This window comes from Oceanobacillus rekensis (assembly GCF_002153375.1).
Classification (GTDB): domain Bacteria; phylum Bacillota; class Bacilli; order Bacillales; family Amphibacillaceae; genus Oceanobacillus; species Oceanobacillus rekensis.
On the sequence record NZ_MTBQ01000003.1, the window covers coordinates 634384 to 692054 of the forward strand.

Here is a 57671-nt window from a genome sequence, read left to right on the forward strand (position 1 = left end):
TGTTAATGCCTCTCCTAATTGTGGGAACTCATCCTTGTAACCAATCATTGCAACAACAATACCAACAAGTGCTGGTGCCATTGCAGACATCACTTTATCGATAAAGGAAAAAATAGTTCCCATCATACCTGGTACAAATCTGCCTGTTCGATATGTTTCATAATCAGCTACGTCAGCAATCATTGGAATAACAATTGCAGGTGTTAACGTCTCAATACCACGAAGCAAGCAATAGAGAACTAAAAATAGTATCGTAGCAAATCCAATATTTTCAAGTGAGATTACACTTGGATCAACAAGCAAGAAGAGTGCCATTAGAATGGCCGCTGTGATTAACCCTACCCATGTAGCTTTGACTAATGCATTCTTTAAGCTTGTTTTCGAAGCTAACCGAACACCTAGTATAGTAATTAACAGACTTGGTACAATTGTAATCATTGAAAAAGTACCGCTAAGTGCATAGTCCCCTAATACAATCCCGAAGAACATAATATAGACTGCTGGCTGTCTAAGCACCATGGTTGCAACTTTATCTGTGGAAGCAGCGATAACTAACATTTGTAACGGTCTGTTTCCTTTCAGAATCGGCCAGTAATCACGGAATCTTGTTTCTACATTTTCACCAGCAAGTCCAAAGTATTCTTTCCTATCTCTACCCTTAATTGCAAACACTGCCAAGATTGTAAATAAACCAGCTAAAATTATGGCAAACATATTCAATTCCGTAAATAGAGCCATCGTAAAATCACCATGTTTAGCTACTAGATAATTGGCTACGAAAACTTGTCCACCAGTGAATACTACAATATTATATGCTGCATCGAATGCACTGAACAGTGGACGTTGTTTCGGATCATTCGTCAGAACGGTTTGTGCTGCTTTCGTACATGCTGTCTGGAATGTATAACCGATAATGTACAAGGCATAAACCAAAATGAAGAATGGTAATTGCCATACTTCTGGCAATAAATGTGTGACATTGTACATAATTAAAACGGAACTAGCTAGAATAACGTTCCCAATAACCATCATTGGCCGGAACTTACCAAATTTGGATTCTGTTTTATCAATAACGAATCCAATGATTGGGTCAGTGACAGCATCAAGTACTCGACTAAGCCCGATAACTGCACTAACTGCTACAACAGTCAGTCCAGCAATTCCTGTCGCATAATAGGCAACGAATCCGATAATGAATAAATACATATTTGTAGCTGTATTATTTAGGGCAAATAATCCAATCTGCCATATCTTTGCAGAATTATATTGATTGTTGTTTTCAATTGCTGTATTCGACATTGTTGTTTCCCCCTTGAGTATATTCTTATAAGTGCTTCTGTTGATAGATTTCCAATGGGTATTACAGTCCGTAATAAATGAAAGCGAATACGTCCATTAAGTAACAACTGGACGTGGCTGTTCATATCTAAGCAAATTTACTGCCCTTTCTATACTTTCCCACCCTTTGAAAAATTCAAAAATCGTTGTTTGAATAACCCTGCCCCAATCTACTATTCTACCTCAATGAATCTTCTTGCCAGTAATCAATAAAATAAAATATAATAACAAATCCCCATTTTTAAAAAGTTAATCCCCGATCCCCTGATGTTTCAAAGATTATCATTACAATCAATGATTCTCTTAATTTCTGAAACAATTGTATAAAATATAGATAAAATCCCCCTTTTGTTACTAGCGCACATAACTTGATATGATTTATCTACAAAATAAATAACGCTTACAATTTGTACTTTTTAAACAATATTTTGTTCGGTAAACAAACTATCAATACAAAAAATTATAACTGAAAGCGTTTTAATAATCAAGTACTATTTCACCGGAAACATGGGGACATTCTCTTGCTTCCATTCCAGCTGATCTTTCCGGCTACATATAGAGGAATCGTATAACGGGGGGTATTTGGTGAAGAAACTAATATGGATTCTCTATGCGTGCATATTAAGCTATTCATCTGAATAAATAACTTACTCTTTAAAGTTATCTTTCATTAAATTTAGCATTATAGCAATAAGAACAGCAAGCCAAATCGGAAAAGTTACAATAATCCAGGTAAATAAATCCATCAAAATTTCTCCTCGCTCTATGAAGTGGAAGAGTCCGACAAGAATTCCATCTAGCTAACATAAGAAACATCAAATATCAAAAGGTTAACCCGAAATAACGGGTTAACCTTCTTTAACTCAAGCAGCCCTTTAATTAAAAAATACATAGAATTCCTAACCTTATTACTCAACTTTCACACCAATAAAATTGGTTCTAACAAGTAACTGAGGTAAACATATAATGGGACTACTAATATCCTAGCCAGAGTTGAGATAAACTACGAAGTAACGTCTAATTTTTTAGATCAGAAGCCCCAAAAATCAAACAGGCTCTTAGGCAACCGCAGCCCGTATAGCGTTTGCCGGTAACAGAATTGTTTACCTGAAAAAAGGGAAAAAAATTCTTCGACAGGAGCTTCACCAGTCCGGGTGAGCGGAGGGCGGTGACTCCTGCGGGAAAAGCACGTGTCCGAAGACCCCGCAGAGTGGTCTTCTCGAGGAGGCTGAGGCCGTGCCCTAAGGTGCGCATCCGCCCGCAGCGATCCCGAACGGCGGCAAAAACACTCATCTTCTTAAGGATGGAAGAAAGTCACGCTACAGTTACTTCGCACTTTATATAAAATCTGAAGTAAGAAAAGTAACGAAATAATGAAGGGTCTACATGTATCCAGACAGCTGAGTGCAAAAGGTTCATCCAAAGTCAACTTGAGCAGTTATCACGAGCCCTCCTAATTCTGCCAAGGATAATTTATCCATTTCATTCTGCGAAAGTTGAGTTATTAGAAATAGAAAAGACAATCAAATTCTGATTGTCTTATTTAAGTGAAGTTATAATAGTAAATGAAGGTCTTGGTAATGGCAATAAAATGGGATAGATACAGAAATGTTTATATTCCTATATCTTGCTTACTATCTGCATTTTTGTAAAAGTCTACATTAAACTTCTTCAAAATCCAGCTTTATTATAGTAATCGTTGGTCAATCTGATTTTGTCTAAATTCTTTTAGTGATGGTTCCGTTCCAAAAGGTATAAGTTCCTTCAGTTTGTCTGTGTTATACTCCGCATTATTTTGTCTTCCCAATGTCTTATATCTTATTTCGAATTCTTCTTGGAATTCATGCATCTTTGTTTCCGAAGATGCCTGTTTCATCCCGAATATCCATGTTTCAAAGTCGTTCATTCCTCTATCAATAATACCGGATAGATCTTCCAATGATTGAGTCAGCTCCACCAAACAATCCAGTCCATTGTTTAAAACAATTCCTTTTTTCTTAGCTTTATCAACAGAGTGTTCAAGCCTGTAAAAATTCTCATTGTAATGAAATTCAACAAAGCAACTCGTACGATCCCAATTGAAATTGTAATCATCAACCTTTAAACCTTTCATGACACGAGTAAGTTTTTTTTCATACATGCCTTGCTCATGATTTGGTAGCCAATTTTGTAATTTTCTTATAATAAGATTCTTCTTAAGCATATCGTTCACCTTCCTAATTTAAATTCGGCTAGTGTTGCGAGACAATGACCTTATACTAATCATTTCTACAAAGTGAACGAAATTCCTTTATTAATCGTATTACATTTATCGACTATTTTTTCAATATCATTAAAAATATAAAAAAGAGCATTACCCTTGTTCCGGTAATGCATCCTTTCGTTGAAGAAGATTTCTACATTGTATTCTCTAATAAAAAATGGTTGCAACAGCGACCATTTTTGATTCACTTATTGTCAATAAAAATAATAAAAAATTATAAATGGGTCTGCTCTCCGATAATATCGCCTAAGCGGCTCAATCCTTTTTCTGACGTAAGAATTATCTCATCAAATAACTGGAATATCGTTAATAAGGCCAATTCTTTCAGATCTTCGTAGGTTGCTCCTTCCTGTTCACGTTCGATAATATCAAATGCAAAGTCAGTTTTAAGGACTCTACCCGGTGCACCTAATGTTCTCTTAGATAAATTATTATAGGGCGGTAAGTTTATTTAGCCTGTTTACCAGAGGTTCTTTCCACTCATCAGCCAATTCTTCAACAACTAATAATCTTTTTATTCCTTCAATATCTTTTTGTTTATGAAAATAAATCTCATTTCCATAAAGAATCGATACTTTTTTAGGGTGCGATTCCAACAATGTAATTTTAGAATCTTTTCGTACAATACCTTCTTCTAAAACACGACATAAATAACCAGTAAAACCTGTTTGTACCATCCTTTTTAGAAGAGTAGGATGATTCGTTCGCTTTGTAATTGTACTACACGGAATTCTACCTTGAGTAACCTGTATAATAGCTTCTCCAAGTTGAAAAATATCTCCAACACAAACATCTTTTTCCAACATATTCGTTACTGTTAAATTTTCACCGAAAGTTGAGGGTGGTAGAGGGTTACCAAGTTCTTTTTCCCACAGAAAATAATGTTCATACGGGTAAACACATACAGCACGATCTAGACTCCCGTGATTCTTTAAGTCTCCAACCCCATTTCCATACATAATTTTTTTCGGTAACCCTATTGAAAAATTTTTTAATTCTATTGCTTTACTATTTATCATTGTAATACTACCCACTTTTTCTTATTATCTTTAAAAAACCGCATTGATGATCTCGTTGTTATATTAAACTGCCAGTTACTAAAAAGATCCCCGCTACTTATCGTAGTAACGGGTGCTTAGTTGAAGAAGAGTTATTAGCTAACTATTTGGGTTATAATATATTCTGCATCAAATCCTACACTTTGTAGTAAGGCTGAGCCACGTCGATACTGCCAGGGTAAACCAATGAAATACAATCCCTTAATAGTTGAGATACCTCGATTATGTACAACTTTTCCTTCCTCAGTTATAGCGTCATTTATCTTTAGCCAAGAAAAGTCTGTTTTAAAACCCGTAGCCCATATGATATTGCTAACTTCTAGAGTTGATGTATCCTCAAAAGTTACCTTGTTTTGTTCGCAACCAGTTACTCTTTTTTTTATGATTACTTCTTTATTTTTAATTGCATTTTTTAATTCAATTCGAATATGGGATCCCCCTTCTGTTGAAGCAATTTTCCTATTAGCGAAGTATGGTTTACCTTTAAAATACCTAATTTGTCAAACCACGAAAAGATGCTTTTTCTTCCTACGGTCAAAGGTAAGTATTTTAAATTCCTGCTACAAGCTAAATATGTTTGCCTTTGTTTAGATAATTCGGCGGCAATTTGAGCACCACTATTGCCGCCGCCTATTACAAGAACATTTCCATCTATCAACTGGCCAGGATTCTTATACTGAGAGGAGTGAAGTTGTTTAACGTTATGTGGTAACCCCCTTGAGAATGGAGGAATGCTTGGGGTTTGAAAAGGTCCAGTTGCGATAACAACATTTTTTGCTTGGTATTCTCCTTTTTTAGTTTTTATTAAGAAATTACCGTTTATCCTGGAGACATTTATAACTTCTGTATTAAATTGAATAGGAATTTTAAATTGATCTGCATATTTTTTTAGATAAGAAACAATCTCATCTTTGGTTGGAAAGCCTTGTTTTTCTCCTTCAATAGGCATCCCAGGTAAAGAGCTATAAATTCGAGGTGTAAATAAAATTAAAGAGTCGTATCTCTCTTTCCAACTTTCTCCTACCTCATTGCCTTTATCAATAAGGATAAATTTTTGCTTGGACTGATTTAAATAATAACCTGCTGAAAGACCTGCTTGTCCAGCTCCTATCACAATTGTATCGTACATTTTTAAATCCCTCCCTACTTTTTTCTTAAACTAATCTTCCTAGTTAGCGAAAAAGCGACTGCCCCTTGTTCAGCCCGCAGCAGTTAGTTCAACTTCTCCAAAATTAAATAATCTTTTGTTTTAGATATTGGTATACTGTATTCGTTAGCGAAACCAATCAAATCGTTATAAATTTTTTCTGGATAAAAATTAGAAATTCGAAAATTAAAGCCATTGTTGTTTTTCACGATTACACATTTCTTTCCCCATCCAATACGTTTAAATTTCATACTATCAATTTGTTTATGGTCAACCTCTTTATTGTAAACTGCAAATATAAATATAAGGATTTGAAAAGTCATGGAACCTTCTGCCATCTTAAACTTAAAATTGACAAAGATTGATGCAAGGATAAATATTGAAAAAGGTATTAAAAAATAATACATTGTAGGATAATCTGTATTAGTAAACATTGCCCATACAGCCCATATAAAGATAAGAAGCTGAACAACTCTTTGTGTTTTTGCACTGTAAGTCAATTCTCCACCCCCTACCTAACAGTAAAAAATCCTATTTAAGTAACCTGTCCGATAGCTCAATACCTTTTTTTATTTAATATAACATAATATTCCTGATATAAATTTGAAAAAGAAAAGACAATCAGACTTTAATTGCCTTGTTCGACTCTTGCACCACTTTGTTCAACAAGGTACACAGTTTTATTACTTTTTTGACTCCCAAGTGGATACTAAAAAAAGAGCCATATTTTTTTCATGAATATAACCCCTTTAATTTTTGTATTGTTCTCTTTCAATTTTTTCTTCCAATTCTCCTGTTATTGCATTGTACATCAAGTAAATCATGCTTTTCTTTGTCTCATCCCAACCAATAACCATCACAAGCGGAAAGTTTTTTTTCGGGTCTTTCGTGAAACCAAAATTATAACCTTTAGCAAAAGTGTCTCCTGGATATATCTTGGTGATTTTTTGACTCTTTTTTAGTAATTTAGGTGTATCATACTTAAATTCTTTAACATTAGAGATAAAGTAATTCTCAGGCATACTATCTAATTCATTAGGCAAATGTGTTTCTCCCCATACTTTTCCATCCCGGATAGTTACTACATACCAATCTGTCTTATTTGGTATACCAAATTGGATGTTCCAATGTTTCCTTCTACCTTCCATTCCTGTTTGCGTTTCATCTCTATCAACGCTACTCCCGTTATATAACATCGCTTCTTTATTCCACTTTAGTGCTTCTTTTTGTGCAAGTCTCAATCGCCTCTTTTAATGTTAAGCTCATTTCTGTGTCAGAGGAAGAAGTAGCCCTGAGTGCATTTAATAGTTCATCTTTATCTTTAATAGATGTTTCCTCTAAGTGATTTATTTTCGGACATTCTGCATCTGGTTGTGCATAATTATGGCTTGGTAAAAAGGTAATAAAAGTGATTAGAATTGCTATTACACTTAAATATTTCATAAACTTCACCTCTGTACTAATATCCCAACACACTCTATCCTTATTCCACAACCTGCCAAATAGCTAACTGGTGCTTCCCTTTAAGCACCAGTTAAAACAATAAGACTTTAGTAATCTTATTAGTGAGATTTCGATTTCAATTTAATAATAATTTCACTAATAAACCCCACTAATATCCCAACAGCGATTGGTGTTAGAGAAATCTCAAAATATGGTAATGAAATATCAAATACAAGAAAATCTATATCGGCAATATTGCCTATCAAATAAAGCAAAATTATCGTTCCAAGTGAGGCAATTAACGGAATTCAAAACGGTTTTTTCACAAACTCCCTCCTTTTATATTCAATATACTATTTAAAAAATTTACGTTTCAGATAATCATTATGTTTCATCTTTAATTAAATTAAACTGCCCGTTATTTTAAGTACATAATTTCACAAAGTTATCTCACCATATATTAGTAAAATTTAAAAAACTCAGCGATATCCTTGTCATTTTAATAATAAAAGCCGTCTAAATTTAAATTTAGACGGCTTTTATTTGCCATTTTATCAGTCAATTTTAATGTCATTTGAGTAGTATCTTTGAAAGTGCACCTCAAAACGGAACCCTTTACTTTATGTTGATCTGCTTTTTTAACTATAATTCTTTCTTCTCTCATACACCGTAACATAGAGCATGCCTGGAACCAACACAACAGCAACAACCACTAATACAATCGCCATTGTACTCATATTTCCTACGTTCATTCCTGACGCAAACGCAACGCCATAAATACTCGAAGCCAATATATTTCCAATAAATCTCGATGTCATAAGCAGTCCAGACGCAATTCCACTTTCCGCGGGCTCAATAAATCTATACAACAGATTTTGCAGTCCAATATTCTGTATCCCATTACTAATCCCCGTAACCGCAAGCACGACACCAATCCAGACTAAAGGTGAATTATCCTTAACAGTAAATAACAAGACTACACCCACTAATCCGATTAGAACACTGGTTAGTAACGGAATTCGAAATCCTGCCCGCTCCATCCATCTAGTGGCGATAGGTGTCAGGATCATTGCAAAAATAGAAAGCGAAAGCATCACGATTCCCGCTTGTTGAGAGCTTGCACCTAACACAATTTGAATAAATGTTGGGAAGCTTAACAGTACTGCAAAGAATATTACGGTTGATAAAATGTACTGAACAAAGATAACTGCCACATTCAAGTTTTTCCGGAAGAAATTCACATTGATAAACGGTTCATCTCTTCTTTTCTCATACATATAGAAAACAATCGTTAGTACAATCGCAAGAATCAATGTTCCAATTTGAACACGTTGCTCGAGTCCAAGTAAAAAGATCATCCAACACGTAATAAATAAACTAAATAACAAAATTCCAAATCCATCTAACTTATAGGATAGCCCCGTGTTTTTCTTATCTTTCGGGATAAACATCAACGTTAATCCAATTCCAATTGCTAGTATCGGCAAATTCACATAAAAAAGAATTGGCCAGCCCCCGAATTGAATGAGCATACCTCCAATCGTTGGCCCAAATGCCGCAGACGTTGTTGCAAAAACAGCTAATGTTCCAATCACCCGGTTTTGATTATGCTGGATTGTATTACGAATAATCCCAACACCAGCTGGAAAGAGTGCCGAGGTACCAATTGCTTGAATCCCACGTATCGCAAGTAACACAGGCAAATTCGGAGATAATGGTGCCAAAATGGATGACACCACCACTAGCCCAAGACCAATTAAGAAGATCAATTTCCTTCCATAAATATCACTCAATTTCCCAATTAACGGTGTAAAGATGGCACTAATAATAAAATAAGAAGCAATTAACCATGAAATACCTGCCGAACTCAAGTCAAAATCCTTTTGAATTGCTGGTAATGCTACTGTAATCATCGTTGTATTTAACGGGTTAAGGATTACGCCCAATGATACAGCTAGTATAATCATTTTTTCATTTTTCTTCCTCAAAGTCATTCCGAGTCTCCTCTATGATGGTACTATTCCTTAATTTTAGCACAACGACATCATGAGTAGACAATATTAATCCTGTCTCCCTTATCCATAAAACAGGAAAAGGGGCAGTAGATTGGTTTCTTGTCCTGCCTGCCTCCCTCTGCCCCGTGAAACTGATTATTCATACCATTTGTTTATTTAATGTCGTTCGCTTCAGTCGGTTTATATCTGCTCTGGTGATAAACCACAATCAGTGGAATATTCTGACTAAATCACGATTGACTGACGTTTCGCACCATTTCATATTAATTTTTATTATTCTCCTCCAACTCACTGACTCTAATTTTAAGCTCTGAAATCTGTTCTTTTAATTCATTAAATGGTTTTTTAATTCTTTGTGTTAAACCTCCAATAATACCAATTACAGCTATAATAACCACTAGAATAGCTACAACAAACATAATGATTAGTTCCACAGTCGACCTCCTTATAATGCTACTGTATTTTGTTGATTGACTCCAATTTATAAAAAAGCATAATATTCAAATAAATCAATTGAAGAAAAAAGCGATCATTTTTATGACCACCCTATTTTACTCTTGCATCAGTAGCTCCATAAAAATGTTTGAATGGATACAAATAATGTAAATAAAAAGGCAACAATAAATAACCATCCATATGTTCTTCGCTCTCTTCTGAACTCATCTAGTCCCATTACAAACATCAATAAGCTTATGAAAAATGTCATAAATGGTTGGAACTCAAAATTTCCTGTAATTAGTCCATAAGCAGCAAATATTAGAATGATGGCACTTAAAATAATTCTTGTTATTTTGAATCCAATTATTTCTTCATTTTGTTTATACTTTATATGTAATCCTTTATTAGATAAAAGAATAATAACAATCACAATTATTCCTATAAGCACCCACACTAAAATACCTCCTGCTTCTATTACCTCTTATTAAACTCTCTTGCCGGACAAATCAACAGTCTTTTATTTAACATTAACATAATATTCCTAACATTATTAGTATAAATCGATAAGAAAAATTAGAATCTTTCAATAAATGAAAGGACCCCCATTCAGGGAGTCCAATGCATGCCATAAAGCCTCTGTTAAAGGTTAAACTTTACTTCATTCTAATCTCTTGTTTTGGAGTCGCGTTTATCGTCATCGGTATCTCTCTCCATCTTGGTGTCCAACTCGTCACCAACAGCACCTGCAGCAGCACCAAATGGATCAAGAGCAGTAGCTATGTTATCTCCTGGAACAACACCTACGCCACTTCCTACTGCCTTGAAAGCATTGTTATCGTCACGTTTGCGTTTGTTGTTATCAGCCATCTATTTCACTCCCTCGTTTTTTATAGGGAAGTACTAAAGTTTCTGTAGCACTGTCCAGTAACCTATTTTGTCCAATAGTTACAAATTTACGAGGAAGAATTAATGAGCAGCATTTGTATTTTTTTCTTCCTTTCACTCTACTGCCACGTTATCTAAAGAGACGGTCGTATATTGACGATTTCCTTATTGTATTAAAGCATCCGTTAATTAAATATTTACTCATCTGAAGTACCCAGTGTCATTCCACCGTCTACAACAATTTCTGTACCCGTACAATACGAGCTTTCATCTGAAGCAAGGAATGCTACAGCTCGCGCAATTTCAATTGGTTGTCCAATACGTCCTAAAGGGACTGAATCGTAATAAGCAGGAACCTGTTGGCCTTCAGTAGCCATTGTTGTTTCGACTCCACCTGGATGGACCATATTTACTCGAATGCCTTTTGGTCCTAATTCAATAGCTGCAGCTTTGGACATTGCAACCACAGATGCTTTTGTCGCAGCATAAACAGAGGATTGGCTAATTGGAGCAAATGCAGAAATCGATACATTGTTTATTATGGAGCCTTTTTGCTGCTTTTCCATTTGTGATATAACTGCTTGCATCCCCATAAAAACACCAAGTTGATTGATATTAATCAACTGTCGATAATCATCTAGGGTTGTCTCCGTAAATGGTTTGCGTTTTAGAGCACCAGCATTATTCACTAACACATCAAGCTTACCGAATTTATTTATGACCTTATCAACCGCTGATTTCCACTCTAATTCTTTTGTGACATCTAATTGAACTGGAATAGCCTGGTCTTCTCCAATCATCTTAGCCACTATTTTAGCCTCATCATAGTTTCGAGCACCAATGGCTACTATAGCCCCCAGTGTTGCAAGGTGCTGAGCAATAGCTTTTCCCTGTCCTCGATTAGCCCCAGTGACAAGAATGACATGGTTGTTTAAACTCGCCATATCCTCACTCCTTTTTTAAATCATATAAAGCTCTATTTTCATCTAGGTTTGCACTTATTACCATCATCGATTTAAGAATTTCATTTATTTCACTATCCATAAATCCATTAAACAATTGATTTATTTGTTCATCTAACTGGATATTAATTTTATCCAGTCGGTCCTCTCCCTAATAATGTCTTTATCCATTATTTCTCCTTTTGTTGACTAAGTCCATTTTTAACATTAACATAACTGCATACCTAAAACGTGGACTAAGTCAACGTTCTAAGGATACGATTTAAATTTGGTTTTAATCTTATTGGGAATTAATTGAAGGAGATAGTATATGATTATTCGAGAAATTAAAAAGCAAGACAATAAAATGGTAAAAGAATTAATACAACGTTCATTAAAATCACTTGGCTTAGCGATTCCTGGTTCAGCTTATTTTGATCCTCAACTTAACGACCTTTACCAATACTATAATAATTTAAAACATGCGAACTACTGGGTAGTAGAAATGGAAGGAGAAGTTATTGGTGGAATTGGGATAGCACCGTTTCACGAACATGAAAAAGTTTGCGAATTGCAAAAGCTATATTTAAGTCCAAAGACACAAGGTTTAGGATTTGGAAAGAAGCTAATGGAAACAGCTTTGTCATTTGCCTCTACACATTATGAAAAGTGCTACTTAGAAACGATGCATGAATTAGAAACTGCATGTATATTATATGAAAAATTTGGGTTTATACTCTTACATGAACCACTACCAGGCTCTGACCATTCAGCTATGGATGCGTGGTATATGAAAGAATTGAATTAACCATAAAAACTCATTAAATCAATTAAAAGAGCGTCAAACCGTCGTTGGATCAACAATCCTTATAAGTTGCTAATTTTAACATCTTACATATTTGCGTTTGAAACCTAGCTTACCTTTATCCATTTGTTTTTGAATACTTTCATGAGCGTTTAGGAAACTGCTTTTTTTCTTTTCTCTTTTGACTTCTACTATACCTACTTCTGTTGCGGTCTCCATTGCCTTTTCATTTAGTTGTGAATATGAAATCCCCACGGTGTATAGAAAATTATTCATCGCAGATTTCGTTCGTTCTGGCGAATCATGTATCGTATTTTTTATTGTTTCGAGCATATTAGAAATCTTGCTTTCAGAAAATTCACTGTCTGGGCGATTCCCTAAGAGCCAACAGTAACAACTCCAGCCCGCTGACATTCTCAGCTCCTCACCGCTTGTAATCCATTTATCGGCAATGTCCCCGGCAATGTCTGACTCAGATAATGTTACTGCTACCACATAATCGGATAGCATATAAAAATATGCTCCATCCATCCAAGCGTCAAAATCTGACTCTGTCATCGCTTTTGGATCTGCAATAATACCTGCAAAGTACATTGCATCATAGTTACCTGTAGCATATAGCTCGTCAGCTAAGCGTTGATTTATTTTTATTTTCTTTGCGATTGGTTTCATAGCACCTGTAGCCACACCATAAAGTGGCTCGTGTGCACCATTGGATATGTACATTTTTTTCATTCTTTCCTTGCCCAAGGCATCAAGCTCTCGCATAACTGTTTCAAAATCCATCTTTTGTATTTCCTTCCTTATATTTATTTCCACTTAATTTCAAAAAACTCTTCTATTACTTTATTAAAGCGTCCATCCTATTGTTGTAATTCACCCGTTTGCTAAATAAGAAAACAATATTTTTTACTTTTACTCGTTAATATTTAGTGTCTTATAATACCAGTTAATATATAAGCCTACTGTTATTATTTTTTTACGATTTTATTCGGGATAAAATAAGCAATTGTTGCAGAAATAAAGGCAAAAACTAATGTAAGTAAATAATGATTGTTACCACTTTTAATAACAACTTCTTGAGAGAGATTAGCACTCGTATTCCAAGCCTCTGTTATATCCGGAGTATACATAAATGTAAGTAGCAATCCAGATATAACTTGTAATAATGAAAATAGTAATAGAAAACTAATTGCAAATATAATATATTTTTTCATTGTAGACACTCCCAGCATTTTAACGTCTATACTTTCCTACGAATTAGAAAGAAAGGAGTTTCACTATCCACTAAATTGCCCTGTTAATTGAAAATAAGGGGGTCCCTTATTTAAGTAAAGCACGAAATAGTTAAAGAAGTTAAGTTCATTTGCTTATAATAGGCTTAATAATTTTGCTTCAATCAACTATTGTTGCTTGTAGGATATAGTTATATCTCTTTAATAAGTTGTTTTGGCATCTATTCTTCCAATATTTTTGAAAGGCTGAGTTTTATTTAGCTTTATGCTCGAACATAGATTAGGTATCAAATAAAAGTTAAAAACCAGGCCTGAGATAAAGAAGACCTGGTAAAAAGTTATTATAAGTTAACAGTGACATCTGCGTTATTACGTAGTTTCTCAACTAGCGTTTGAGTTGCTTCCCCTTCTTTTTGCATCTTTAGCTGTTCTTCAAGATTTGGTTTCATTTCCTCAAAAGAAGGGATTTCTGATTCGTCTCCAGCCATTTCCTCTTGTTGCGCTACCATCTGGTCATAAGTTTCTTGTAACTCTTCCTCTGTTGGCTGGGTGTCTCCAGCCTCCTCAGTAATAAGCTTATTGACTATTACTTGGGTTTCAACTTGAGACATTAATTCTTCTTCATCGATTCCTTGTGCTTCAAAAGCGCTCATGAGCTCTTCTTTTGATTCAAGCTCATTTTGTTCCATTAATCCATCCATTATTTCATCTATATCTTCTTCTGATGCAGCAATTTCACGATTGTTTGCTTCCTTTATAAGAAGTTCCGTACCAATCATACTTTCTGCAACCTGTTTTTTTAATTGATCCTGGTCAACCTCTTGCCCAGTCATTTGTGATTGCATTGCCATTTGTTGAAATTGCCCTTGGTAAGTGGCTTCAAATTCTTCTTTTGGTATTTCTTCTCCATCTACTACTGCAACAACTTCAGGAAGACCCTCTAAGTCTGCTTCAGGCATTTCTGGCTGTTCTGCAGTTTCTCCGTCATCTTGTGTTTCTTCTTGTGTTTCCGTTTGCTCATTATTTTCTTCGCCTGACTCGTCTCCGTCACTACATGCTGTTATTACGAATAAAGATACAGCAAGGAATAAACCTAGTAACCATCTTTTACTCAAAATAATCTTCCTTTCCTTTATATTTCGTGCAAGTGTAACATAACTCAAGTGGTAATTCATAATATTAAAATGAATCTTATTATTTTTCTTCACCATGTTATTTGAATATAAGCATAGCTTCAAAATCTCCCTTATATTTTGCCCAGCTTCTTAAACAAACCTGCCATTTAACAGAATAAGAACCATCAATTTAAGGGTCTATTGTTTACTCTCTTTATATACCTTCTCTTCCTCTGCATTCAATATACCAGTTGCTTTTCCGATTGTTCCATTTTGCATATTCCAGATCGCATTATGGTCTTGATCTACTCTTGAAAAATCACCATCTGCCCACCGTTCTAAAATATCTCGGTAAACATCCTCATTACTCACATCTGTTTTCTCCAGACTAATCAACAACCAATTAATTCGTTCTTCGGTTATTTCATAAAATCCCTATTTTTCCTCTGCTTTTACCTTCTGATGGCTCATTCCATGGATATATTCTTGATAATCAACATCTGTTAACTCACCCTCATTTTTTCTTTCACCAAACAGGTTTAATCCTTCTTCTTTAAATTTTTCTATTTTCTCATCATCTACAACACCGCTTGCATTTTCTCTGGCATTCCCCTCTGTGGTTTCTTCTGGAGATTCCTCGGATAACTCCGGCTCTTTATCTTCTGTAACAGTATTTAATTCGGTGTAAATGAAATAACCAGAAACACCCAATACAATAAACAATAAAATCACCAAAATAATTAATACCTTTTTATACATCTAATTCCTCCAAATTTTATAAATATTAATATTTATTCTTCGTTTCACTTAAATCTATTCTATTTTCTATATAATCTTGTTCTTCTTCTGGACTTAAAGTATCCGTTGCTTCCCCTCTTTCACTGGATTCCATACCTGATTTCTGGTAAACAGAATTGTGATCGTTAACGACCTCTGAAAAATCCCCATTATCCCAACGCTGTAATAATTCCATATATGAATCATCAAAAGAAGAAAGTTGTGCTGCATCTATTAACCAATCTATTCGTTCATCTGTTATTTCATAGAAAAATGATTTTTGCTCTGCTTTCACTTTCTGATGTGACATATAATGAATATATTTCAAAAAGGTTTCTTCCTCTAATTCCTCCTGTGAAATAACATCCCCAAATGGATTGGGTACCTGTCCTTCTCTTTCTTCATTCGGTTTATTATTCGCATATTCTATTAACTGATTAACATCCATATTCTCTAATTCTTCTTCATCAGAAATTATTGTTTGTTCATCTTCTACAAGCCCGTCCATCTGCGAAAACAAAAAATAAAAAGCTCCAATAATCGCTAAAAAAACAAAAAATAATATTACTATTCTCTTAAACATCAAATCCCCCTAACCAAATATTTATATCTTCAATGAGATAATAGTAAAGGCAATAACTACCATTTACAAGCATAAAAAAGAACAGACTAGGACTCTTGGAAAATCGGTTCATCTAACATCATCAGAACCACCACAAGAAATTCCAAAGCATACTTTGATGAAAATTTTAATTCGATGGTTCAACCGGATAGGACAAATTCTGTCTATTATTTAAATATAATGAACGCTTCATCATGACTATCTCAAATTATTCATCTCTAATTATGAATTCTAAGAATCCTTTCTTAAAACCTCTCGTCTATAATGATGAGAGAAGAATAGGGGGAGGACTAATGGAAGATCAAGAACTCATACGACAGATTCTTAGCGGTGACAAGTTAGCGATACAGAAATTGCACAGCCGCTATGTTGATCGTATTTTCAATTATATTTACTTACAAACGAATAGCTATCATGATTCAGAGGAACTTTTACAGGATGTGTTCTTTAAAACTGCAAGACAATTACATAATTTTGAAGGGAAATCATCATTTAAAACGTGGATTTTCAAAATCACCCGGAATGTGGTGATTGATTATTATCGAAAAAATAATAATAGGAGCAAGTCGATTGCAATGGAGGGTGGCGTCCTGGAAACAAAAGTTGGTGAGGCTGAATCAGCAGAGAATACGGTTCTCCGGAATTTACATATGGGTGAAGTGATGCAAATGCTTAATAAGTTGCCAAAACATTATCAAACGGTTCTCCATTTGAGGTTTATCGAGGACTTTTCTATAAAGGAAACGGCTGAAATTATGGGTAAAACGACGCTTTCCGTAAAAGCGTTGCAACACCGAGCTAGAAAGGAACTGTCTGAACATATCAATTTGGAGGTGAGCAGTTGATGAATAAACGTAAACAAAAGGAAGATCCATTTCTCGATTCTCTAAGTAATGAAAGGATGGAAGCTTCTAATGAGGCACGTGAAAAAAGTCTTCTTGCCTTTCAAGATGGATTAAATCAAGCTGATCTGCGCAAAACCAAAAGTAAGCGGCGTAAGCTCAGGCAACGAGTGATTGGAATTTCTCAAACCGCAGTGGTTTTAGTGATTGCATGGGTGTTAGTTCTTAGTACCGGAATCTTAGGAGATAGTAAATCTGACGTTACAACAGATCAAGGAATTGATGGTAATGTTGCACATCAGGAAGAGGAAAATGCGATAGATGGGCAAAACAACGAACCCAATTATTCATTAGAAACGATATGGAACAGACCACCCTTTGATTACGATGATTTAAACGGAGTATCGACAAGCAGTATTTTCAATAACAATTTAGAAGTTTATCTTCCTAGGGACTGGACAATTGAAGAAACAGAAGGGGACGGTGCATATTCAATTCATATGTCCGGGGAGAATGGCGAGCAAATGAACCTTTTGCTGTTTAATGAAGATTATAATCAAGAAGTATTTGATACCCATCTTCAAGAGTTGACGGCGAGTTTTGCTAAGGCTGAGGAGGTTTCTGTACCTGTTGATGTGTTTATTAACGAAATACAGTTAAGCCACCAGCTCTCTTTCCCTCATGAAAATGTGTTTCCGTTTGAAATAGAAAATGCAGAAATAACGGCATTTTTTGATGAAGAAAACGGGAAGTTCATGGAATTGTATGTCTCTGAATTATTTGGTCATCCGATGATTTTTACTTCTGAGCTATCACTAGATGATCCTGAAAGCTGGATGTTGCCTATACGATTTTTCACTTTCATGCAGGCTAATTATCCCTATACGATTCATGGGTCAGAAGGTGACCTTCACCTGAAATTCAACAGACCGATTGGAAAAAGTGTTCTATTACCAGTAGGTGCAATGGGAGTGGAGGAAGTCGATGTGGAGTTGTATGAAAATGATGATCTAAATATGACTAGCTATCTCCCTCGTAATACAGAAGTAGAACGGATAGAACATGGTCAGTTTACAGAGTGGCGTTTTACAGAACCAAACGTTTCTGAAAACAGCTTTTATGCCTTTGGCAAGCTAAAGGATGGGTTTCCTCTTGAAAACAGGAAGGAAATTATGTTTGAAGCATTGAACATCGACCTTTCTTATAGCGATAACTCGGAAGGGGTGAATTCTTACCATTACTCTTACCAAAGTGGAATGGATGAGGAGTTTTTCGATGGTTATTTCGAATTATTTGAAACTGGCGGAGAATGGTATTACAAGCATAAGCATGCGGATCGAGAGGATTATAATGGTGGTGTTTATACACAAAGATTAGATCTATTTATAGATTCGATGGAATGGCATTAAACGGTTCTTGAGTATCTTATGGGTTGATTGTACATCTAAAAATCAGTGGGAAGAATACTCACTGATTTTTAAGATCATAAGGAAACGGACATTATTTTCTCTCTTTTATTTGATCATCAATAACTCGTGGAATATGAAAACTTACTGCTTTACTTGTGAAATTTGCTAAGCTTTACTTTTAATTGTTCTCGATGTTTTTTATGATACGATTCACTGCCGTCTGGGAATAATATATTTAAGTCCCAAACGTCCCTTATTATGTTAAAGTACCAATTATTATAAGTACATACTGTCACAATAGGTGTCTTTTAAAAAAGTCTTGAAACCTTACGTTCCCATTGTTCCATATCTCCTTACCGGCGAATCATCGCTTTTTCCACCCGGACAACGTATAATAAGAGAAGCAGAAGAGGAATTCATTTTTCCTCTAGTTAAAAAAAAGAGGTGCAAATACTTGAAACAGTTTGAAACAGCATTACCTGAGCAGTACGAAGCATTAAAAAAACAGGCCAATTATACGTCTAGCTGGCGAGAACGCTTAGACGCAGTCGAAAAGTTATCGGCTTATCAACATGACAAAATTATTGATTTATTAAAAAACCGAATGCAGCATGATACTGTCTACAAGGTGCAATTGGCAGCCTATGAAGCACTTTCAGCGTTTGGTGAGGACGTAGAGAAGCCATTACCTGCACGGTTTGATATTATCAAAGACACTGACAAAATTTTCCTGCGGGTGAAAAAGAGCTTACCAAAGGACCACACAGTGGCAGACTTTGCGGATAAGCTAAAACGTATGCGTTTAGATGTTTTTGATGCGTATGAAGGAGACAAAGGTGCAGAATTTATGAACTGGTTAGAGGAACGTTGGACAAAACTGTAAACAGTAGTGGCTATTCATGAAGGAAAGTCATTCTCGCCGGGTGTGGTGGGGATGTCTTTTTCTTATTTTACGGTACTATTCATCGAACTAATATTAATTGCATTACATTTTCTTCTTTGATTATCTATCTTTATTGTCGCCCTGAATCCCCATAATAGCTCTATTAAGCCTTCTTCATCCAAATAAGTAAAGGATTTGAAGTTATCGCTTCCTTCCCCCTATTCACTCCATTAGAAAAACTAGCAATCGATAAAAAAGTAATTATTGTTGGCTTCTCATTAGGTGCACATGTAGCTATTCAAATGTTAAGTATTAATCCCAACTTGATTGATTATGCATTCATTAACAGTGCATTTGATTGAGCCTATTTAGTTCTTGCACCATATAATTCATTTTAAAAAATTGGCTTATCCAGATTGGATAAGCCAATTTCTGAAATATTATGCTATTTTGATAATGCAATTTTTATATGGGCCAAGTGATGCTCTTCATGCCAAGCTAATTTTGCAATCTTTGTTGCAACTGTTATTTCACCGTTTTTCTGGTGAGTAAAAGTTCGATTTAATTGCTCTTCAATTAAACTATTTCCTAAAGATACGATACGCTCATTTATGCCTTCCAGCATTTTTATAGAACTTTCTATAGGAAGCTCTGTATCCGGTTGAACAGCCCACTTGTCTTGATCAAAATTTGGTACTGTTGGATTCTCATCCGTTAAAGCCAGTTTCAAACGTTGATACATGTTCAACTGAGAATCTGCAATGTGATGAACAAGCCCGCGAACTGTCCAACTACCATCACGATAAGTTTTACTTAATTCCTCATCACTTAATGTGTCGACTGTTTCTCTTAATTTTATCGTGTAAGTTTCGATTTGTCTTAACCATTCTTGAATATTTTCAAGTGTCACCTTATCGGGTACTTGTAATTTGCCAATTGGGTATCTTACATCCATTTTCAATCCCCTTTTCCCTATTATATTTTATTTTGATTTTAACCTTTAATATACCTAATCTACTTAGTTCTTGTAAACCTTTTGCCGTAATACAGAACCTACTTGAATCTATGCTCAGTTGAGTGGAAGACCCAGAAAAGATTTCTATAGAAAATATTTTAGATGAAAAGGAGCAAGAAAAGGAGTTCCGCGTTGCCCCTATTAAATTATTGCATCATTTACTTTAAGTAGAACTATTAACATAAAGTATTATTAAAATTACCTTTGCTACAAAAGTGGTTGGAGAAAGGTATCAAATATTTTTTGATAGCCAAAGGGCAAAAACGAAGCTATCAATAAACCAATTACAATATAAGTAGTTACCAAAACTCTTAATTTCCGAAGCGTAATTTCTTTTCTTTTATATGCGATATTTAATACCTTAATTATAGAATAAACAGTGATAAAAATTATTATAGCTGAAAAGATACTAATTATAATCACTTCCATTTTTGAACCTCCTTTAACCCAATCATTTAACTATCCCCGCCACTTTATTACAAGAATCGATTATCCTTGTTTCACACTCGCACCAGTTAACGAAACTAAAACGGCAGGTTTTGAAAAAGCGAAATGGTTATAACTAATGCCGATAAAGATCCCGCAGACAGTAAGGTTATCATTTTTCGCCAATTTATCTCTTTTGAAGGTTTTAAAGCCTCTTGGGAAACCGTAATCCATATCAAAGCAGAAACTATGGCTACTATGACAATAACATCTTTAGACATATTCAATACTCCCTTGATTTATATTTTGTTTAATTTTAAACAAGTATTATTCCGTTAAATTACCTTATGTACGAATTAGAAAAATTTATGTTTCACTATTAAACAATCCTGCCATTTTTTAGGTATGATTATCTGCTCTTTAGGAATTGATTTGTAACTGTGTCAAAAAAGATCTTCTTGTCTATTGAAAATAAATATATTTATTATTAATAGTTAAAAGCCGCATTCTTCTACCTGAAAAATGCGGCTAATTCAAAAAACAATACTTTACTCTTCACATTCTCTCGACCAGCACACATAAGATTTTGGGGGGAAAAAGTTATTTACCACTGTTCAACACTCACGCTCGATTCCTTGTAAGCCTTGGCATGAGGTCTTGAATAAATTCCACTTACTTCTCGGACAATATTAAGCCCCTTCAATCATATCCCGTCTCTTATAACCAAGATAACCAAGTATCATCAAAACGATGCTAATCACGGTTATCATAATGAAAATTAGTGCATCAAACTCTTCAATTGGCATTTTAGGTATCCAGCTTTGAATGGCTGTTTTTGAAAACCATTCTGGTAAGTCTAATATACTACCAAAGTAGTTTAGAAGAAAGGAATAGGCAAGATAAATATACACCACTTTACCTAGTTTCGGTGCCCAACCGAGAGCTAAAGCTGCAAGACTAGTAAAGAATAATACGGATGGTAAGAAGTTGAAGCCAGCAGCAAGAAAATCAAATATATCCATCGTTAATTTATCCCCCATGCTAGCTATAGCTGTACCCCCAAGACTGCCTGCAGCTAATAGAATTCCTGCTAAACCTGCAAAAACAGCTAAACCAATACTGGTCCAATAGAATTGGCCGCGGGTCACTTTTGTGGCATAAAGCTGACTTAAGTGTAATCGGCTTTCTTCAGAGAATAGTTTATTTACAATGGCAATTGGTAATATCGAAACCAAAGACATCATGACCATCATTATCGTTCCAGTGAATGATTCTTCAATAGAAATACCTGAATGCGTAAACATATCCTTCATTACTTCGTTACTTCCAAGGAAGGTTTGCATGTCTCCATAAATTGAGCCATAGGCCGCCCCCATAATAACAAAGGCAATCAACCAACTAATCATCACGCCTTTGTTAATCTTGATAAATAAACCACGGACAGACAGCAAGGATTTCTTAGCACTTTCTCGACCTTCTCTTTCAGGAAGATAGCCAGACCCCATATCGCGAGCACCTTCAAGCCTAAAAGCAATGACCATCATCATTAAACTGAAAATCAAGGCAAAAATAAGAGGAATCCAGTTATTTTCCGTAAAGGGATAGGTTAAATATGTCCATCCTAAAGGATTAATCATGGATAAGTCAACATTGGAGACATCTGTCCCCGCACGAACAATATAAAGCAGTCCTATAATTCCAAGTGCTGACCCTGTTGCACCAGATGAAGCAGGCATAATTTGTGCCATAACCAGAGCAATCCCGGCGCCGAGAATACCAGCCATTCCGATTGAAGCCCCGAATAAAAAGGAACCTTCCACAGAAATCGTATCAACACCAAAGCTCATCATTACTCCACCAATAAAAAGTGCTAATATAACATTGATGAAAAGGATTTCCATCATTACAGCAAGAGAATTTGCTTGACGACCAATTTGAAAGGAGCGCACAAGTTCAGTCAGACCAAGATCCTCTTCTTTACGCGTATGACTTATCACATGTAAAGCAGCGACGACCATTGCAAATAAACCACAGAATAGCAACATTTCGTGTGCATACATTGCTCCTAAGGTGTAATCAACTGCCGCTTCAATTGGTGTAGGACCTACCATGGCTATCATAGCAGGGTTTAGTAATGTTTCGTACATTCCCAACAATCCCTGGCCTTTTGCTATTTCTTCAAAAGCTGGAACAAAAGCAGCTGAAAATAAACCAAGTCCTAAAACCCAAACAATTATTTTTTTCAAATCGCGTTTTAGATATTGCAGAAACAGTGTATCCCAACCTGCAAATTTTTCTTTCATCGTATTTCATCCTCCTTTCAGACGGTTATCCTTCATAATGACGCATGAACAAATCTTCAAGAGTCGGCGGCACAGATTCAAACTTTTTGACACCTAATTTGCTTGCTTCCATTAAAATATCATTGATATACTGATTATCCGCAGAGAATGTCGCTTGATTATCTTTTTGTTTGAAATCAAATACTCCGTTTATACCAGCCATTTCAGCCACATCACCTTCTGTTGCCAACGTTACAGTAGAACGAGTCAAGTGACGCAGTTCATCGAGGGTGCCAGTTTCAACAATCTTACCTTGGCGAATGATGACAACCTTGTCTGCCAAGCGTTCTACTTCACTCAAAATATGAGAGGATAGCAGTATGGATTTACCTGCTTCTTTAATTTTTTCTACTTCTTCTTGAAAAATTGCCTCCATTAAAGGGTCAAGACCAGACGTTGGTTCATCAAAAATGTATAAATCCGAATCAGTAGATAATGCTGCAATCAAACCCACCTTTTGACGATTTCCCTTTGAATATCCCTTGGCTTTTTTCTTTGGGTCCAATTCAAAGCGCTTAATTAGATAGTCGCGCTTTTGCTTATCTCCCCGTCCATGCAATTTAAGGAATAAATCAATAATTTCCCCACCTGTCAACGATCCCCAAAGTGTCACATCTCCTGGAACATATGAAATGCGTTTGTGAATTTCAATGCTTTCTTTCCAAACGTCCTTACCGAAAATTTTCGCATTACCGGCATCACGATGGATAATTCCTAGCAAGATACGGATCGTTGTAGATTTACCAGACCCATTCGGACCAATAAAACCAACAACTTCTCCAGCATTTACCGTGAAATTCACATCACTTAACGCCTGAAACTTGCCGAAGTTTTTTTCTAAACCTTGAATAGTTATAATTTCTTTCATCGCACGGACACTCCTTTTTTAAGAATTTGATAGCGCTTGATAACGTGATTATGGCTTTCCTATTTCAGTCTTATTTGTAAAAGCTGTGCTTCAGTATTTCAGAATATTTCTCCCATTCTTTGAGATATTGATCTCCAAATTCACCGACATCTTCAAAGCTGTTAATTTGCTGGATGGCTTTATCCCCAAATCCAAACATTGTCCAATTAAGGATTTCAATTGCCTTTTCGATATCAATCTCTTCACGGAACATGGTGTAATCAATATTTCTATAAATTATCTCTGTGCCTCGATCATAGATTGAATCAACTTTGTGCTTAATCATATCTTTTACTTCCTCCGACTCCTCTTGGGTGGAAGAAGCCAGGAAATCGAATACGTGAGGGAAATTTCTATGGATATGGAGCTTCTGTAATCCAATATTTTCGATTCTTTTAAATAGATCCGTTTCATTTAGATCTATTTGTTCATAAAGACTCTCGATAATTTGAATACCGTATTCGATTAAATATACATAAAGATCTTTCTTGCTAATAAAATAATTAAATAATGAACCTTTAGATATTTTTGCCTCTTTTACAATTTCGTTTGTTGATGCTTTATCAAATCCGTTTTGGACAAATTCCTTTATTGCTACATTAATAATAAGCTCTTTCTTCTCTGCTTTTAATTTATCAAAGTTCGAGTAAATGGTCGTGAACTCCTTCCGTTGATAATTTGACCACAATGGTCAATTTAACTTTAGCATTAATGACCATTGTGGTCAATATAAAATAAAAAAGAACCCATTTTAAAAAGGAAACGGATTCTTTCTATGTGAATTTAGATACAATTTTCATTAATAAGTTTGCTCATGTTCTAGCTTATGTTGTTCCACAATCTGGCCCGAATGCTGAACAAAAGATGAATAGGACTTTTTCACTAACCTGCTAGATAGCACAATAAAAGGCGACTGCTCTTATTGTCCTATTCTGCCATTATAGTTTAAGACTGATGCTAACTTTGTAAAATCATTTTTTGAAACTTACTTGGTGTTACGTACACCCCTTCACAATCTTATAAACTGATACCTGTCCAAAAGATATCCCATGTTATTTCTTGTAATTTTTCATACTTTCTACTATCTTCATATACTAATTGAATATCCAGTCCATCTAACAATGCAACAAAAGCCAGAGCACACTCTTTCGCACTTATACGGAATGTTTGTTTTGCAAAGCAAGATTCTAATGTACCAGTCAAAATATTTATATATTTATATGGTTTTTGGATAACATCTTCATACATCTCATCCGGTACAAGAAAAGAAATTGTTAGCATTAGTTGTGTATTTGGATTTGTTTGAAACCGTACTTTATGTTCCGTTAGAAAGTGATATAATTGCTGCTCAATCGGTTTCTCTGCATGTTGCAGAAAATAATGCTTAATAAATTGCACTTCTTCTTCTACAGCTTCCTTATACACTTCTTGAAATAACAATCGTTTATGCGGAAAATGGTATGCAAGTGATTGTTTGCGGATGCCTACTTCTTCTGCAATTTGGGAAAGCTTCGTCCCCTCATAACCAAATTTGTTAAAATGAGAGATAGCAATTTTTTTAATTTTTCCTTTACTCAAAAATAACTCCCCTTTCTTCTACATTATGCAGTACGCCTTTTAACATAAAATATAGATAACAATAGGAATAATACATAGGCACCAATTGAAATATAAAATACTGCTGCATATGTATTATACACTTGTGCTACTATCCCGAGTGCCATAGCCCCAATACCAATACCAATGTCGAAAAAGTTAAAAAACGATGCAACTGCGTTCTCATGCTCATGTTCTTCAACTGAACTGATACACCAAGCTTGAATTGCAGGGAAAATCGCACCAAAACCAATACCATAGAGAAACGCAGCAATCAAAAACTGCACATCATTTTGTACAAACACAAGTAAAACAAGCCCAGTCATCGCAACTAATCCAAACAAAATTAACATAAGACCTGGACCAAAGCGGTCATACATTCTGCCAGAGAACAAACGTACAACAAGTCCTGCTAGTGCTACTACTGTAAAGAACAAAGCTACTTGATCAAGCCCTTTTTCAATAGCAAATAATGCTATAAAGGACATAATCCCACCTGCAGCAATTCCTATTAGTGCAATAAGAATCGATTGAAATAGCACTCGTTTTTCAATTAATTTAAATTGAATAGCCGGTGTTGGTTTCTTCTCTAAGCTTTTTGAAACCGTTGATTTACGCGATATAAACAATGTAATGAGTAACGTCAACAACATAAACGCCATTCCGCTCATGAAAAGTCCTTTGAAATCCCATATTTCCAGAAACATTACACCAACTAGTGGTCCAACGGAAACCATGGTCGTTTCTCCTACACCAAAATATCCAATCCCTTCTCCAAGCCGTTCTTTAGGAATATTTTCAGCAGCAATTGTTGTGAAATAGGTCGTCGTAATGCCAAAGCCAAACCCATGAAGAATACGAATCAGGACTAATGCCCAAACCTCTGTCGCTAAATAGTATCCACCAGTTGCAAGTGCCCCAATAGCTATGCCTATTACTAATAAATATTTTTTATCCATTTTCATTGCCATGATGCCTGTAAATGGTCGAATTAAAATGGCAGAAATCACAAAGATTCCTGTTACAAGTCCTATCTGTGTTGCCTCGCCTCCGATACTTGAAACATAAAGTGGCAATGTAGGCGCAAGCATCTCAAATGCTAAAAATAAGAATGCATTTGCTAACAAAACAAAAGTAAATGAGCGACTCCATAGCTTTGCTTTTGGTCGTTGATTCGCAATCGTAATCAATGATATTACCCCGCTTTCAAAAATAAAATTAATCCCATAATAATTACGTTATCTGACTATAGTCAGATTAATTGTACCTGACTATAGTCAGGTAGTAAACTATTAAAAATATTTATTACATTTATTTTTAATTTTTCCAATAGGGGGGGGTACCGCCAGAAAGTCGCAAATTTACAACGTTAAGGCTATTCCAACAACATGGCCCGATTGTTAAAGATAATCAGACGGAACTCTATAGCTAATCTGCAATTTCGTTTAAGTACATTTCTTCACAGTCTCATAATTAAGTTTAACCTAATATATATCTGAATTTTTTATGAAATACATCAGTGAAACTGATTTTTCAAGAAATATAAAATTGCTTTTTTAAATGCTAAAAGCTCTGCTAACATGCAGAGCTTTTTATAATTTGTAAGTTAATTTAATTATTTAATGTTTTGCACTTCAAAACGGAATCCTTTTCTTTTAAGAAGACTATACCAATAATAATATGTCTTATTAAGTCGTTGTCAAAAATAAAAGACACTTTCTTCCACGAATGCGCGCTGAATAAAGTACGGTATATTTTATTATGTATATCTAACAGCACTATGAAGTAGAGCGTTTTATGCTCTTACATCCATTCCTTTTTTCATTGTGATAAAATCAGCTTCATCATTTGAAAATTCCCCTTGTTTAACAAAACCAGCTTTTTCATACAAATGGATTGCTCTTTTATTAAAGGTGGCAACGGTTAAACGAATGTCTTTGCCTTTATGGTTTTCTTCCACAAAGGTAAGTATATGTGAAAAGAATTCATATCCTTTTCCCTTTCCTGTTAATTCAGGTTTCATGCCAAGTCCAATATCCACGCAATCTTCATTGTAAACACCGACCATATCCCCTGCTGGCACTTGAGCAGATCTCCCCGTGCAAAAGAAACCAATGAACTCACTTTCGGTATCAAGTGTCACATAATATTTACTACTTAGTAATTCGAGTATTGCATCGGATGTTAATATATGATTATAAAAGTCATATGGTTTTGGATACTTCCAGCACAAGGCATCAACGGCATAGTGCTGATTCATTTTTTTAATACTCAAAGACATAATCGTTCCCCGTTTCTAATATCACTTTAGTTTAATTTTTCTATTTCCGTAATTCCTTAAGTGATGATTCCCCTCATTTTATGCTCTTGTATATATTCTATAATAATGATTATTTTCCTGCTTATGTTTTCTTTAACCAGAGCTAATCCCCAATAATAATCAAAGAGCCCTTACAAGAGCAAAAAAAAGAAGCTGTAAAGTCCCAGCTTCATCCATACTTACCTGCGAATGTTTCTTCCTTGTTTCCTTTTATTCAAAAACTTTCTAATAAACGGATAAACTATTGGTCCATATTTAATGAGCCTTCTTAATAAACGTCCCATGATTTCTCCTCCATTGCGGTAGAATCTGATTGCATATGTTTATATTTCCTTTAATTGCAGAATTTTAAACAATAAAGATTTTAGCCGTTCCAGACTAGCCTTCTCGAATCACTTCAATTAATCTCTAAATAATCGATGCGATTTCGCTAATTTCATATTCAAACTCCCTCGCTGTAAGAGTTTTTGATAAGGACATCATAACACCTTCCAGCAAAAGAACTCTAGGCATATCTCTGTCTAGTTCATCATTTAAAAATACAACTATCCATAATACCGTCAATGCTCACTCTTGATATCCTATTATTCACTTCTTCAATTAACGTTTTATCCGCTATTCCTTCTACATAAGCAATTACGACTTTCGTTTTGGTGTATTCCCCTACTTCCATCGATTTCATTTTTAACTTTGGGCTACGTATTCTTCTTCGCAGTAAGGAAGTGTTTACAGATAGGGATTCAATAAATCCATCCCGTGGACCTCTGACAACCGCTTCTGCCTGTGGCTCGTCGATTGAACGCTTATCCGATTTTGCGAGTCCTAACGAAAATCCTATTTTTTGCTGATCTACTATGATTACTGGATTACTGAAGAAATCTCCCCGATACATTCCGAAAATGTTTTAACTTCTTTTACACTGGATACCGAAACGCTTTTATTTATTAATGTATCAACTTGGTAGTCTTTCTCTTCCGCCCGTTTCATAAGTGGGGAAAGTACACTATTATCAATCTCCTCAACACTTGAGAGACCTTCAATGTAAATAAGAATAGCTTTATCTTTCTTTCCAATGTAAAAAGACCGAAAGATAACATCCGAGCTATCGCTATAAATGGAGCGAAATTTGATTTCATTATCCGTTAAACGAGTAGAGAGCGGTTCTTGTTCATGAATGGATTGTTTCCCTACCTCGGTTTTATTTTTCTTTTTGGTGTTCGTTGATCTCCTTGACTTAATTTTGGATATTAACCGATTTGAACGTCCCTTATTCATCACAGACATCCCTTCTCATCAAAAAAAAAAATTCGTTATATCTTCGGTTTATACTTGGAAATTTATAGCTCATTACTACAAATAATATTTAAATGGAACTGTCTCATTTTTTTCTTTCCAGTTTGTGAATTAACATTATAAGGGTACGGATAAACATAATTAGAAAAAAGACACCGATAAATGTATGTACCCATGTCCATGTATGATATTCAAGCAAATCTGTATATCTTTCCAAAAGTACCTCAATGAACGTTAAAACAAAGGTAAATATTGCGCATTTTATAATTATGCTAGGATATCTTGAATAATATGTTACTAGATAAAAGTAAATACAGATAACTGGAAGAATAAGATATTCATAAAGAAGGCTGGAACTGAAATGGTTACTCAAAAAGTTTATAGGATATTCGAGCATTTTTTCTTCTACAACTAGAACACCAAGAATAATGGAGAAGTAAGCGGTCAATAAAAAGATTAAAAGCAAATCTTTGGTTGGGGCTTTTCTAAAACTAAATAAGAGTAAAGCAATGCCAATGATGAGCGTTAACCATAAAATTATTTTTTCCAAGTATAATCAGTCCTCCAACAATCATTTTAACGAGAGTCAGGAATTGCTACATTCAAAAATCACTTCATTCGATCTAGAGGGAAATATAACAAACATTGCAATAACAAATGGAATCGAATGCCACATACTCCAACCATTATGATGGAAAATTAAGCCTATGTGCAGGTTAATATATTCGCTTGCAAGATATAGCATAACCCAAATTATGAAATCAAATGAAATATACTTACTCTCCATTTATTCGTCCCAAAAAATTATTTTAGATAAATCAAAATAGTCACCGAGTAACAAACAAACATAATTGCTAGAGAAATTGTTGTATGATTAAATAATAACGAAGGAAATATACTATCTTTAAAGTGCCAAAATGGATATCATGTCATTTACGATAGAGTATGGTTGGATAATACTTTTCCCAATTTCTCAAATCTCCCCACCACCGCCAAAGCAAATAAAAATAAGAAGTTATAGATAAGATGCATAATGTAATCACCCTAATGAAGTAAGTAGACTACATATATGTTTTACATTAATTGTAAATATATCCTCTTTTACATTTTGAAGATAATTTACTTCGGTCTTACGAGCACATCATCAGGTCGGCTCAACTATTTTCTGTTCTCAATTTGCCCCCCGTGGATGGCATATAAGATTGGTGAAGGGTACAGGGTACACTAGCAGATACCATTCTAGATCGAGTTGTACATGATTTCTTAGAATATACTGAAGACTAAATTAAAAGGAATGAGTCCGAAACAACATCGAACTCATTCCCAATAAGCTTTTTATTTAAATAACCTGTCTAACTAGGGTCATCTTATACGTGATTGTCCCTCTTTTTCTTATAAAATATTCTTATTGATTTCCTTTTTTAACCCATTCTGCAACTGTTGTAGTACGTTTAGCCTGATGTTTCACAGCACCTTCCACATCTTCAATCATTTTACCGTCTTGATCGACTGTTACACTCGTTCCATAAGGATTTCCTCCTGCTCCATAAATGACAGGATCCGTGTAACCAGGGGTTGCAATAATTGCACCCCAATGCATCATGGAAGTATACAATGATAAAAGAGTGGCTTCTTGACCTCCATGTGGATTCTGAGCAGAAGTCATTGCACTAACTACTTTATTTACTGTCTTACCATTTGCCCAAATTCCACCTTGGATATCAAGAAATTGCTTCATTTGTGATGGCATGTTACCAAAACGGGTTGGAACACTAAAGATGATGGCATCTGCCCATTCAATATCATCTGATGTTGCAACTGGAACGTCTTTTGTTGCTTCAACAGTTGATTTCCATACTTCATTTCCTTCAATCACTGATTCTGGAGCTAATTCTTGTACTTTTAACACTTTAACTTCAGCACCTGCAGCTTTTGCTCCTTCTTCTGCCCATTTTGCCAACTGGTGATTTGTTCCACCCATACTATAAAAAACAACTGCTAATTTAACGTTTGACATATTTTCACTCTCCTTTGTTCTTCCAAATAGTTTTTCTAAAATTCCCATTTTTTTGCTCCCTTTTCTACTTTCTCTTATAAGAAACCATCTCCATTAAAATGGGGTTTAAAAGGTTCTTCACCTTCTTTTTCCCAAACCTTGAAGAACTTATGCTTAATCTTACATCTCATTAATTTATATTTTTTAGCTGATTTCACATTTGAATCACATAAAATAATTCCTCCATGGAGATATGTATGAAAATAAATGGTTATCGCTTAGTTTCCAGTAATTTTTTTGGAAATCACATCATTTCTGCTACAGAAATTTATTAATGAGTATGAAAAGATATGATCGTAAAATAATAAGAAACATCAATAAGTTGCTAAAAGGATAAACATAGGAGGACAACATGAACAACAGAGATAAAATGAGGAAAATTTTTAAAATTTCTAGCGCCTTTGTTGGAATTATTGTTGGAGCTGGATTTGCCTCTGGTCAGGAATTATTGCAGTACTTTACAAGTTTTGGGTATATGGGGACAATTGGAGCTTTTGTTGCAATCGTTCTTTTTGGATACCTTGGAATGATTTTGACAAAGCTCGGCAGCCGAACACGGGCGGAATCACATCAAGAGGTCATTCACAAGATTAGTGGTCGTTTTCTAGGAGTTATCATCGATTATATACTGGTTTTCATACTCCTTGGTATAGGGATTGTCATGATAGCAGGATCAGGTTCTATTTTTCACCAGCATTTCGGGTTACCTTCCATTGTAGGTACCATTCTGATGGTCGTTCTCGTTATTCTCACACTTATGCTAAAAGTGGATGGAGTCATTAAGGTAATTGGAAATATCACACCCTTTTTGATTATTGTTGTTATTTATTTATTTATTCATAGTATGTTCACCATGGATGCATCGTTTGCCGATCTTGAGCCAATTGCACAGGAACAAACGTCAGCTGCGGGACATTGGCTTATATCTTTATTAAATTATGTTTCGTTCAACATTGCGACGGGGGCTTCTATGACACTTGTTATGGGTGGAGATGAGCGGAATGAAAAGATAGCATCCATCGGCGGACTTGTTGGAGGTATCGCCATAGGTCTTATTATGACGATAGGTCACTTATCTATCTTTTCAAAAGTTGATTCGGTTGGAGACTTGGAAATGCCATTACTGGGAATTGCCAATAGTGTTTCTCCTATCTTTGGCCTTCTGTATGCCATCGTTTTATTCGGAATGATTTTTAACACTGCAGTAAGCATGTTTTTCTCATTTGGTATACGTTTTGCAAAATCACAAAGCACGAAATTTAAAGTAATCGTCATTTCAGCCGTAATGATAGGTTTTGCAGCAAGCTTCTTTGGCTTTGTTAAGCTTGTGTCGTTTTTCTATCCACTCTTTGGTTATTTAGGGATGCTACTGATTATCGTTCTTATCATCACATCATTTCGAATGAAAAAGATTGAGAAAGTTAAAAAATAATGATGCGATTTGATGGGACAAAATTAGATTGGAAAGTTTTAATGACAAAAAGATGAGGAAATTCATAGGTTTAGGTGATCAATGCTGTTTTGCGGTACGATATCCTCGGTCATTATAATAATAAAAGCCGTCTAAATTTGAAGTGACCCCAAAAATTAGACGACTTTTATTTTCCATTTGATCATTCCATTTTAATATCATTTGCGTGTATTTTTAAAAATGCAACTCAAAACGGAATCTTTATCAATTCTTGACAAACTTTTTTTACTATCGAAAATTAATGTCTTACTTCAACTTCATTGCCTCAGCAATTATTTTTGGTAAGTCTGTATTGTCATGGAAGCCGACAAACTTATCTGCTGTTGGTCCATATGCATATACTGGAATATCTGCTCCCGTATGATTTGTACTTGACCAACCAATAGTAGCACGATCACTGACGACTTTATTGATAGCAAAGGACGCATTATTTGCTTCCTGGATGTATTGTGCTTCTTCCTCTGTCAGGTCAAAACCTGTATAAGTATTCACCACTTCATTGACATTAGAGCGGTTTTCATTTAATTGTGCTGCCATATGGTCTCCTGTAGCTGTAACATTTTGCAGTACAGCAGCATTCAGATCCATTTGTCCATTAGATCCGGTAGTCATACCACCAGTATCATGGTCTCCTGCAACGACAACTAAAGTATTACCATCTTCCTCAGCAAATTCAATAGCTTCCTCTACAGCTTCTTCAAATGCTGCAACATCACTCATAGCCCATGCTGCATCATTATCATGACCTGCCCAATCAATTTGACTTCCCTCTACAACAAGAAAGAATCCATCTTTATCTTCTTCAAGGACATCGATTGCACTTCCTGTCATTTCAGCTATGCTTGGTTCTTCTGTTTCACCACGGTGTAATTCTGGAGATAATGCATCCCCAGCAAAAAGACCGAGCAATTTTTCACCATCTTCAACGTCAATGTCATTGCTGTCCAGCAATGCATCACGAGTCTCAACGAATTCATAACCTTGCTCTTCAGCTTGTTCAATCAAGTTAAGTTCCTCTTGCTTTCCACCTTCAGAAGCTGGCAGGAAATAATCTTTCCCTCCACCAAGCATAACGTCGACACCACTTTCAACCAGCTGTCTAGAAATCTCGGTTTCATTATTACGACTTTCAACATGAGAAGCAAACGCTGCAGGTGTTGCATGTGAAATGGTTGAAGTAGCAACTAAACCAGAAGCTTTTCCTTCTTCTTGGGAAGCCTCAAGAATCGTTTTCAGCTCATTGCCTTCAGGATCAAGACCAATCACACCATTATTTGTTTTCTCACCAGTTGCCATTGCAGTACCGGCAGCAGCAGAGTCTGTGATATCGGAATTAGCTGAATATGTAGTAAACGCACCTTTCAAATGCTTATCCCAGATAGCATCTTCCCCTTTATACACACGATAATTCGAGGCATAATCTGAACTGAATCCGTCGGGAATCATATAAATTACGTTTTCTACCTTTTGGTTTCCTTTTCCATTCCCATTATTTCCGTTATTTCCATTACCCTTCCCTGCCCAATCTGGTTTAGCAGCATCCACCGATCCAACACCCAATCCAGAAAGGACCAGACCTGTACTTAATGCAACCGCACCAATTTTACTAATATTTTTCTTAAACATGTTAAATCTCCTCTCAATTTCGAATCTATCATAAGCATAAATGATAGATATTAAGGGAGATTGAATAAACAGTAAATTATATGTGAATTTTTCTCGTGCGAAATAACTACTACTTTCTGCATGAAAAAGGACAAAGGGGGCTGGCAGTGCAAGGATGGGTCCTGTAGATCTTGATATAATATATGGAGTATTTTTTATCTACACTTCAACCACTTTAAATCGAAGCACCGTCTTCAATTTTTCTTGTGGTGTTTTTCTCGCATCCGATATATATATTTCCCTATGTGTTTTCTCTGCTCTTTTCAAGTTATTTTGTGAGCAAAATTCTTCCATCAATTGGAATGTTTTTGGTTCCTCATCATAACTCCCAATGTGCATGGATTGGACACATAATCCTTCCGTTATATTCTCAAATTGAACAATATCCAAGTCTACATTTTTCTTTTTTTGTTTCACACTGTTTATCGCATATTGGAACAATTCTTCTGTCACAAAATCAGGCTGTCTGATCATAAGCTTGTACACCAAATGGTCCTTGTTTAGATAGTCTAGTTTTCTACCTTCTTCATCTAAATCCCAATGTCCTTCTAAAGGAAAAACAGTATATTCAAAATAACCATCTGGAGTTATCCCCTTTTTTGGCATCATCCTTATGGCATATGACAGTCCATATAAGATTTCAATATTATCTTTAAATGGTTCGCTATTCGGATTTCCATTACCTTCTAATGTGAAAAATTTCATTTTAGGAACTTCAATTTTAGTAGGTTGTTCTTTTGGCAAATAGAGTTCCTTTGCTTTCTTTCTCCATTCATACTTACTCATGATTTATCATCCTTTTGATTGTTTAAAAAATTCCACCATTTAATCAGTTCAAACATTCATTTCCTCACTAACCTTTAAAACCATCCGCACTGTTTTCAATATATGACCATCAAATTTATCATTGAATTCAGATACCATTTCAAAACCTTTTGCACGATAGAAATTGGTTCCGATATGATTATTTCTCTCCACGTTCAAATGAATCTCTGAAGCACCCAAATTCTCAATACCTTCCCTTAGGAATGCTGAGCCAATTCCATATCCTTGAAACTCGGGATACAAATAGATTGCACCAAGTTCAACAGATCCATCAGCAGAAACAGGGGAATAGTTAGCAAACCCAACAACTTTTCCATCAACCTCCGAAACAAAAAGGATTGATTTCTTTAGCCGTTTCTTCATATTGGCCCGACTATATGCTGCATCCAGAAATCTATCCTGTATTTCCAGGGGAATAATTCCTTCATATGTTGAATGCCAGCTAGTCCTTGCAACATGTTGGACTTGGGTAATATCCCGCTTCTTCATTTTACGTATGTTGTAATCCATCATTTGTCCCCCTAGAGAAAATTGATAATGAATTCTAATCGTTTTTAACAGTATATCATTCCTCTTTAACTCCCATTTCATGTAACTACCCACAATATTCACTGTTTCTACTTTTTGCCCTTTCTATGAGATATTAAATTCCCGTTTTAAGTAAGTTGTTCTCTAATCCCAGCCTTTAACCATTTCGCTGTTATTGTTTCTGCATGTAGCATTTCTTCTGGTGTACCCTCAAATATAATATGTCCTCCTTGTTTTCCTCCTCCTGGACCCAATTCTATTATCCAGTCGCTCGCCGCGATAAAGTCCAGATTGTGTTCGATTATGATTACCGAATTACCTTTGTTTACAAGATTTTGAAATGCGTCTAAAAGTTTTCCATTATCTCTTTTGTGCAGCCCTAAGGATGGCTCGTCTAAGATGTAGATTTGCCCTTCTTTTTGTAGGTGGCTTGCAAGTTTTAGACGTTGAATTTCCCCTCCGCTTAGAGAACTTGTCGTCTGTCCTAAGGTTAGATACCCTAATCCTACATCTTTTAGCGTATTCACTCTTTTTATGATCTTCGGTACTTTAAAGTAGTGAATAGCTTCTTCTATGGTTAAATCTAATATTTCTACTATATTTTTATCATGATACCGATAGGACAGTGCTTCGTCTGAATATCTCGTACCGCCACATGCTTCACATGGAATTGTCACTGGATCTGCAAATGCTACATCTGGTTTTATGACTCCTTTCCCTTTGCAGACTGAACATGCGCCTAAGGAGTTAAAGCTGAACAAGCCTGCTGGTTGTCCTGTTTTTCTAGAAAATATGGAGCGAATATCATCCATTATTCCCATATATGTTGCTAGTGTCGAACGGTTAGAAATACCTATACTGCCTTGCCCTACCATAATGGTTTCTGGAAACTTTTTAGTGAATGCTTCCATCATTAAAGAGCTTTTACCTGAACCAGATACACCACATACAGAGACAAAAACATTTTCAGGAATAGTTAGACTTATATTTTTTAAGTTATTGTTACTTGCTCCTTTTATCGTAAAATAACTTTCTATATCCCTTGGGTTTTTGTTGATTGTTAGCTTGTGGTTTAGGGTTGTTGCAGCTTTAGAGTTTTTTAGTCCTTCTAATTTCCCTTGATAGACAACTTCTCCACCACGAACACCCGCTTCCGGTCCCATCTCTATTATTTCATCCGCTGCTTTTATTACGGATAGATCATGTTCAATTACGATGACGGTGTTATGTTGGTCTTTTATATTTTTCATCATTTCTATTAACATATCCACTTCTTCTGGATGAAGTCCTGCACTTGGTTCGTCGAAAATGTATGTAATATTGTTTAGGCTGCTCCCTAAATGACGAGCAATTTTTACCCTTTGGGCTTCCCCGCCGGACAGGGTGCCCATTTTTCTTGATAAGCTCAAATATCCTAATCCCAATTCAACCAGTTGTTTTATATGCGGGATTGTTTGGATCGCGATAGATTCTCCCATAGGATCTTTTATGTTCGTTAGTACTTTCAGTAGTTCTATAAGCTCTAATTGATCGTATTCTGCGATATTTAATCCATTTATTCTACACTCCAAGACCTTTGGGTTTAGGCCTGTGCCCTGGCAAGTTGGGCATAAGGATTGAGTTGATACTGCTAGGACGTCATCCTGGGTTACTCCTTTCAGTTTTGAGATATCTCTATGGATATAAAGGCGTGTAAACCTGGGCAATACCCCATCCCAATCATGGTCTTGTGGTCCGTGTTTGGTGTGAAACGGCGCATTGACTTTTTCACCTTCTGGGGGACCATATAATAGCAGATGACGCTTGTCTTCTGAGTAGTCCTTTATCGGTTTATCCGGCTCAAATAATCCGCAAGTCATCATCCATCTGCCTTGCCAACCTGAAGGCGATAATGGCTTAAATTTCACTGCGTAATCCCGAAGTGACTTATCCAAATCGACCATCTTATTTAGGTCAGGCGCAATGACCTCCCCAAATCCACTACATTCTGGACAACTTCCAAAGGAACTTTGGCTCAAAAAATCGCTGGCAGAACCTATGGATGGTTTTCCTATTCTTGAAAATAAAAGCCTAATTAATGGATTAATATCCATATAGGTGCCAACTGTTGATCGGGAATTGCCCCCTATAGGTCTTTGCTCTACTACTACGACCGGACTTAAATTTTGCATAAGATCGGCATGGGGTCTTTCATATCTTGGCATTTGATATCTGACATAGTGAGGATAGTTCAACGTCATTTGTCTTCTACTTTCTGTTGCTAATGTATCAAAAACAACGGAGCTCTTTCCAGATCCTGAAAGACCAGTAAATACGATGATTTTCTCTTTTGGTATGTTTAACGCTACATTTTTTAAGTTATTTTCTTTGAGCCCTCTTAGAATGATTTCATCTTTTATTTCTGACATGTTATCATCCTTTCTGATTTTATCTACTGAGAAGATTCCTTAGACAGTTTAGACTCCAATCAATTAATAGATACTAGCCTAATATCCTAATAATATTATTGGATTTTAATAAGAAAAGAATCTAATTTCACATGAAGTAATTAATGAAGAATCCTACCAATAACACTTTTTCTTAGTAAGCGTTTCCCCCATAGAATAAGGGAGATAATTCGAGATAAACAGCAAAACTTTAAGCATGTAAGGGAAATAATCGCTTTCTTCCCGCTTGTTCCCGTTTTCATCCCAATTGTTTTCGTTTTCACTGACATTGATGAAAAGCACGTTATATAAGATAATGTATATATAGAAAACTAGGAGGGAAAAGAAAATGAAAAGATTTATTAAAAAAGTTATTAAAGACACCAAAAAAACCTTTCAAGATTATGCAGAAGGTTACGTAAGAAATTCGCGTTAATATTCTATAAAACTTATGAATTACGATCATTTTCATCAGATCTAGTTTTCAGGTAAACACCTACAATGCACACTTCATTTTTTACCTACCAATAAATACCCAAAAGATAAACTTATTTTTACATCGATAATCTCCTAATTAAATTAAAGCACGCCGTTACTTATAAAGAAAAAGCGATCACCATTAGTTAAGTAACCGCAACTTCACTTTCCTATTCAATATACTTTATGTTATTTTTATGACACCACTTTATTGTAATTTGTTTAAAACGCTCGTCACGATATGAATACCATTGGTCCTCGATTTCAAAATCAATTATCTTGTCCTTAAATCTTCTAAAAGCACCTTTTCCCTTAATTGCTCTTAATAAAGCATCTTGCTTACCTTGATCACTAACCCTTATGCTAAAGTCTTCCATAGCTTCATATTCATTTATTTCATATTTTGTAGGCAGTTCTATATATTTTTCAAAGTTTTCAACTACATCAAGAGCAGTCATTCTATTTTCCTGCTCCCATTCAGGTAAATGATCAAATGGCTTTTCATCTTCGGCAGCTCTCAAGTCATCCGATGTGACTAACACACTATTTCGCCTTAAAGTGTATCACATACATTATAAGCCCGTAACGAAATGAAAGAAAGCCGACATTTTATATCGACGAGTACATCAATATACACCTTTCGAAGATATTAAGGTAATATTCTTTAAAATTCGCACTATTTAGTATATACTACCTGTAATCATAGGAAAAGCATAGAATAAATTTGTTGGAGGTATATAAATGATAACTCGTAACCAATTTCAAGGTGAGCTTGATGTAATGAGTGAAGATATTATTAAAATAGCCAATACTGCTGGCCGAGCACTAGACGAGGCGATGGATGCTTTTTTCAGTAAAGATATGGAGCTGGCTAAACAGGTGATCGATAATGATCAGAAAATAGACCGGAAAGAATTGGAAATCAATGACAAAGCAATTTTGCTAATTGCTAAACAACAGCCAGTTGCAACTGACTTGAGAAGAGTTATTACTACATTGAAGATTCTTACAGATATTGAGCGTATGGGTGATAATGCAAAAAATATTGCTAATGCAACGATTCATTTAGGAAAGAATGCTTCTATCATCCCATCCGATTTAAAGCGAATGTATGAAATGACAAAGGATATGCTGGACTCTGCAATAAAGGCATTTAAATATGAGGATGTTACAATTGCAAGAGAATTAGCAGTGATGGATGATGGAGTTGATAAATTAAATAAGACCATTATTAGTGAACTGCTTGAGGAAACAGCTACAAATCCAGAAAAAATTCAATATGTGATGCAAATGGCATTATGCGCAAAGTATCTCGAGCGATTTGCCGATCATATAACAAATGTGGGTGAAAGTATCCTTTACCTAGTAAAGGGTGAGAATTTTAACTTGAATAAATGAAAATAGGCTGAGACAAAAATGCTTTAGTCAAAGAGAAATCCGAACTATGGTTACGCATTTTTCTGTAAACTCATTTTTAAAAATGGGGAACCCCCCCTCTGTATGCAACAAAACGAGACACAGTCTGATGTATTGAAGCAATTTTCAAGTTAGCTTTAGGCTAATATTTTACTTAAGTAAATTTTCTCGTACAGCAGAAAAATTAGGAACTTGTAATTAAAAAAACACCTCATTGAGATGCAGTACCTTTAGAATAGATTTCATTAATCATTAAAGTAATCCTTCTTCCACAAAATGGTACCAGTTACTTTAAGAGGTTAGAATATTTTTTTGTGTCGCGCATAAATCAATGTATTAAATCATGAAACCATTTCCTGGAAACGTACGTTAAGTGAATAATATTATCGATACCGTTCCTAAGTTAAAATCAATATTTCGTCATTGAAAAAACCTAAGAAGCAGGGATTTAAAACCTGCTTCTTAGGTTTGACTTAAGTACTTATTTTTCCATGTTAGCTACTAATCGACCTGTTACTTTATTATCTTCCAGCAATTGAATACCTTCAGGAATTTCATCAAAAGTAATTTCAGTTATTTTAGGATTTACCTTGCCGCTAGCAAACAATTCATATATTTCTTCAATATCTTGTTTCGTACCCCCGTTACTTCCAACGAGTTTTGCTTGTTTTGTTATCAATGAAGTAACATTTAGAGTTGTTTCTAGTTTACCCATACCGACAAGGACTACCTTACCTTGGAAACCAATCGATTCTAAGGCTTCTCTGGTTGTTACACCAAATCCAGCAAAATCAATAATTACTTCAGGTTGAAATTGTTCAATTTCTTTTACACTTTCATAGGTTCCTGCTGCGCCCAGATCTTTAGCTAATTCACGAGCATTTGGATTTAAATCAATTGCATAAACAGTAGCTCCTTTTGCAACAGCAGCTTCTAAAGCAATTTGACCTAATCCACCAATACCAATCATACCGACTGTCATACCTTCTTTTACTCCACCTTTAGTAAAAGTTGCATGATAGGAAGTCATCCCTGCATCAGTACCAGCAGCTGCTTGGGCAAATGAAACACCATCAGGAATCTTAACTAAGTCTTCAGCTGGCGCTAATACTTTTGTACCGAAGCCTCCGTCATACGCATAACCTGGAGCCGTTTTACTTGGACCAGTAGGGCAGACGGCTACTTTGTCACCAACTTGATAGTCAGTTACACCTTCACCAACTTCACTAATAACACCTGCAACTTCGTGCCCCATAACAACAGGCAGTTCACCAAGTAATGCTTTCCAACCCGGGTCTCTTAAAACACCGACATCAGAGTGACAGAGACCTGCCACCTTCATATCGATTACAAAAATAAAAATTACCCAAAGTATAAGTTCAACAAAAAAAGGTACTTATACTTCATTTGGGATAGCACCAGTTAGCAAAAATATTATCTAATTGTAGTTACATATTTCTATTAGAGTTCTCTTCTTTCCTTTTTCTAAGTTTCCTTTGTACAATAAAACAAGCCAATTAATTCATATTACAAGTAATTCACAATTCTATTACATCCCTAATAAGTCAGATATATTTCCGAATTATATAATGCAAGACTTATAAAACTAAATAAATTTGGAGGGCTTTTTTTATGAAATATATTATTCTAGTAACTTTATTTACAGTTGGACTGTTCCTTTTACCTGACTCAGCTTCTGCTCAAGCAAAGTATACAGTTCAATCAGGGGATGTTTTATTAAAAATTTCTAAGAATCATAATGTAGACATCGATACGTTACTCGCTTCAAATCCTTTTATAGAAAATCCGGATATCATTTTTCCAGGACAAATGATAACGATACCGAATGGAAACGGACAACAGTTTACAGTTACTGCGTATACAGAGGGATATGAGTCAACCGGCAAACGACCAGGCGATCCTGCTTACGGCATTACCGCATCAGGTACAACGGTAAAGGAAGGACAAACGATAGCTTGTCCGCCATCAATTGCATTTGGAACTACAGTACATATTCCAAACTTAGGTCAAACATATACTTGTGAAGATCGGGGGAGCGCAATTACAGATGGGCGATTAGATGTATATATTGCAGATTTGAATCAAGCTTTACAGTTCGGTGTAAAAGAATTGCAAGTACATGTTTTAGATTAACTTAAGTAAATTAAAGATATATGATAACATGCATTTACCCCACTATCATAGTGGGGTGTTCGTGTGTTGTGGGGTAATACATATTAACCATGTATAATAATTAGCTCCCTTTAATGGAATAACATTACTATAGTCATAATTAACCCCTGCTTTTTTTAAAAGGAATACTGTAACAATCAATGCAAACTCCATCATTATCATGAATCCCATTCATCCATTATTTTTCAATAATTGTGGGAAATGATCAGGTGGACACTCACACTTAGAAATTAGAGAGGTATTGGATTATGTATACTTTAGAGAATATTCTTGACCGTATTGAATTCCTCAGAAACAAAATGATAGAGGTGGCTATGAATAAAGGGTTTACCTATAGCGAGTCAGTACATATTAGTCAGGAAATTGACGAGCTATTAAATCTTTATGATGAAGTCAAAAGTAAACAAGAATGACTAGGAAATAATTGGAAATCAATTAATGAGAGTAAAATAATCAATTTTTCATAAAAGTTCGCTATTTTGCGAAAAATAATAAAATGTTCACACAATTTTGATTTATGGCGCGAAATAAGGTATAATGTAATTAGAACTTATGAAGGAGTGTCACATATGCGACCGAAGTCATTAAATTTCGAACAATTAGTTAATGATAATAGACAAGAGCTTCTAAATGATGAAGAAAGTATATCAAGAATAGAGATGCGTTTAGAAAAGAAACAAGAAGCACTTGTCTTTAAACAACGTAAAGAATTAGAATATAAAAGTTAACTACTAAAGCAGGCATGACTATCGGTCATCCTGTTTATTCGATTTTAACACGTAATTTTTCTTCCATCGAGTTGATTCATCAGGACACCACTTAGGATGCACCCCATTCCAAGTATCTGTACATTTATAGTTTCCATAAAGATAAATATACCAATTAGTGTTGCTACTACTGGTTCGATTGTCAATATGGAGGCCTTTGATGCTTCAGTATGCTGTAATCATAAATATAAACGATATAGGCTACTGCTTTTGGCAATAGCTCGAGTCCAACAGCATAAAATAAAAAAGTTGGATTAAATAGCAGTTGAATCTTTTCTGTATATGAAAAAAATGATACTGAAAACACCGGTCCCTATAAAATATTTACTATCCGAAAGTGATTTTAACTTCAGACTTTTTGGTGGAACAATCATCATATATGTAATCAATAAAATCGAAGAAGACCATATCCGTAATGTAACAAGTCGACTAGGAAAAATTCTCCTAGCCGATTTTTTTTGAAAAAATCTTTTCAATTCGATATTTATTGACTATATAATGCTACTAAGTCCTGCCAGATACTACAAAATCAATCACCACTTATTGTGGTAAAGCACCCTTTAACTTAATAACTGATTAACTTTATTTTCCTCTTCCAATTGTTCTTGAATAAGACTTTTCATATCTTCTTCATTGGTAAATTCACTTAACTCTTTACCGTACCAATTTTGCAATTCTTCTTTAGTTATTTTATATTCACCATTTGCAAAAACAAAGGTAATCCACTCTACATTATCAATTAATGCGAATAGGAAAGTAGCATTGTAAATTGCCGTTTCTTTATATTCCTTTTCTATCATAGACGCATCAAATTCATTGTACGTTAAAGTCATACCATATGGTTCTGTGTTTGTTTGAATCGAGACTTCATTGAAATTCACACTATGTTTTAACTGTTCAATTATATTAGTTATTGCACTATTATCACCTATAAGAGTACCCTCATATTGAAAGATATCTTCATTTGTTGTATTTTTCTCATTGTTATTCGAACTACAACCAATTATGAACAACAAAATTAACAATGAAAAGAAAATATATTTTGTCGTTTTTTTCACTTTTAGTCACCCTTTCTGCTGACTTAATTTTTTTGAATATACAAACCCTATTTAAAGTATTCTGCCAAATAGCATAATAAGCTATTACTCTATTGTGCTATCGCACCAGATAGTTTAACAAGAAGAAATAAATATTATTTAAGTAATTTCTGAACGAGTTTCGATTTCCAAATCCCAAAACCTATCAAAGCACCAAGCGTATTAAGAATGAAATCATCTATATCAAAACTTCCCCTTCTTGTAACTAATTGTATAGCTTCGATAAAGAATAACAATATAATCGTTGAAATAGTAAATATGCTGACTTTATCTATTTTAACTATGAAAAATGGAAGCAAAATACCCATTGGCAAAAATATAAATAAATTACCAACAAGGTTTTTGATAGGTATACTAATATTCATACTGCCATCAAATATTGCCTGAATATATGTAGTCTTTCTTCGTATTTTTAATGTTAGCTCTTAAACAATACTGCCATTTACCCCGATATCACTTCTTTCGCTATGCACCAGTTTAAGTATAACATTTCACAAAGAGGGCAACTTATATTAATAATTATTAAAAAAATAACTATTTCCTTATCATTATAATAATAAAAGCCGTCTATTTAGACGACTTTTATTTGCCATTTTATCGGCAATTTTAATGTGATTTGAGTTGGTTTTTAAAAATGCACCGCAATTGATACACTAACATGTACGATTGATACAAATTAATTTCATGGGGAAATGCTGGATTATTTGTGGTAACAGAAGAGATCAGGGGAATTAAATATCCCCTGATCTAATACTGGAATTTAACATCTACCTTTGCAGTAATAATAATTTCTCCTGGTTCAATCGGAGTGGTAAGGTTGTCCGCAGAAGCTGCGAATGCCTTATAGGTAATTATATCATCGGTTACGTCCACGATTCGAATCGGAGTCGGATCAAGATTTAGCTGCATCGTCTGAGCAATCGTCTGTGACTTTACACTTGCATTCTGGAGTGCGGATACAAGTGCTTCCTGATAATAGCGTTGTCTGTCTTGGACGGTAAACTGGATATTTGAAACATGATTGACCCCATTTTGAACAGCAACGTCAATAATCGTACCTGTTTGATCAATTGCTTGGACCTCAACCGTTATTTCATTTCTAACTTCATATCCCCTGAACACTTGCTGACCATCTGTATAATCATATCTTGGAATGATGTTGTAAGCCGTTGTTTGGATATTTTCTCTCAGTATACCTAAATTCAAAAGCGCTTCAATCACCGCATTCATTGTCTGCGTATTTTCCTGCTGCGCCTGACTTAAGGATTCACCTTCCGTCACAACCGCAAGCTGGATTCTTGCAATATCTGGCTGAACAGACACACTCCCGTTACCAGTAACAGTCATCGTACGTAAGCTTTGCTTGGAATCGTCTTGCCGATAATGAGGTACATAAGGATAATACATTTTTCCACCGCCTCTCTTTGTGCTTCTATAAGATATATGCAAGTATTGGCGGAATAATTATATTTTTAATAACCCGGAAAGCTCTCTCATCCCCAATAATTTGGATCTGACATTTTTATCTCTTCTACTGCATCATCCAAATCTGCTGGCGTAATGATAAAGATTGGGTAATCTTTATCAGCTGCTTTTGCTGCATCGTAGAAATAACGATTACCGCCTGGGAATTCTTCATCCATAAGCAAGAGACAACCATCACTTTTTTCGATGAACCATTTATTTTTAGCCTTAAACTGATACGGTCCTTTATAGTCGCCTTTATAAAGTGGCTGATAAAAGTCAGCCAGCATTAATAGTTCTTCATATTTTTCCTTTAAGTTATCAGGCCAACGGTTGTCCTGATTTTCGAATGGTGGAAATACACCAAGTTGAATATCATAGTTTTCTTGTAAATCAAAGATCATTTCTGCTGTCCACATCTCCACACCCATCTGGCCGGAAATGAGAACCCATTCTAATCCCTCTTCGATAAATCCAATCAATCTTTTTTCGATTGCCGATTTAATAAATGTGACACGCGGATCATTTTCTTTAAATATACCTAATTCCATTGATTTATAACCGGAAACAGTTAAGATTTTCATTTCAATAACCACCTCGTTGGAAAACTTACCATATCATTAACCATTACTATAAAGAAAAGCCGGCATTTTTATATGCCAGCCTTATCTCTAGTTAACACCATTTATTCTGTTTTTTCCAGTGATGAGGTCCTGCTCCGTATCCCGGTTGCATTGCTCCTGCTACCTGACCTGGGCCATATCCTGGTTTCTTACCATAACCTGGTTGCATTGCTCCTGCTACTTGACCGGGACCATATCCTGGTTGCATTGCTCCTGCTACTTGACCGGGGCCATATCCTGGTTGCATTGCTCCCGCTACTTGACCTGGTCCATACCCCGGTGACATTGCTCCTGCTACTTGGCCGCCTGGTCCATATCCTGGTGATGGTACATTGAATGACCCACCGTACTGATCCACACTGTTCACAGTATTTTGAACAGATGTTGAATGAGGGAATACGTGATTGTTCTTGACTGTATGATGATTCATTACCGTCGTATGAGAAGGATGAACTTGGTTTACAGTACTTTCCGAATATTGGTTGACACAATTATGCTTTGTCGGATGTACAATTGTTTTACAAGATTGACAGCCGCAATGATGTCTATGATGACGTCTCATAATTAATCCCCTTTCTGTTATAGGTTCACTAATAACCTATGTCAGTTGCCACGGGGATGTAAGAGACAGGTACCTATTAAATGAAAAAAAATCTGAGTAAGTATCCTATTAACTCACCAGTTATCCAGTATTTATGTATAAACTAATTTTGCTTTGCTTGATTTTGCTCCTTTAATAAATCCCTAATTTCAGTAAGCAATTGTTCCTGTGCATCCAATTCTTCCACAACCTCTTCTGCCGCTTCTTCTTTTCGTTTAAATTTACTCAGAAAACGGATTGCAAAGAAAATCGCAAAAGCAATAATCAAAAAGTCGACGAATGACTGAATAAAGTTACCATATAAGACCTCTGCATTTCCTACTGTAATTTTCAAATTGGTAAAATCAATTCCACCAGCCAGCATACCTATTAATGGTGTGATTATATTTTCGACAAATGATGTGACAATTGCACCGAACGCTCCACCAATCACTACAGCAACAGCTAAATCAACTATATTTCCTTTAAAAGCAAATTCTTTAAACTCATTCCACATCAGGTTCTCCACCTCTCTATTCGTTATAATAACAGAATAGATAATAATGGTTAAAGAGCATAACCACAAGTGATTATGCTCTTTATCCATATAGATTTAATTACATACCATGATGTGGATTGTGATTTTGTCGTGAGTGGTTAGCATTTTTTACCTTTTTCGATCCACTCAATGGTTCCCCATATGGCTGGCTTGGGCTTTTCGGTAAATTCACTTTCTCCTGCTGTTTTGGTCCTTTAGGCTTTCCTGACATTTTGGCACCTCCCTTCTGTATAGTTTGTTCAAATGGGACGATATATTATTCAAAATCGACAATCCGAATACTTTCTCTATACATTTCAATAAAAAATTCCAGAGTAAAACGTTGATATAATAGCATTTATAAGTATAAAAAGGCTCTTTTAAAACTTTTTTTAAAAAAAGGTGGATATTTTTTGATCGTCTGTGTTATACTATAATTAATTATTTATGTTCGTTAGAAATACAGGATACGAAAGTAGTAACTCTAATAGTGATTTCGTCTTGGTTTGTAATCTTGAACAGAAATAGTAATAAAAGTGCCAAATGCACATGGAGGTTTTTTCTATGAACACAGGTTCAGTAAAATGGTTTAACGCAGACAAAGGTTTCGGTTTCATCGAAGTTGAAGGTGGAGACGATGTATTCGTACATTTCTCAGCAATTCAAGGCGAAGGTTTCAAAACTTTAGAAGAAGGTCAACAAGTAACTTTCGATATCGAAGAAGGTAACCGTGGACCACAAGCTACAAACGTTAACAAAGCGTAAGGTTAGCTTACTATAGAAAAGGACTTCCCATTTGGGAAGTCCTTTTTATTTTGTTTATGAATAAAAATAAAATTCATAGAGATTCGCAATTAAAGTAGCAGAGCATTCAAAATTGAAATCGCTCTGCTGTTTTTTTACGTTATTAAAAAATATTCTTCATTAAGATGATGAGCGACCGTACTTTGCAGAATGACAAGTATATGGGCACTCATTAAGCCGATGAACGACCGTACTTACCAGAATTACAAGTATATGGGCACTCATTAAGCCGGTGAGCGACCGTTCTTACCAGAATTACAAGTATATGGGCACTCATTAAGCCGATGAGCGACCGTACTTCGCACAATGACAAGTATACAGGCACTCATTAAGCCGATGAGCGACCGTACTTCGCACAATGACAAGTATACAGGCACTCATTAAGCCGATGAGCGACCGTACTTCGCACAATGACAAGTATACAGGCACTCATTAAGCCGATGAGCGACCGTACTTCGCACAATGACAAGTATACAGGCACTCATTAAGCCGATGATTGACCCAACTTTCCAAGATTACAACTATATGGGCACTCATTACTCCGATGAACGACCGTACTTTGCAGAATGACGAGTATAAGGGCACTCATTAAGCCGATGAACGACCGAACCTCAAGCAGCTATTTTTTATTCAATTATTCGGTTGCTAAAGGTATGTTTTACACCCGAAAAAGGGATCCCACTGAATATCAGCGGGATCCCTTTGTTTTTATTATTTCAAGAATTCATCTGTCAAAGCTGTTACAATTTGTTTCTTACGGGATACTACCCCTTTAAGAAGTGCTCGATCATTAGAATCAAGTGTAACGCCGAAGCCTGATTCAACTTTATTCTTTTCTTTACCAACAGCTAAAACCTCAGAATCGTTATTCAGGATATCTGTTGCAACAAATAAGAACAGGTCTAAATCATCGGCAATTACCTTTTCAGATATTTCACTGACAAGTTCGTCCTGTAATTTATAAATGTCACTCGTATCAACTGCATTTACTTGTGCAATCGCGACTTTAGCTTCTCCCATAGAGAATTCCTTCGCATCCATTGTAATTAAATCTGTTACTGATTTATCACTTAGATCAGCACCTGCCTGCAGCATCTTCAGGCCATATGTTTCCAGATTAACTTCAGCAATTTCTGCTAATTTCTTTGCTGCTTGCACATCTTCATCCGTACATGTTGGAGATTTCAATAGCAATGAATCTGAGATGATTGCTGATAAAAGCAGACCCGCAATTTCTTTAGAAACTGCAACTTCTTTTTCTTTATACATTTTATGTAAAATTGTCGCTGTACAACCAACAGGCTCGGCACGGAAATATAATGGTTCTCTTGTCTCAAAATTTGAGATTCGATGGTGATCAATAACTTCCATAATCCGGGCATTTTTAATATTGTCAGCACTTTGCTGAAATTCATTATGGTCAACTAAGATAACTTCTGCGCCATCAGCAACTTTTTCAATTAATTGAGGTGCTTCTACACCAAAATGATCCAAAGCATATTGCGTTTCTTTACTAACCGTTCCTAATCGTACAGGTTCTGCCTCTGCACCTGTTTTCGTTTTCAAATCCGCGTATGCTAATGCGGAACAGATTGTATCTGTATCAGGGTTCTTATGTCCAAAAATTAATGTTTTAGTCATATTCATTCTCCTTCTATGTATATTTTATCTACTAATAGATTACCATACTTTTTTCCCGATAGAGTACTTTTTTTACTTACTCAATATTCTTTAATGTCTCGGTTACTTTCCAAATTTTATCATAGGTATCATAGTCATTCAATGCGATATCTAAGTCATGAAAATACCTGTGCAGATTCCTTACATCAGAAGAATTCATTTCATCTAATGTATTTTGCGCAAGTGTTTGAATAGATTCCAGGTCTATAATAAGAGACTCATCTGATATATCAGGTTTCAACTCTTCTATTGTACGGATAACCTGGTGCGAATTTTCCTTTTGTTCTTCCCAGTTCAAATTGTTAATTCCCCCATACCCGGCTGTCTCGTTATAAAATCCATGCATCATTGCAACAAACTGTGCTGCTTCCAAATTTTCCTGTCCTACTGTCGAACGCACCTTCTCTATTTCATCTTTCCCCCCATCTGTTAGGTCACTTTGATCAGTTGCGTCAGCATCATCACCATTCAGTACCGTAAAATAGAATATGCCTGATCCAATTATAATGACGGTAACTACACTGACCATGGTCCATCCAAACCATCCCATTTTTAATTTTCTTTCTTTTTCTTCCAAAAAAAACAACTCCTTATGTACAATCCTACTAAGTATAACAAATTTATGAAAATTTTTTCACAACTTTTTCCTATACCAATAAAGCATCCCTATATCTCGAGAGCAGATATCCCAATATCATTTCAGTTTCATTAGAATTTCCCTCTAGTCATTCCTAATTACTGTTAAGTTAACCGAACTTCAGGTTATAATCTATATATTGGAGGGATTTAAATGTCAAGAAAACAATTTAATTTAACAAGAAGTTCATTACTTACATTTATCAAAGAACTGGATGAGGATACACTCGATATTCAATCCAATTATTTCAATAATACCATTCGCTGGCATATTGGACATGTGCTTGCAACGAATGAAAAATTTCTATTTATGAAATCGACAAACATACCCGCAGAATATGTGGAGCTATTTGCTTCAGGTACAAAACCTGCTGACTGGACGACAGAAGCACCTAAACTCGATGTGCTTTTCCAACAGTTAGAAGAACAGCAAAATCGTATTAATGAATTTAGTGACTTATTCTGGAAATCAAATGTAAAATTTAAAGTACCATTCGGCAGTATTGAAACACATCGTGACCTATTAATCATGCTTTCCTATCACGAAGCAGAACACCTTGGAAAAATAAAAGCAATGTATCAAGTGGTGAAAAGCAAGTAATATGAATAAGAAATATATTATCATCGGTGCTGGTATTCTTGGGGCAAGCACCGCCTACCACCTTTCTAAAAAAGGCGCAGAAGTCGTTATTATTGATCGTAAAGATTCAGGCCAGGCAACAGATGCAGCTGCAGGGATTGTTTGTCCATGGCTATCGCAGCGCCGGAACAAGGCATGGTATAAGCTCGCAAAAAACGGTGCGCGAATGTACCATGAATTGATTGATGATTTGGCAATGACTGGTGAGACAGATACTGGTTATTCCCGTGTTGGGGCCATCAGCATACATACCGACGAGAAAAAGCTGATTGCCATGCGAGACCGTGCACTTAAACGGCGGGAAGAAGCACCTGAAATTGGAGAGGTCATACTGCAGAATGCGGAACAAACAAAGGCAATGTTCCCCCTTCTATCAGATGAATACAGCTCTGTCTATGTTAGTGGTGCCGCAAGGGTTGATGGACGTAAATTACGAGACGCATTACTGCGCGGTGCGGTGAAAAATGGAGCACAAGTCTTACATGGGGATGCAACCCTATCATATGAAGGAAATAATATTACTGGTGTCTCCCTTCAACATGAAACATTGCATGCAGATTGCGTGATTGCTGCGACTGGTGCTTGGATGAATGAGCTTATTCAGCCATTGGGAATAACGTTTGACGTGACACCCCAACGAGCACAAATCATGCATTTGCAAGTACCTGATATGGATACATCGACATGGCCAGTTGTCATGCCACCAGCTGATCAGTATATGCTGGCATTTGATGATAACCGAATTGTCGTTGGGGCGACACATGAAAATGATGTCGGTTTCGATTATCGCGTTACTGCAGGCGGACTACATGAAATATTAACAAAAGCAATGACAGTCGCTCCTGGTTTAAGTAATAGTACGGTATTAGAAACAAGGGTGGGCTTCCGTCCATTCACACCAGGATTTCTGCCTGTCATCGGGCATCTCCCAGGATACAAGGGTTTATTGCTCGCCAATGGGCTCGGTTCATCCGGCTTAACGATGGGGCCTTACATCGGGCTGCAATTGGCGAAACTTGCTAGTGGTGATGAGCTTGATATTGATGTAAATGAATATGATGTTGCCGGTGCACTGAAATAGGATGAACATCACGTTCATTCTATTTTTGCTATTACGATAGGTTAAAAATTTCATTTACAGTTGGCTATGTTTTTGATACTCTATTCCTTAGAAATGAAAGAGGTGGATGGCTTGAATGGTAAGGCAATTATTCTAATAATTATAATCGGTACACTGGCAGCACTTATATTAGCCTGGTTCTGGATGGAGAATATTATTGAAGATTATGATGTGGACCGTAAAGCAATAACTGACGAGATAAATTATCTAATTTCATGATGAAAACCGGGGAGTTTAATTATTCCTTGGCTTTTTGTCATATCGCAAAACGCCATTTTTCATAAAGTATCTTTTCAAAAATACAATTCTAACCTTATCTGTAGCAATATGATGAAGGATATCCCCCGCTCGGTTACATTCTCCCAATCTAGTTTCTGAAGCTTGTAATTTCATAAATTAGTCACTCCCCATTTATATGATTACCATGCATTCTAACATAGAAATAAAATTACTTCAGAAGGCAAAAATCAAGAATAGACATCAATACACCCTAAAAAACAGAACTTTCTCCATGATAAAATTACGTTTCCTACAAAGAATATCGCTTTACATTTCAATTTTAGGTAAAAAAAAATAGACAGGCAATGCCTATCTATTTTTATGCTCCACGTTCGCTCGTTCGATTATTCGTATAATCCATCTTCAACACAAATTTGCCGCATCTCAAATAAATAAATTGAAAGATTGGACTTTGTATGAAAGTAAAAATGAATGTAAAGATGAACACTGGTCCACCAATAAGAAGACCAATAACAAGTACAATACTCTCTGTAATGATCCGTACCCTTCCAACAGGCGCACCTAATTTATCAGCGAGGGAAAGCATAAACCCATCCCTTGGACCTGAACCAACACCAGCAGCATTATACATACCGCCACCAAAGCCCATTACAATAATTCCTAAAATCATGAAAGGAATATCCACCCATGTATTGGTTGCAACCGGAAGAAAACCCAGCCACATATAAAAATCCACAAATGCCCCGACCAATATAGCATTGGCAAAGGTCCCTATTTTGATATACCTTTTATCAAAAAGCCACGAAATGACAATCAAAATTAATGAAATAATAATATTCCATGATCCAATGGATAAACCAAATTTCTCAAAGAATGCAACATTCAACACATCCCACGGGTGAATCCCCAAATGCTGCATGTTTATCGTCATTGTAATACCCAAACTGAAGATCATGATGCCTACCATATAGAAGGACCAACGAAACTTATAATTCAATAGTAACTACCTCTTTCTAGATGTTCGTAAAAATACAGGTCAAAACCCAACACTTTGATTCATTCCATTCTGGTAAGGAGATTTAAATGAAACTATCTTTACTTGTGCCTGACTATAGTAAATATAGTCATAATAAAATAAAGTAGGAATATTACTTTAAGCTGTATTATATCATAATAGTTGCATGTCCATATTAGATATATCGAATCCCATCAGAGAACTCAGTGGTTACATTAAAGATAGATTTTTTATATGACTTCCCCTTTTCACTAAGGGATTAGGGTCAGGTTCACTGTCTTAGACTGTAAGAGTGAGTTAATATATGTAAAAGATCTGAGTTTAAGAACATGGACAGTGTACCAGTCCCCTTGTCCTGCCCTACATACATAAAAAATAAGAATCAAGGGGAATTTAAATGCGAACACAGCAAGTTCAAAAAAATCGGCATGATTAATAACATTGTAATTTATTATATTTACCTGCCAAACGCGAATGAATGCCAATTTATTATCGAGGGGTGGCGATTTGACTATATCGGTGCATCTTTAACCACATTTATTTACGCCACAAACTTTAGGAGGGACTTATCCTGGTCACTGCAGTCGACCATTTTCTACCCGTTATACCGGAATGGGTGCTAATACTATTTTTTGGTACCGTATTTAAAATGATAGGCTGATTACCCATGCGCGGTTAATCAGAGAATAGGATGAATATTTGATTCGTCTATATAGAAAATGCATGAGGGTTACAGATGCAAATCAACCAAACACTTTAACTTTTGCACGACACTCCGCTTCTTAAAAAAGACAGGCTGGAAAAGTTAAATTTTATAACAACACCACTTTTGGAAAGTCAAACGTATTTTAGGTTCATTTGTGGAAAGATAACCACTGCAACAAAGTAAATAAAACGGATGAGGTGGAATATATGACGATTGTACGACTTGGTTATGTCGCAATGAGTATGGAACTTAAAAATGCATCCCCATCGCAAAAAATGACGTTTACCCAATTCAATAAAATTACTAATCGAGAAGCAGCCATTCGTAAATTAGAACGTATTGCACTATCGAATTTGCATAATACACTTAGACTGTTAAAACATAATGCAGGGTCTGGTATTCATTTTTACCGGCTAACCTCTCACCTTATTCCTTTAGCAAACCACGAAGAGCTCCTTGATTGGAATTATATGAAGCCATTAAAAGAATCGCTTCATGAGATTGGAGATTTCGCGAAAAAAAGTAGAATAAGAATTGATTTTCATCCGGACCACTTTGTTCTGATTAATTCAAAAGAAAAGCATATCTTGAAAAACTCAATACGTACATTAAAGCTGCATTACTTATTATTAAAGGGAATGGGAATTGACCCAACACATCGCTGTGTCATGCATGTTGGTGGCAATTATAAAGATACCGAAATGTCACTGGAACGGTTTGTTGATAATTGGATGGACGTCCCAAAAGTGATTCAAAAAATGATCATGCTTGAAAACGATGATACTTCCTTTACTTTAGAAGACACGCTTTACTTATGTGAAAAACTAGGTATTCCTCTCGCTTTCGATTATCATCACCATCTTGCCCATCACCAAGATCCAAATTGGGAAGCCAACTGGGATAGAGTTGTACAGACATGGAAGCATTCTCCGCTCCCAATAAAAATGCATATATCAAGTCCTAAGAGTATTAAAGCATTCCGCCATCATTCAGATTATATAGACATCGAAATGTTTTTTAAATTTCTTAAAGGAATAAGCGGTAGTGTTCCACAAATTGACTGTATGATTGAGGCGAAGAGGAAAGATGAGGCGCTTTTTAAATTAATGGATGAAGTGAGAACAAGGAAAGATGTTGAAATTATTGATGGCTCTTCTTTTTATTTAAAGTGATGGGGTCCACGGGGACAGGTTCATCGTCCGTCCCGTAGTTAACCTAAAACTAATTGGGACAAACCTGTCCCCATGGTCCTTCTAAGATTCATTCTTATTTTCTTTCTCTTCGAATGCCATTTCAAGTAAAGTCAGTAATATCGCAACTATAAACCCTGTTCTCAAAGTGAATGTAATACTGCTCATAAACACATCTACTATAAAAAGACATAACCAATTTGATAGACTTTGAATACTAAACTGGATAAACAAAACCTCAAATTTCCCAGTTATTCTTTCTGTAATTAGACCAGAAATTGGTTTAGAAAACAGTTCGACAATAGAAGCCAGTATTAAAAAACTGACAACAAAAATACTTAAAGACCAAACAGAAGTATATTGAATACCTAGCAATTCAAAAATACCCGCCATTCCAAACAGGTACATCCCTATAATTAAACCTAATACCACGGCTATAAAGAGCGTAACTCCTACAACTGTTCCTACTTTTTGTTTCATATTCATATCACGAAATGAATCGTCATTATGTTCAGACATATAAATACAACTCTCCTTAAATCAAGAACAAAGGAATTTATTAAGCTAGTTTTATAAAATACTTATAGACCTACTTCAAGATAGTAGCCCATTGCGGCTCAATCATATCTAGGTAAAATCTAACGCACCATTTTGCTTAATAAATACTTAACTGTAATTTTGGGATTAACTCTTTGTAATTCACAAAATCTCTGATTGAAAGAACTGCAAAATAAGAAGAGGGTTCTAAATCAGCTAATAAACATTCGCCATAAATTAAACTAATATACAAATCCTTTTTAGGTTTAATTCCTTTTTCTAAAAGCGAGTTCGCTAATTCCGCATAAATTTCTTGTCCATAGCCGTCAATAGACCTTTCTATTGAAAAACGCCCAGCAAAACTACCCCACCATGATTTAAAGGATTGATATATTGCATTAAATTCATTTAAAGTATCATCATTTTTAACGAATAAGTTCTGATAATACAAGTTTTTCTCCTCCGTAAAAAATTTCAGGTCAACTATTGGTTGTTCAGAAATCTGCTTGGATACTTCAGCCCACAACTCTCTATAACGCATTTCAAAGTCTTTTCGAAACTCACACTTTGTCGGTATGTAAGGGAATTTCAATTCATTATTACCCTGATTTCCATTTAAAAATATATTTTGGATATAAACCAAAAAATTTAATGAATAGGAAGCTTCTGTTGTCATTAACAATGTATTTTTCATATCATACCTCCCTAATAATTATTTTACTTTCAAGTATTACAATAATAGAGACTTTATTCAATGCTTCTTCAACGAACATACGACTTTAGTATAAGAGCCATTAGAAAAGGTCCTAAAAGCATCATCTAAATCTCTCCTCTAAACTTAATACTACTATAATATTCAAAAATCTTTTAATAAAGTAAAAGACAATCGTTTTGAGATGATTGTCTTTTTTAACACCGCACCAGTTAGTTCAATCCAAGTGTACAAAAGTGACACGCTCTATTGTGTTAGTTGTTTATAATCTAACATTTCTATTTTGAAACCGTGGTCACACTCAATCTTTTCACTATCACAAGAAGGATAAATTCTTACTTTAACTAGATCCTCGGTAAATTTATGTGGGTTATCTTTTATATCTATTTTAATTTGCATAGATAGATCATAGGAATGATTATTGTTATAATCTATTCCAACAATTCTACTCAGTTGCCAACCAAAAGCATCTTCGCTCCCATACTTTTCAATAACTTTTTTATCTATAGTTGGAAATACTATGTCTTCAATTATATCCTCAGTTGTGACATAATCATCTTCAATATTGGATGCAGGTTCTGCTTGAACGCTTTGTAGAGAAGTAACAGCAAATAATAAAGCTCCTAATAAGAATAAGCAATTCTTAACCATTTACATTTCACCTCAATTATATTTTTGCCCCTTATTCTCTACAATTTGTCAGTTCTTATTAAGATTATCTACTCCAAAATGGGAAGGAAGCGATTACACATATGCCAGAATATCACCAGATAGTTGAAGTGCTTTACAATTAAGAGTTTATTGGTGGATCTGTTGTGACATATGTTTGTGCAATAAAATCGTGAATTGCACGCTTATCTTCCCTTATCCCTACCATAAAAGCACTTACAATCAATCCTATTCCTAAAGTCATAATATAGACAACGCCTGCTACAATATTCCTCAATACCATTGTGCCAATCCCAACTTTTCTACCATCTATTCTGACAATACGATTACCAGCCATTTTTCTTCCTAATGTGTACCCGTACCAGAAAATAGGCAATAACAAGTAATAGAGGAAACCCAATGAATCTGTAAGGTAATAATTGTCACCATCGTAAAATACCCCGTACAGAAGTTGTGATAAAGTTCCTGTTACCAAAAAAAT

67 protein-coding genes and 4 pseudogenes (2 of these 71 only partly in view) are annotated in these 57671 nt (G+C 35.5%); 17 read left to right on the top strand and 54 right to left on the bottom strand.

All coding sequences use genetic code 11. From position 1 onward, the window contains the following. The 13 genes and pseudogenes from BV906_RS10530 to BV906_RS10580 all read right to left on the bottom strand — a co-directional run. A protein-coding gene (locus tag BV906_RS10530) for an MFS transporter (RefSeq protein WP_087973470.1) crosses the window boundary here: on the bottom strand, positions 1 to 1299 show its 5' portion. 198 nt of this gene lie to the left of the window's left edge; 1299 of the gene's 1497 nt are visible here — the first part of the coding sequence; it begins with the start codon at positions 1297 to 1299; the stop codon falls past the left edge of the window. A gap of 1726 nt (positions 1300 to 3025) precedes the next feature. After that, positions 3026 to 3541: a hypothetical protein gene (locus BV906_RS10535; RefSeq protein ID WP_087973471.1), complete on the bottom strand. Its 516-nt coding sequence runs from the start codon at positions 3539 to 3541 to the stop codon at positions 3026 to 3028. Positions 3542 to 3815: 274 nt separating this feature from the next. After that, positions 3816 to 4022: pseudogene (locus BV906_RS20260) on the bottom strand (nitronate monooxygenase); the annotation flags it as partial. A gap of 10 nt (positions 4023 to 4032) precedes the next feature. Beyond that, entirely contained in the window at positions 4033 to 4620 is a 588-nt protein-coding gene (locus BV906_RS10540) for an MOSC domain-containing protein (RefSeq protein ID WP_087973472.1), read from the bottom strand. A gap of 134 nt (positions 4621 to 4754) precedes the next feature. Further along, positions 4755 to 5788 (bottom strand): annotated as a pseudogene (locus tag BV906_RS10545) (flavin-containing monooxygenase). 83 nt (positions 5789 to 5871) lie between these two features. Further along, on the bottom strand, positions 5872 to 6306 hold the full coding sequence (locus BV906_RS10550) for a hypothetical protein (protein WP_087973473.1): 435 nt from the start codon (positions 6304 to 6306) through the stop codon (positions 5872 to 5874). Positions 6307 to 6555: 249 nt separating this feature from the next. Next, positions 6556 to 7047, bottom strand: coding sequence for a hypothetical protein (locus BV906_RS10555; RefSeq protein WP_245844042.1), 492 nt, complete (start codon positions 7045 to 7047; stop codon positions 6556 to 6558). Next, positions 7010 to 7249, bottom strand: coding sequence for a hypothetical protein (locus BV906_RS19870; RefSeq protein ID WP_245844053.1), 240 nt, complete (start codon positions 7247 to 7249; stop codon positions 7010 to 7012). Before BV906_RS19870 ends, BV906_RS10555 begins: the two co-directional genes overlap by 38 nt. A 638-nt stretch (positions 7250 to 7887) precedes the next feature. Beyond that, positions 7888 to 9243 carry an MFS transporter gene (locus tag BV906_RS10565; protein WP_087973474.1) on the bottom strand — a complete coding sequence of 452 codons (1356 nt, stop codon included), beginning with the start codon at positions 9241 to 9243 and terminating at the stop codon, positions 7888 to 7890. Positions 9244 to 9527: 284 nt separating this feature from the next. Continuing rightward, positions 9528 to 9698 carry a hypothetical protein gene (locus BV906_RS19465; RefSeq protein WP_176330314.1) on the bottom strand — a complete coding sequence of 57 codons (171 nt, stop codon included), beginning with the start codon at positions 9696 to 9698 and terminating at the stop codon, positions 9528 to 9530. A gap of 128 nt (positions 9699 to 9826) precedes the next feature. Next, complete coding sequence (locus BV906_RS19175; protein ID WP_245844055.1) at positions 9827 to 10156, bottom strand: YczI family protein; 330 nt, start codon at positions 10154 to 10156, stop codon at positions 9827 to 9829. A 209-nt stretch (positions 10157 to 10365) separates the two neighbouring features. Then, positions 10366 to 10569 carry a hypothetical protein gene (locus BV906_RS10575; RefSeq protein WP_087973475.1) on the bottom strand — a complete coding sequence of 68 codons (204 nt, stop codon included), beginning with the start codon at positions 10567 to 10569 and terminating at the stop codon, positions 10366 to 10368. 215 nt (positions 10570 to 10784) lie between these two features. Beyond that, entirely contained in the window at positions 10785 to 11531 is a 747-nt protein-coding gene (locus tag BV906_RS10580; protein ID WP_087973476.1) for an SDR family NAD(P)-dependent oxidoreductase, read from the bottom strand. 328 nt (positions 11532 to 11859) lie between these two features. Here BV906_RS10580 and BV906_RS10590 point away from each other — a divergent pair, with 328 nt between their 5' ends. Next, positions 11860 to 12336, top strand: a complete 477-nt coding sequence (locus tag BV906_RS10590; RefSeq protein WP_087973477.1) for a GNAT family N-acetyltransferase — start codon at positions 11860 to 11862, stop codon at positions 12334 to 12336. A 75-nt stretch (positions 12337 to 12411) separates the two neighbouring features. Here the strand turns inward: BV906_RS10590 and BV906_RS10595 are convergent, their stop codons facing one another. From BV906_RS10595 to BV906_RS10615, 6 genes are all read right to left on the bottom strand, one after another. Then, positions 12412 to 13119, bottom strand: a complete 708-nt coding sequence (locus BV906_RS10595) for a DNA alkylation repair protein (protein WP_087973478.1) — start codon at positions 13117 to 13119, stop codon at positions 12412 to 12414. 185 nt (positions 13120 to 13304) lie between these two features. After that, positions 13305 to 13550: a hypothetical protein gene (locus tag BV906_RS10600; RefSeq protein ID WP_087973479.1), complete on the bottom strand. Its 246-nt coding sequence runs from the start codon at positions 13548 to 13550 to the stop codon at positions 13305 to 13307. Positions 13551 to 13909: 359 nt separating this feature from the next. Continuing rightward, complete coding sequence (locus tag BV906_RS10605; RefSeq protein WP_217896384.1) at positions 13910 to 14683, bottom strand: SurA N-terminal domain-containing protein; 774 nt, start codon at positions 14681 to 14683, stop codon at positions 13910 to 13912. Positions 14684 to 14881: 198 nt separating this feature from the next. After that, complete coding sequence (locus BV906_RS19470) at positions 14882 to 15106, bottom strand: DUF6241 domain-containing protein (protein ID WP_281254132.1); 225 nt, start codon at positions 15104 to 15106, stop codon at positions 14882 to 14884. Positions 15107 to 15118: 12 nt separating this feature from the next. After that, on the bottom strand, positions 15119 to 15442 hold the full coding sequence (locus BV906_RS10610) for a hypothetical protein (protein WP_087973480.1): 324 nt from the start codon (positions 15440 to 15442) through the stop codon (positions 15119 to 15121). 25 nt (positions 15443 to 15467) lie between these two features. Then, positions 15468 to 16043: a DUF6241 domain-containing protein gene (locus tag BV906_RS10615; RefSeq protein WP_087973481.1), complete on the bottom strand. Its 576-nt coding sequence runs from the start codon at positions 16041 to 16043 to the stop codon at positions 15468 to 15470. A gap of 332 nt (positions 16044 to 16375) precedes the next feature. On the opposite strand from BV906_RS10615, the gene BV906_RS10620 reads away from it, so the two are divergent. From BV906_RS10620 to BV906_RS19875, 4 genes and pseudogenes are all read left to right on the top strand, one after another. Next, complete coding sequence (locus BV906_RS10620) at positions 16376 to 16927, top strand: RNA polymerase sigma factor (protein ID WP_087973482.1); 552 nt, start codon at positions 16376 to 16378, stop codon at positions 16925 to 16927. Beyond that, positions 16927 to 18333 (top strand): hypothetical protein, encoded by a 1407-nt coding sequence (locus BV906_RS10625; RefSeq protein WP_087973483.1) that lies wholly within the window; start codon positions 16927 to 16929, stop codon positions 18331 to 18333. The genes BV906_RS10620 and BV906_RS10625 overlap by 1 nt, the downstream gene beginning before the upstream one ends. A 454-nt stretch (positions 18334 to 18787) precedes the next feature. Beyond that, positions 18788 to 19216 (top strand): HEAT repeat domain-containing protein, encoded by a 429-nt coding sequence (locus BV906_RS10630; protein WP_087973484.1) that lies wholly within the window; start codon positions 18788 to 18790, stop codon positions 19214 to 19216. Positions 19217 to 19467: 251 nt separating this feature from the next. Further along, positions 19468 to 19569 (top strand): annotated as a pseudogene (locus tag BV906_RS19875) (alpha/beta hydrolase); the annotation flags it as partial. 92 nt (positions 19570 to 19661) lie between these two features. Here the strand turns inward: BV906_RS19875 and BV906_RS10635 are convergent. From BV906_RS10635 to wrbA, 13 genes are all read right to left on the bottom strand, one after another. Further along, positions 19662 to 20171 (bottom strand): YfiT family bacillithiol transferase, encoded by a 510-nt coding sequence (locus BV906_RS10635; protein ID WP_087973485.1) that lies wholly within the window; start codon positions 20169 to 20171, stop codon positions 19662 to 19664. A gap of 267 nt (positions 20172 to 20438) precedes the next feature. After that, positions 20439 to 20660 (bottom strand): hypothetical protein, encoded by a 222-nt coding sequence (locus tag BV906_RS10640; RefSeq protein WP_087973486.1) that lies wholly within the window; start codon positions 20658 to 20660, stop codon positions 20439 to 20441. A 95-nt stretch (positions 20661 to 20755) separates the two neighbouring features. Continuing rightward, entirely contained in the window at positions 20756 to 20938 is a 183-nt protein-coding gene (locus tag BV906_RS10645) for a hypothetical protein (protein ID WP_087973487.1), read from the bottom strand. Positions 20939 to 21346: 408 nt separating this feature from the next. Continuing rightward, on the bottom strand, positions 21347 to 22960 hold the full coding sequence (locus BV906_RS10650; protein WP_087973488.1) for an ABC transporter permease: 1614 nt from the start codon (positions 22958 to 22960) through the stop codon (positions 21347 to 21349). A 25-nt stretch (positions 22961 to 22985) separates the two neighbouring features. Further along, positions 22986 to 23867 (bottom strand): ABC transporter ATP-binding protein, encoded by an 882-nt coding sequence (locus BV906_RS10655; protein ID WP_087973489.1) that lies wholly within the window; start codon positions 23865 to 23867, stop codon positions 22986 to 22988. Positions 23868 to 23937: 70 nt separating this feature from the next. After that, a complete protein-coding gene (locus BV906_RS10660) occupies positions 23938 to 24594 on the bottom strand; it encodes a TetR/AcrR family transcriptional regulator (protein WP_245844057.1) in 657 nt (218 codons plus the stop codon). A gap of 329 nt (positions 24595 to 24923) precedes the next feature. After that, entirely contained in the window at positions 24924 to 25484 is a 561-nt protein-coding gene (locus BV906_RS10665) for a TetR/AcrR family transcriptional regulator (RefSeq protein ID WP_087973490.1), read from the bottom strand. 23 nt (positions 25485 to 25507) lie between these two features. Continuing rightward, on the bottom strand, positions 25508 to 26692 hold the full coding sequence (locus tag BV906_RS10670; protein WP_245844059.1) for an MFS transporter: 1185 nt from the start codon (positions 26690 to 26692) through the stop codon (positions 25508 to 25510). Positions 26693 to 27297: 605 nt separating this feature from the next. Then, positions 27298 to 27783, bottom strand: a complete 486-nt coding sequence (locus BV906_RS10675) for a GNAT family N-acetyltransferase (protein WP_087973491.1) — start codon at positions 27781 to 27783, stop codon at positions 27298 to 27300. Positions 27784 to 28351: 568 nt separating this feature from the next. After that, positions 28352 to 28714 (bottom strand): spore germination protein, encoded by a 363-nt coding sequence (locus BV906_RS10680; RefSeq protein WP_087973492.1) that lies wholly within the window; start codon positions 28712 to 28714, stop codon positions 28352 to 28354. Further along, complete coding sequence (locus tag BV906_RS10685) at positions 28681 to 29097, bottom strand: spore germination protein (protein WP_176330316.1); 417 nt, start codon at positions 29095 to 29097, stop codon at positions 28681 to 28683. Before BV906_RS10685 ends, BV906_RS10680 begins: the two co-directional genes overlap by 34 nt. A 103-nt stretch (positions 29098 to 29200) precedes the next feature. Beyond that, on the bottom strand, positions 29201 to 29665 hold the full coding sequence (locus BV906_RS20030; protein WP_087973494.1) for a CBO0543 family protein: 465 nt from the start codon (positions 29663 to 29665) through the stop codon (positions 29201 to 29203). A gap of 855 nt (positions 29666 to 30520) precedes the next feature. After that, positions 30521 to 31132 (bottom strand): NAD(P)H:quinone oxidoreductase, encoded by a 612-nt coding sequence (gene wrbA, locus BV906_RS10695; protein ID WP_087973573.1) that lies wholly within the window; start codon positions 31130 to 31132, stop codon positions 30521 to 30523. Between the two features lie 391 nt (positions 31133 to 31523). Between wrbA and BV906_RS10700 the strand changes: the two genes are divergently transcribed. Continuing rightward, complete coding sequence (locus BV906_RS10700; protein ID WP_425435192.1) at positions 31524 to 32603, top strand: YkvI family membrane protein; 1080 nt, start codon at positions 31524 to 31526, stop codon at positions 32601 to 32603. Between the two features lie 285 nt (positions 32604 to 32888). Here the strand turns inward: BV906_RS10700 and BV906_RS10705 are convergent, their stop codons facing one another. The 5 genes from BV906_RS10705 to BV906_RS10725 all read right to left on the bottom strand — a co-directional run bounded on the left by BV906_RS10705 (position 32889) and on the right by BV906_RS10725 (position 39105). After that, positions 32889 to 34268 carry an alkaline phosphatase gene (locus BV906_RS10705; protein WP_087973495.1) on the bottom strand — a complete coding sequence of 460 codons (1380 nt, stop codon included), beginning with the start codon at positions 34266 to 34268 and terminating at the stop codon, positions 32889 to 32891. Positions 34269 to 34466: 198 nt separating this feature from the next. Then, positions 34467 to 35093, bottom strand: coding sequence for a GyrI-like domain-containing protein (locus tag BV906_RS10710; protein WP_087973496.1), 627 nt, complete (start codon positions 35091 to 35093; stop codon positions 34467 to 34469). Between the two features lie 48 nt (positions 35094 to 35141). Next, a complete protein-coding gene (locus BV906_RS10715; protein WP_087973497.1) occupies positions 35142 to 35642 on the bottom strand; it encodes a GNAT family N-acetyltransferase in 501 nt (166 codons plus the stop codon). A gap of 146 nt (positions 35643 to 35788) precedes the next feature. Beyond that, the gene (locus tag BV906_RS10720) at positions 35789 to 38068 is read right to left on the bottom strand and encodes an ATP-binding cassette domain-containing protein (RefSeq protein WP_087973498.1); all 2280 of its coding nucleotides are present in this window, start codon (positions 38066 to 38068) and stop codon (positions 35789 to 35791) included. A gap of 665 nt (positions 38069 to 38733) precedes the next feature. After that, a complete protein-coding gene (locus tag BV906_RS10725) occupies positions 38734 to 39105 on the bottom strand; it encodes a UPF0158 family protein (protein WP_087973499.1) in 372 nt (123 codons plus the stop codon). Positions 39106 to 39304: 199 nt separating this feature from the next. Here BV906_RS10725 and phoU point away from each other — a divergent pair, with 199 nt between their 5' ends. Next, positions 39305 to 39961 (top strand): phosphate signaling complex protein PhoU, encoded by a 657-nt coding sequence (gene phoU, locus BV906_RS10730; protein WP_087973500.1) that lies wholly within the window; start codon positions 39305 to 39307, stop codon positions 39959 to 39961. A gap of 499 nt (positions 39962 to 40460) precedes the next feature. Here the strand turns inward: phoU and BV906_RS10735 are convergent, their stop codons facing one another. Then, complete coding sequence (locus tag BV906_RS10735) at positions 40461 to 41321, bottom strand: zinc-binding dehydrogenase (RefSeq protein ID WP_087973501.1); 861 nt, start codon at positions 41319 to 41321, stop codon at positions 40461 to 40463. Positions 41322 to 41611: 290 nt separating this feature from the next. Between BV906_RS10735 and BV906_RS10740 the strand changes: the two genes are divergently transcribed. The 3 genes from BV906_RS10740 (at position 41612) to BV906_RS10750 (ending at position 42900) form a co-directional block, all read left to right on the top strand. After that, positions 41612 to 42133: a LysM peptidoglycan-binding domain-containing protein gene (locus BV906_RS10740; RefSeq protein WP_087973502.1), complete on the top strand. Its 522-nt coding sequence runs from the start codon at positions 41612 to 41614 to the stop codon at positions 42131 to 42133. Between the two features lie 287 nt (positions 42134 to 42420). After that, positions 42421 to 42585 carry an aspartyl-phosphate phosphatase Spo0E family protein gene (locus BV906_RS10745; RefSeq protein ID WP_087973503.1) on the top strand — a complete coding sequence of 55 codons (165 nt, stop codon included), beginning with the start codon at positions 42421 to 42423 and terminating at the stop codon, positions 42583 to 42585. Positions 42586 to 42741: 156 nt separating this feature from the next. Further along, the gene (locus BV906_RS10750) at positions 42742 to 42900 is read left to right on the top strand and encodes an FbpB family small basic protein (protein ID WP_087973504.1); all 159 of its coding nucleotides are present in this window, start codon (positions 42742 to 42744) and stop codon (positions 42898 to 42900) included. Positions 42901 to 42944: 44 nt separating this feature from the next. On the opposite strand, the gene BV906_RS19475 is transcribed toward BV906_RS10750, so the two are convergent. Beyond that, positions 42945 to 43085, bottom strand: coding sequence for a hypothetical protein (locus BV906_RS19475; protein WP_176330317.1), 141 nt, complete (start codon positions 43083 to 43085; stop codon positions 42945 to 42947). Positions 43086 to 43221: 136 nt separating this feature from the next. Here BV906_RS19475 and BV906_RS19180 point away from each other — a divergent pair, with 136 nt between their 5' ends. After that, positions 43222 to 43401, top strand: a complete 180-nt coding sequence (locus tag BV906_RS19180; protein WP_140321982.1) for a hypothetical protein — start codon at positions 43222 to 43224, stop codon at positions 43399 to 43401. 98 nt (positions 43402 to 43499) lie between these two features. On the opposite strand, the gene BV906_RS10755 is transcribed toward BV906_RS19180, so the two are convergent. From BV906_RS10755 to BV906_RS10785, 7 genes are all read right to left on the bottom strand, one after another. Further along, entirely contained in the window at positions 43500 to 43997 is a 498-nt protein-coding gene (locus tag BV906_RS10755; protein WP_087973505.1) for a DUF4825 domain-containing protein, read from the bottom strand. A 134-nt stretch (positions 43998 to 44131) separates the two neighbouring features. Beyond that, positions 44132 to 44401: a VanZ family protein gene (locus tag BV906_RS10760; protein WP_087973506.1), complete on the bottom strand. Its 270-nt coding sequence runs from the start codon at positions 44399 to 44401 to the stop codon at positions 44132 to 44134. Between the two features lie 382 nt (positions 44402 to 44783). Further along, the gene (locus tag BV906_RS10765) at positions 44784 to 45443 is read right to left on the bottom strand and encodes an SIMPL domain-containing protein (RefSeq protein ID WP_087973507.1); all 660 of its coding nucleotides are present in this window, start codon (positions 45441 to 45443) and stop codon (positions 44784 to 44786) included. Between the two features lie 86 nt (positions 45444 to 45529). Next, the gene (locus BV906_RS10770) at positions 45530 to 46084 is read right to left on the bottom strand and encodes an SLOG family protein (protein ID WP_087973508.1); all 555 of its coding nucleotides are present in this window, start codon (positions 46082 to 46084) and stop codon (positions 45530 to 45532) included. A 91-nt stretch (positions 46085 to 46175) separates the two neighbouring features. Then, on the bottom strand, positions 46176 to 46685 hold the full coding sequence (locus tag BV906_RS10775) for a spore coat protein (protein WP_087973509.1): 510 nt from the start codon (positions 46683 to 46685) through the stop codon (positions 46176 to 46178). Between the two features lie 142 nt (positions 46686 to 46827). Then, positions 46828 to 47220: a large conductance mechanosensitive channel protein MscL gene (gene mscL, locus BV906_RS10780; protein ID WP_087973510.1), complete on the bottom strand. Its 393-nt coding sequence runs from the start codon at positions 47218 to 47220 to the stop codon at positions 46828 to 46830. A gap of 100 nt (positions 47221 to 47320) precedes the next feature. Further along, positions 47321 to 47473, bottom strand: a complete 153-nt coding sequence (locus BV906_RS10785; protein WP_087973511.1) for a small acid-soluble spore protein P — start codon at positions 47471 to 47473, stop codon at positions 47321 to 47323. Between the two features lie 332 nt (positions 47474 to 47805). Between BV906_RS10785 and BV906_RS10790 the strand changes: the two genes are divergently transcribed. Continuing rightward, positions 47806 to 48006, top strand: a complete 201-nt coding sequence (locus BV906_RS10790; RefSeq protein ID WP_087973512.1) for a cold-shock protein — start codon at positions 47806 to 47808, stop codon at positions 48004 to 48006. Positions 48007 to 48756: 750 nt separating this feature from the next. On the opposite strand, the gene BV906_RS10795 is transcribed toward BV906_RS10790, so the two are convergent. Continuing rightward, positions 48757 to 49686: a manganese-dependent inorganic pyrophosphatase gene (locus BV906_RS10795; protein WP_087973513.1), complete on the bottom strand. Its 930-nt coding sequence runs from the start codon at positions 49684 to 49686 to the stop codon at positions 48757 to 48759. 76 nt (positions 49687 to 49762) lie between these two features. Then, positions 49763 to 50302: a hypothetical protein gene (locus tag BV906_RS10800; RefSeq protein WP_087973514.1), complete on the bottom strand. Its 540-nt coding sequence runs from the start codon at positions 50300 to 50302 to the stop codon at positions 49763 to 49765. A 213-nt stretch (positions 50303 to 50515) separates the two neighbouring features. Here BV906_RS10800 and BV906_RS10805 point away from each other — a divergent pair, with 213 nt between their 5' ends. From BV906_RS10805 to BV906_RS19480, 3 genes are all read left to right on the top strand, one after another. Beyond that, positions 50516 to 50962, top strand: coding sequence for a DinB family protein (locus tag BV906_RS10805; protein ID WP_087973515.1), 447 nt, complete (start codon positions 50516 to 50518; stop codon positions 50960 to 50962). A gap of 1 nt (position 50963) precedes the next feature. Then, a complete protein-coding gene (locus tag BV906_RS10810) occupies positions 50964 to 52082 on the top strand; it encodes an NAD(P)/FAD-dependent oxidoreductase (RefSeq protein ID WP_087973516.1) in 1119 nt (372 codons plus the stop codon). A 93-nt stretch (positions 52083 to 52175) separates the two neighbouring features. Continuing rightward, complete coding sequence (locus BV906_RS19480; protein WP_176330318.1) at positions 52176 to 52340, top strand: hypothetical protein; 165 nt, start codon at positions 52176 to 52178, stop codon at positions 52338 to 52340. Between the two features lie 15 nt (positions 52341 to 52355). Here the strand turns inward: BV906_RS19480 and BV906_RS19485 are convergent, their stop codons facing one another. Both BV906_RS19485 and BV906_RS10815 read right to left on the bottom strand, forming a co-directional pair. After that, positions 52356 to 52514 (bottom strand): hypothetical protein, encoded by a 159-nt coding sequence (locus tag BV906_RS19485; RefSeq protein ID WP_176330319.1) that lies wholly within the window; start codon positions 52512 to 52514, stop codon positions 52356 to 52358. A gap of 205 nt (positions 52515 to 52719) precedes the next feature. Continuing rightward, positions 52720 to 53358 (bottom strand): YczE/YyaS/YitT family protein, encoded by a 639-nt coding sequence (locus BV906_RS10815; RefSeq protein ID WP_087973517.1) that lies wholly within the window; start codon positions 53356 to 53358, stop codon positions 52720 to 52722. A 492-nt stretch (positions 53359 to 53850) separates the two neighbouring features. On the opposite strand from BV906_RS10815, the pseudogene BV906_RS20265 reads away from it, so the two are divergent. After that, positions 53851 to 54019 (top strand): annotated as a pseudogene (locus BV906_RS20265) (purine-cytosine permease family protein); the annotation flags it as partial. A 269-nt stretch (positions 54020 to 54288) separates the two neighbouring features. Beyond that, a complete protein-coding gene (uvsE, locus tag BV906_RS10825) occupies positions 54289 to 55254 on the top strand; it encodes a UV DNA damage repair endonuclease UvsE (RefSeq protein ID WP_087973518.1) in 966 nt (321 codons plus the stop codon). Positions 55255 to 55335: 81 nt separating this feature from the next. Here uvsE and BV906_RS10830 read toward each other — a convergent pair whose 3' ends face one another. From BV906_RS10830 to BV906_RS10845, 4 genes are all read right to left on the bottom strand, one after another. Next, complete coding sequence (locus BV906_RS10830) at positions 55336 to 55791, bottom strand: YrvL family regulatory protein (RefSeq protein WP_087973519.1); 456 nt, start codon at positions 55789 to 55791, stop codon at positions 55336 to 55338. A 136-nt stretch (positions 55792 to 55927) separates the two neighbouring features. Further along, positions 55928 to 56503 (bottom strand): hypothetical protein, encoded by a 576-nt coding sequence (locus BV906_RS10835; protein ID WP_087973520.1) that lies wholly within the window; start codon positions 56501 to 56503, stop codon positions 55928 to 55930. A 264-nt stretch (positions 56504 to 56767) separates the two neighbouring features. Then, positions 56768 to 57172, bottom strand: a complete 405-nt coding sequence (locus tag BV906_RS10840) for a hypothetical protein (protein WP_087973521.1) — start codon at positions 57170 to 57172, stop codon at positions 56768 to 56770. A 139-nt stretch (positions 57173 to 57311) separates the two neighbouring features. Then, a protein-coding gene (locus BV906_RS10845) for an RDD family protein (RefSeq protein WP_087973522.1) crosses the window boundary here: on the bottom strand, positions 57312 to 57671 show its 3' portion. It continues 66 nt past the right edge of the window; the window shows 360 of its 426 coding nt (coding positions 67-426); its start codon lies beyond the right edge, outside the window — the gene reads right to left on this strand; the stop codon is at positions 57312 to 57314.

What these genes read in the sequence shown, in the direction of transcription:
- BV906_RS10790 (WP_087973512.1), top strand. Translation starts at nt 47,806, where the DNA reads ATGAACACAGGTTCAGTAAAATGGTTTAACGCAGACAAAGGTTTCGGT.
- BV906_RS10640 (WP_087973486.1), bottom strand. Translation starts at nt 20,660, where the DNA reads ATGGAAGTGATTATAATTAGTATCTTTTCAGCTATAATAATTTTTATC.
- BV906_RS10580 (WP_087973476.1), bottom strand. Translation starts at nt 11,531, where the DNA reads ATGGCGAGTTTAAACAACCATGTCATTCTTGTCACTGGGGCTAATCGA.
- BV906_RS10835 (WP_087973520.1), bottom strand. Translation starts at nt 56,503, where the DNA reads ATGAAAAATACATTGTTAATGACAACAGAAGCTTCCTATTCATTAAAT.
- BV906_RS10765 (WP_087973507.1), bottom strand. Translation starts at nt 45,443, where the DNA reads ATGTATTATCCTTATGTACCTCATTATCGGCAAGACGATTCCAAGCAA.
- BV906_RS10740 (WP_087973502.1), top strand. Translation starts at nt 41,612, where the DNA reads ATGAAATATATTATTCTAGTAACTTTATTTACAGTTGGACTGTTCCTT.
- BV906_RS10615 (WP_087973481.1), bottom strand. Translation starts at nt 16,043, where the DNA reads ATGTTTAAGAGAATAGTAATATTATTTTTTGTTTTTTTAGCGATTATT.
- BV906_RS10610 (WP_087973480.1), bottom strand. Translation starts at nt 15,442, where the DNA reads ATGTATAAAAAGGTATTAATTATTTTGGTGATTTTATTGTTTATTGTA.
- BV906_RS19480 (WP_176330318.1), top strand. Translation starts at nt 52,176, where the DNA reads ATGAAAGAGGTGGATGGCTTGAATGGTAAGGCAATTATTCTAATAATT.
- BV906_RS10620 (WP_087973482.1), top strand. Translation starts at nt 16,376, where the DNA reads ATGGAAGATCAAGAACTCATACGACAGATTCTTAGCGGTGACAAGTTA.
- BV906_RS10655 (WP_087973489.1), bottom strand. Translation starts at nt 23,867, where the DNA reads ATGAAAGAAATTATAACTATTCAAGGTTTAGAAAAAAACTTCGGCAAG.
- BV906_RS10540 (WP_087973472.1), bottom strand. Translation starts at nt 4,620, where the DNA reads ATGATAAATAGTAAAGCAATAGAATTAAAAAATTTTTCAATAGGGTTA.
- BV906_RS10635 (WP_087973485.1), bottom strand. Translation starts at nt 20,171, where the DNA reads ATGGATGTAAGATACCCAATTGGCAAATTACAAGTACCCGATAAGGTG.
- BV906_RS10625 (WP_087973483.1), top strand. Translation starts at nt 16,927, where the DNA reads ATGAATAAACGTAAACAAAAGGAAGATCCATTTCTCGATTCTCTAAGT.
- BV906_RS10785 (WP_087973511.1), bottom strand. Translation starts at nt 47,473, where the DNA reads ATGTCAGGAAAGCCTAAAGGACCAAAACAGCAGGAGAAAGTGAATTTA.
- BV906_RS10840 (WP_087973521.1), bottom strand. Translation starts at nt 57,172, where the DNA reads ATGGTTAAGAATTGCTTATTCTTATTAGGAGCTTTATTATTTGCTGTT.
- BV906_RS19870 (WP_245844053.1), bottom strand. Translation starts at nt 7,249, where the DNA reads ATGAAATATTTAAGTGTAATAGCAATTCTAATCACTTTTATTACCTTT.
- BV906_RS19485 (WP_176330319.1), bottom strand. Translation starts at nt 52,514, where the DNA reads ATGAAATTACAAGCTTCAGAAACTAGATTGGGAGAATGTAACCGAGCG.
- BV906_RS10700 (WP_425435192.1), top strand. Translation starts at nt 31,524, where the DNA reads ATGAACAACAGAGATAAAATGAGGAAAATTTTTAAAATTTCTAGCGCC.
- BV906_RS10685 (WP_176330316.1), bottom strand. Translation starts at nt 29,097, where the DNA reads ATGAATAAGGGACGTTCAAATCGGTTAATATCCAAAATTAAGTCAAGG.
- BV906_RS10760 (WP_087973506.1), bottom strand. Translation starts at nt 44,401, where the DNA reads ATGAATATTAGTATACCTATCAAAAACCTTGTTGGTAATTTATTTATA.
- BV906_RS10590 (WP_087973477.1), top strand. Translation starts at nt 11,860, where the DNA reads ATGATTATTCGAGAAATTAAAAAGCAAGACAATAAAATGGTAAAAGAA.
- BV906_RS10830 (WP_087973519.1), bottom strand. Translation starts at nt 55,791, where the DNA reads ATGTCTGAACATAATGACGATTCATTTCGTGATATGAATATGAAACAA.
- BV906_RS10650 (WP_087973488.1), bottom strand. Translation starts at nt 22,960, where the DNA reads ATGAAAGAAAAATTTGCAGGTTGGGATACACTGTTTCTGCAATATCTA.
- BV906_RS10715 (WP_087973497.1), bottom strand. Translation starts at nt 35,642, where the DNA reads ATGGATTACAACATACGTAAAATGAAGAAGCGGGATATTACCCAAGTC.
- BV906_RS10565 (WP_087973474.1), bottom strand. Translation starts at nt 9,243, where the DNA reads ATGACTTTGAGGAAGAAAAATGAAAAAATGATTATACTAGCTGTATCA.
- BV906_RS10735 (WP_087973501.1), bottom strand. Translation starts at nt 41,321, where the DNA reads ATGAAGGTGGCAGGTCTCTGTCACTCTGATGTCGGTGTTTTAAGAGAC.
- BV906_RS10680 (WP_087973492.1), bottom strand. Translation starts at nt 28,714, where the DNA reads ATGTATCGGGGAGATTTCTTCAGTAATCCAGTAATCATAGTAGATCAG.
- BV906_RS10745 (WP_087973503.1), top strand. Translation starts at nt 42,421, where the DNA reads ATGTATACTTTAGAGAATATTCTTGACCGTATTGAATTCCTCAGAAAC.
- mscL (WP_087973510.1), bottom strand. Translation starts at nt 47,220, where the DNA reads ATGTGGAATGAGTTTAAAGAATTTGCTTTTAAAGGAAATATAGTTGAT.
- BV906_RS10720 (WP_087973498.1), bottom strand. Translation starts at nt 38,068, where the DNA reads ATGTCAGAAATAAAAGATGAAATCATTCTAAGAGGGCTCAAAGAAAAT.
- BV906_RS10805 (WP_087973515.1), top strand. Translation starts at nt 50,516, where the DNA reads ATGTCAAGAAAACAATTTAATTTAACAAGAAGTTCATTACTTACATTT.
- BV906_RS10710 (WP_087973496.1), bottom strand. Translation starts at nt 35,093, where the DNA reads ATGAGTAAGTATGAATGGAGAAAGAAAGCAAAGGAACTCTATTTGCCA.
- BV906_RS10750 (WP_087973504.1), top strand. Translation starts at nt 42,742, where the DNA reads ATGCGACCGAAGTCATTAAATTTCGAACAATTAGTTAATGATAATAGA.
- BV906_RS10645 (WP_087973487.1), bottom strand. Translation starts at nt 20,938, where the DNA reads ATGTCTAAAGATGTTATTGTCATAGTAGCCATAGTTTCTGCTTTGATA.
- BV906_RS10810 (WP_087973516.1), top strand. Translation starts at nt 50,964, where the DNA reads ATGAATAAGAAATATATTATCATCGGTGCTGGTATTCTTGGGGCAAGC.
- BV906_RS10600 (WP_087973479.1), bottom strand. Translation starts at nt 13,550, where the DNA reads ATGAAAAAATATATTATATTTGCAATTAGTTTTCTATTACTATTTTCA.
- BV906_RS10775 (WP_087973509.1), bottom strand. Translation starts at nt 46,685, where the DNA reads ATGAGACGTCATCATAGACATCATTGCGGCTGTCAATCTTGTAAAACA.
- BV906_RS10595 (WP_087973478.1), bottom strand. Translation starts at nt 13,119, where the DNA reads ATGGATTTTGAAACAGTTATGCGAGAGCTTGATGCCTTGGGCAAGGAA.
- wrbA (WP_087973573.1), bottom strand. Translation starts at nt 31,132, where the DNA reads ATGTCAAACGTTAAATTAGCAGTTGTTTTTTATAGTATGGGTGGAACA.
- BV906_RS10705 (WP_087973495.1), bottom strand. Translation starts at nt 34,268, where the DNA reads ATGTTTAAGAAAAATATTAGTAAAATTGGTGCGGTTGCATTAAGTACA.
- uvsE (WP_087973518.1), top strand. Translation starts at nt 54,289, where the DNA reads ATGACGATTGTACGACTTGGTTATGTCGCAATGAGTATGGAACTTAAA.
- BV906_RS10575 (WP_087973475.1), bottom strand. Translation starts at nt 10,569, where the DNA reads ATGGCTGATAACAACAAACGCAAACGTGACGATAACAATGCTTTCAAG.
- BV906_RS10675 (WP_087973491.1), bottom strand. Translation starts at nt 27,783, where the DNA reads ATGTCTTTGAGTATTAAAAAAATGAATCAGCACTATGCCGTTGATGCC.
- BV906_RS10535 (WP_087973471.1), bottom strand. Translation starts at nt 3,541, where the DNA reads ATGCTTAAGAAGAATCTTATTATAAGAAAATTACAAAATTGGCTACCA.
- BV906_RS19180 (WP_140321982.1), top strand. Translation starts at nt 43,222, where the DNA reads ATGAAAAAAATGATACTGAAAACACCGGTCCCTATAAAATATTTACTA.
- BV906_RS10795 (WP_087973513.1), bottom strand. Translation starts at nt 49,686, where the DNA reads ATGACTAAAACATTAATTTTTGGACATAAGAACCCTGATACAGATACA.
- BV906_RS10770 (WP_087973508.1), bottom strand. Translation starts at nt 46,084, where the DNA reads ATGAAAATCTTAACTGTTTCCGGTTATAAATCAATGGAATTAGGTATA.
- phoU (WP_087973500.1), top strand. Translation starts at nt 39,305, where the DNA reads ATGATAACTCGTAACCAATTTCAAGGTGAGCTTGATGTAATGAGTGAA.